Source organism: Streptomyces sp. NPDC087270, assembly GCF_044744625.1.
In the GTDB taxonomy this organism is placed as follows: domain Bacteria; phylum Actinomycetota; class Actinomycetes; order Streptomycetales; family Streptomycetaceae; genus Actinacidiphila.
In genome coordinates this window covers 1-52,783 of record NZ_JBIUYR010000033.1, presented here as the reverse complement: position 1 = coordinate 52,783, position 52,783 = coordinate 1, and the positions used below count along the sequence as shown (strand labels likewise).

Genomic DNA, 52,783 nt, shown 5'->3' with positions numbered 1-52,783 from the left:
CGCAGCCGCCGCCCGGGCCCACCCCGTCCCGCGCCGCAGACGCACCCGCCTCCGGCCCCCGCCCCCCCGGCGTCGCGACGCGCCCCCCCCCCCCCCCCCCCCCCCCGCGGCCCCGCCCCCCCCCCCCGCGGCCGGCGCGCGGGCCCTCCCGGGGCCCCGCCCCCCGTCCGGTGTTCGGGCCCGCCTCCCGTGCCGTGCGCGATCACCGGCCGGCCGCGCACGGCACGGGAGTTGACGCCGTGCCGGGCGCGGGGGCGGACCGGGCGGCAGCGGGTGCCGACCACCCGTCAGACCGCCCGCAGCCGCAGCCTGAGGGTGCGGGCCTCCGGGCGCAGCGCGAACTCCGGCGCCACGTCGGGACCGCAGGCCCGCGAGCCGAGACCGTGCTGGGCGGCGTCCACGATCAGGTGGCTCGCCGTGCCGGCGGGCAGCTCGAAGGGGTGCCCGGCGCGGGCGATCTGCTGCGGGGTGTGCCGGCTCAGGGTGAAGCCGGGCCGGCGTCCGCGCGTGTCGGGCAGCGCGGTGACGACCAGCACGCCGGTGCCGCCGCTGGTCAGCGTCAACTCCCGCAGGGCCGAGCGGTGTCCGCTCTCCTGGGGGCGCGCGTACGGCACCCCCCACTCCGCGACACCCGCGGCGAACCGGCCGGTGCGGGCGGCACGCATGCTGTCCGGGTAGGACTCCAGCGGGCCGGTGCCGAACCACTCGACGCCGTCCACCGGGCGCTCCCCGTCGGGCAGTTCGAGGTGGATGCCGATCCGCGGCCAGACCGTGGACCAGCCGCGCGACGGCGTCGCCTCCACCCGCAGTTCGAGCGCGTCACCGTCCAGCGACCAGACGGACTCGACGGTCACCCACCGCCCCGAGTTCGCCGCCGAGACCCGGTCGACCGTGCGCAGCGCGCCGTCGGCGCACTCCACGGACATCCGCCGCGTGGTCAGCCGGTCGAGGCCGTCGCGGCGCCACAGCGCGGCGTGGGAGGCCCCGGCGACGTTCGCGTCGGCGTCCGGGTCGACCTCGGCGCCCTCGTCGTTGTCGGTGGGCGCCCGGAACAGCTCCAGCCGCGGGCCCGTGACGGGCCGGCCGGCCAGGCGCACCAGGGAGCCGCCGGCGAACTCGGCGACACCGAGCGCCAGGGTGCCTTCGGCGGGCCGCCAGTCGCCGCGGGCCCGCGCGGCGGGCACGGGTCGGGGTGCGGAGCGGTCCAGTTGGGCGCTCGCCACCACGTGGCCCGCATCGGCCCAGGCGGTCGCGGACGCCAGTACCGCGTCGACGGTGAACCAGGTCTCGGCGTCCGCCGCGACGGGTATCGGCGGCAGCGGCAGCACGGCCGTGCCGCCCGCCGCCACCACCGGCGCCTCCAGCACGCCTTCGGCCACCACCGCCCCGTCGTGCTCGACCCGCCAGCAAAGGCGCAGGTCGGAAGTATCGGCCGAGTGGCGCTGGTTGGCGATCTCCACCACGCCGTCGGCGAAGGTGAACCGCACCGGCTGCACGACGGCCTTGAACTCGTGCAGGCTCGGCGTCGGCACGTCGTCGCTGAGCAGCATGCCGTCCATCACGAAGTTGCCGTCGTGCACGACCTCGCCGAAGTCGCCGCCGTAGGCGAAGAAGGGCGTGCCGTCGGGGGCGGTGGCGGCGATGCCGTGGTCACGCCACTCCCACACGAAGCCGCCGTGCAGCCGCGGGTGGGTGCGGGTCAGTTCCTCGTACGCGTCGAGCCCGCCGGGTCCGTTGCCCATCGCGTGGGCGTACTCGCACAGCACGAACGGCTTGGTGCGCTGCCGGGCGCCCTGCGCGGGGGTGCAGCCGAGCAGGGGTGCGCGCGAGCCGTCGGTGCCGATCTGCTCGCTCTCGCGCACCGAGGCGTACATCCGCGAGTAGACGTCGGTGTAGTCGCCGGTGTAGTCGCCCTCGTAGTGGACCGGCCTGCCGCTGTCGCGGGCGTGCACCCACGCGGACATGGCGGCGAGGTTGTCGCCGCTGCCCGCTTCGTTGCCGAGGGACCACATGACGATGCTGGGGTGGTTCTTGTCGCGCTCGACGGTGCGCTCGACGCGGTCGAGGTACGCCTCGCGCCAGGCCGGGTCGTCACTCGGGTTTCCGGTCCAGCCCACCGCGTCGAAGCCGTGGGTCTCCAGGTCGCATTCGAGCACCACCCAGAAGCCGAGTTCGTCGGCGAGGTCGAGCAGCCGGGGGTGCGGCGGGTAGTGGCTGGTGCGGATCGCGTTCACGTTGAACCGCTTCATCCGGGCCAGGTCGGCGCGGGCGTGCTCCTCGTCGAAGACCCGGCCGCGCTCGGGGTGGGCCTCGTGGCGGTTCATGCCGTGGAAGACCACCCGGCGGCCGTTGACGAGGAAGCGGTCGCCGCGGATCTCGACCGTGCGGAAGCCCAGCCGCACGGTGACCGTCTCGGCGGCGCTGGTCACCGTCGCCTCGTACAGCCGCGGTTGCTCGGCCGACCAGGGCTGCACCGCGCCCGCGTCCAGCGGCGCGACGTCGGCCGGGGTGGCCCAGACCTCCTCGATGCCGAGTTCGGGCACCCGCAGGGTGACCGGGAAGGCCGCCGGGTCCGCGGTGATCTCGGGGTCGATGCCGCCCCGGCCGGCCGCGAAGCCGGTCCGCAGCCAGACGTCCTCGATGCCGCCGGCCGGGCGGGCGTGCAGGGTGACGTCGCGGAAGATGCCCGGCAGCCACCACTGGTCCTGATCCTCGACGTAGCTGGCCGCCGACCACTGGTGCACCCGCACCGCCACGACGTTGTCGCCCGGCCGCACGGCCGCGGTCACGTCGAACTCGTGGGCCAGCCGGCTGCCGCTCGCGGCGCCGACCTCCTCGCCGTTCACCCAGACCCGGAACAGCGACTCGACCCCGTCGAACCGCAGCACCACCCGCTCGGCGCCGGCCCACTCGGCCGGCACCGTGAAGCGGCGGCGGTAGTCGCCGGTCGGGTTCTCGTCCGGCACGTGGGGCGGGTCGATCGGGAACGGGAACTGCACGTTGGTGTAGTGCGGCCGCCCGTAGGCCCCGTCGCCCTGGAGCACCCAGTGGGAGGGCACCGGGATGGTGTCCCAGCCGCCGTCGTCGAAGGCGCCGGCCGCGAAGTCCGCCGCGACCCGCGCGGTCGGCGACAGCCGGAACCGCCATGGCCCGTTCAGGCTCAGGGCCGGGGCGTCGGAGTGCAGCCAGGAGCGCGCGGGGCGCAGGGCACCGTGCCCCGGCGCGGGGTCGGCCACGTACGCGGTGTCTTCGGGGGCGGTGCGAGAGGAGGACACGGGGGTCACGACTCTTTCTCGTAAAGGGCTGTGCGGGGGGCTCCTTGCCGCTGCTTATCGCAGGACGACCGTGCGGATCTCCCAGCCGCTCAGGGTCAGGTCGAGGGTGCCGTCGGCCGGCTGGGCGGACAGCGGCCGGCCGAGCAGGTCGACGGTGGCCGCCTCGGTGAACGCGCCCGTCACGCGGGCCCGGGCCCCGGTGTCGCTCATGGCGGTCAGCCGGACCTCGGTGCCGGTCCCGCCGTCCGCGGCGGCGACCCGGCGGACCGCCGAGACGAGCACGTCGGGGCCGTCGACCCGGATGCCCTCGGTGTCCGGGGGCAGGGCGCCGCCCGCGGGGGCGGTGCCGCGGGCCACCAGCACGTCGTTGCGGAAGAGTTCGGCCGCGCCGACCGCGCCGGCCGCCTGCCAGCCGCCGGCCGAGGGCAGCACCGCGAGCCGGTGCGCGATCCGCAGCCCGAGGTCCTGCGCGCCCGGCGCGGGGATCTCGCTCGCCGCGGGCTCGTCGCGGTAGGGGTGGATGTTGACGCTGATCGAGCCGACCGCCCGCAGCAGGGTGACGGCGAGTTCCGTGCCGTCGCCGACGACCTCGTACTCCGCGGAGTGGTCGACCAGCACGGTGACCGGGCCGGCGGTGACGAACTGGCCGGCCGGGTAGGTCGGCAGCGGGTGCTCGCCCCAGCCGCCCTCGGCGGTGAGCCCGCGCGGGGTGACGGCGAACTGCCCGGCGGACGCGGAGCCGGTGACGGGCTCGGGCAGGGGTGCGTGGAAGCGCAGCCGGTGGTCGGCGGAGCGGTTGAGGAAGGACAGCGAGATCCGTACGAACGGCTCGCCGGCCCGCAGCTCCACCACGGTCTCGACCGGGGTCGCCACGGTCTGCGCGCTGCGCACGTCGCGGTCCTCGGTGAGGGCGGCGGGCCAGTGGTAGACCCGGGTGATCCTGGTGCGCGCCCGCAGCGGGCCGTCCTCCAGGACCTCCACGGCGACCTCGGCGGGCTCCTCGACCAGCACGTCGCCGGCCGGGGGCCCGTAGTTGTAGCTGTCGCCGCGGTCACCGCCGTCGACCAGCCGGCCCAGGCCGCGCAGCACGGTGCCGTCGGCGCCGGTGACGTCCACCGTGCCGTCGGCGCGGACCTCGACGTCGACCAGGCCGTTCGCCAGGGCGCGGCCGGCGGCGGTGGCCGGGGTGAAGCCGGAGCCGGGGGCGTACTCGGGGGCCTGCTCGGCGGGAGTGACGCGCACGCTCGCCAGGCCCGAGGCGGGCACGTGCACCGGCACCAGGGCGGTGGCGCGGGCCTCCTCCAGGGTCAGCACCTGCCACTCCCCCGGGTGCGCGGCCGCGGCCTCGGCGACCTGGCGGCGCAGGATCAGCAGGTCGAACGGGCCGGACGTCGGCACCTCGGCGAGGTGGAAGACGAGCCTGCCGGGGGTGAGTTCGTAGCTGTCGATCTGCCGGCCGAACAGCTCGCGGCGGTGGATACGGCGCAGCACCCGCTCGACCTGGGAGGCGTCCATCACCTCGTCGCTGAGCACGGTCGGCGCCTGGGAGATCAGCTGCACGGGGTGCAGCGAGCCGTCGGCGGCGGTCGCGGCCAATGCGCCGCCCTCGGCGGGCGCCGCCACGTCCACCTCGATGTGGGCGGTACGGGCGAACGGCAGCGTGTTGCCGACCAGGTGGGCGTCGCCGGGCACCGCGGCGGCGGGCTCGGCCAGGGCCGCGTCCCGTACCGCGCGTGCGGCCTGCGCCGCCTCGGCGAGCCGGGCGTCGACCTGGTCGCAGGTCTCGTCGGTGCCGGAGCCGACGACCGAGTCGTGCGCCGTGGACTCGATGATCTTGTGCCAGGCCAGCTCCAGGAACGGCGCGTCGTCGCGCCCGGACCACAGGGCGCCGGCTCGTTCGGCGTGGTCGACGGTGCGCTCGGCGGCGGCCATCCGCTGCTTGAGGCCGAGCCGGACCGAGAGCACGCCCGGCAGGATGTTGCCGCGCACATGGCTGCGCAGCTCGCCGGTGACGACGGCGGTCGGCTCGTCGCGGACGTGGCCGCGGAGGTACTCGTCGAGCGTGGCCAGGGTGATCGGGCGCTCGTCGCTGGAGGCGCGCCGCAGCCACTCGGTGAGCCGCGGGTCGGGCGCGCTGTGGTCGGTGCCCGCCATGGCGAGCAGCGGGTCGCCGCCCCAGCGGCCGGCGGTCATCTCGGCGTAGTCGGCGAGCGCGCGGCGGATGTCCTCGGGCACCAGCAGCACGTCGAGGCCGTTGTCGTAGCCGTCGAAGAGGAACTCGGTCCTGACCTCGGAGCCGTCGGGGGCCTGCCAGCGGAAGGCGTGGCCGTCGACGGTCCCGGGCACGCCCCGCCACAGCGCGGCGTGCGCGAACCCGGCGCGGGCCAGGATCTGCGGCATCTGCGCCACGTGGCCGAACATGTCCGGCAGGTACCCGATCGGCATGGCGCCGCCGAGCCGCTCCGCCGCGGCCCAGCCCATCCGCAGGTTGCGCACGATGGTCTCGCCCGAGCAGAGGAACTCGTCGAGCAGGATCAGCCACGGGCCGACGGCGAGCCGGCCCTCGGCGACGAGGGCGGCGAGACGGTCGCGGTTCTCCGGCCGCATCTCCAGGTAGTCCTCGACCGCGGCCATCTGCCCGTCGACGGTGAACCGGAACTCCGGGTGCGCGTCGGCGGTGTCCAGCACGGTGTCGAGTGCGGTCACCAGGCGGTGCCGGAAGACCTGGAAGGGCTCGTACCACTCCCGGTCCCAGTGGAAGTGCGGGACGAAGACGGCGGATTGGGGCATGGGTCGGCGACCTTCTGTGGGCGGGCCCGGGCGAGGCGGGCGGACACGGGAGGGTGGTGGTGCCCGCGGGCGGGCGCGGTGGGCGAACGATGGTGCTGCGGTGGCGGTGCCGCGGTGCCGCGGCAGGGGTGGTGCTACGGCGGTGCCTGGGTGAGGCAGCGCTGGGTGAGGCAGCGCTGGGTGAGGCGGTGCTGCGTGAGGTGGTGCTGCGGGCGGGCCGGTCGGGATCGGTGAACCGGCCCGCCCGCAGGTCATTTCAGCGATCCGGCGGCGAGCCCGGTGCGCCAGAACCGCTGGAGCAGGATGAAGACGATGATCACGGGCACGATCGAGACCAGCGAGCCGGTGATCACCGACTCCTGGAGCAGGGGCGCCCGGGCGGTCTGCCCGTTCCACTCGAACAGGCCGAGCGTGACCGGGAAGAGCGACTCCTTCTGGAGCATCACCATCGGCAGGAAGAAGTTGTTCCAGATGGCGACGAACTGGAAGAGGAAGATCGTCACCAGCGAGGGCGCCATCAGCCGGGAGGCCACCGAGAAGAAGGTGCGGAACTCGCCCGCGCCGTCCAGCCGGGCCGACTCCAGCAACTCCTCCGGCACCGCCGCGGAGGCGAAGATCCGGGCCAGGTAGACGCCGAAGGGGCTGACGATGCTCGGCAGGAACACCGCCCAGTAGGTGTTGACCATCCCCGTCGAGGAGAAGAGCAGGAACAGCGGCAGGGCGAGCGCGGTGGTGGGCACCAGGACCCCGCCGAGCACGACGGAGAAGAGGAACTCCTTGCCGCGGAACTGGAACTTCGCGAGCGCGTAGCCGCACAGCGCGGAGATCAGGGTGCCGACGCCCGCGCCGACCACCGCGTAGATCACGCTGTTGAGCGCCCACTTCAGGAAGATGCCGTCGCTGCGGCTGAACAGCGTGTGCAGGTTGCTGAAGAGGTTGAAGTGCGAGAACGCCAGGCCGTTGGTGGAGGCGAGGTCGCCCTGGGGCTTGGTGGCCGCGACGATCAGGAAGTAGACCGGCAGCAGGAAGTAGATCGTCAGCAGGAGCATCAGCGCCATGACCGCCGTGCGGCTGGCGAGGCTCTCTCGGGAGGCGGCGGACCGGCGGCCCTGGTGAAGATTGCTCACAGTCCGGCCTTCTTCGAGGTCAGTCGCATGAACCCGAAGCTCAACACGAAGGTGATGACGGCGATGACCACGGAGATCGCCGCTGCCTGCTGGTAGTTGTTCCCGGAGGCCACCGCGTAGGCGAGCATGTTCGGGGTGAACGTGCTGGAGATGTTCGAGGAGATCTGCCGCAGCACGGCCGGCTCCGCGTAGAGCTGGAGCGTGCCGATGATCGAGAACACCGTGGTCAGCACGATCGAGGGCGCGATGATCGGGACCTTGATCCGCCAGGCGATGGTCCAGTTGTTCGCGCCGTCGAGCTTCGCGGCCTCGTAGGTCTCCTGCGGGATGGCCTGGAGCGCGGAGAACATGATCAGCATGTTGTAGCCGGTCCACAGCCAGGTGGAGACGTTCGCCGTGGACCACAGCACCGCGCCCGGCCCGAGGAAGTCCGGGTGCAGCCCGAGGTGGCCGAGCAGGTCGACCACCGGGCTGAGCTGCGGCGAGTACAGGTACGACCACATGATCGCGGCGATCACGCCGGGCACGGCGTAGGGCATGAACGCCGAGATCCGGAAGAACGCCTTGACCTTCAGCAGCGGGGTGTCCAGCAGCAGCGCCATGATCAGCGCGACGAACAGCATGACCGGCACCTGCACGATGCCGAAGAGCCCTATGCGCCCGATGCTGGACCAGAACTCGGTGTTGTGCAGCACCTGCGCGTACTGGTGGAAGCCGCCGAAGGTGGTGTACGACGTGCCGTACTGGCCGCCGCTCCGGCGCACCACCCGGAAGCTCTGCCAGAGGGCGTAGCCCACCGGCACCAGGTAGAAGAGCACGAACGGGAGGAAGAACGGCGTCAGGAAGGCGGCGATGGTGCCCGCCCGCGGGCCGCCGCCGGAGCGACGGCGGCGGCGGGGGGCATCGGGCGCCGCTACCACGCGCCGTGCGCGGGTTTCGGTGTCAGTCATGCTGGGGTCACTTGCCGGACTCGGCCGGGATGGCCAGGTCCTTCATCGAGCTGAGCGCCTTGGCCTGGGCGGTGGACAGCGCACCGCTGAGGGTGCCCTTGCCGGCGGCGGCCTTGGCCATCGCGTCCTGCAGGCTCAGGTTCACGGTCTTCTGCGTCGGGCCCCACGAGAAGTCGGTGTCGATGTTCTTGGACGACTCGGCGAAGACGTCGAAGATCTTCTCGTTGTTGTAGTAGGGCACGCCCTGGGACAGCGACGGCATCTTCAGGCCGGCGGTGGCCGCCGGGTAGAGGCCGCCGAGCTTGTTCTCCAGCGCCAGCGCCTGCGGGTCGGTGTTGAGCCAGGTATTGAACTTCACCGACTCGTACAGGTGCGTGCTGCCCTTCATGAACGCGACGGTGGAGCCGCCCCAGTCGCCGGACGAGGCGTTGGTGCCCCACGTCGGCATCGGGACGATCGACCACTTGCCGGCCTGCTTGGGCAGGTTGTCGCGGAACATGCTGTAGCCCCAGGCGGCGCCGACGTAGCTGGCGATCTGGTCCTTCTGGTAGGCCGCGTACATCTGGGTCGAGCCGTTGGCGAGGTCGGTGCGGACCTCCTTGGCGTCGATCAGCTTCTGCCAGTAGTCGGCGACCTGCTTGCTCTTCGCCGAGTCGACGCTGACCTGCCACTTGTTGTCGCTGTAGGAGTACATCTTGGCGCTGTTCTGCCACAGCAGGCCGTTGAACCACTCGGCGTTGTTGGGGTCGAAGAACGTCATGCTGATGTTCTTGTCGGCGGCGTGCAGCTTCTGCGCGTCGGCCGCGTACTCGTCCCAGGTGGTGGGGACCGGCAGGTGGTACTTGGTGAACAGGTCGGAGCGCACGTACAGCGCCATCGGGCCGGTGTCCTGCGGGAGGGCGAAGACGCCGGTGCCCCCGAAGCTGGTCTGCGACCAGGTCCACGGCACGAACTTCGACTTGTCGGCGGTGGCGGTGCCGCACTTGGAGGCGTCGACGAAGGCGTTCTGGGTGCGCAGGTTCGGCAGCTCGTCATAGCCGACCTGGGCGAGGTCGGGGGCGTTGCCCGCCTTCAGGGAGTTGCTGATCGTGCCGTACTGGTCGTTCGAGATGTCCTTCGTCTGGACCTGGATGTCCGGGTTCTGCTTGTTCCACAGAGCGACGACCTTGTCCATGCCCGGAACGGTGTTCCAGTACTGGAGGGTGACCTTGCCCTTCGCGGGTGCGCAGGCCGAGGCGGCCGACGAGCCGCCCGAGTGGCTGGACGACGAGCAGCCGGCGAGCGCGGCGATGCTTGCCACCGCGGTGACGGCGGCGGCGGCAAGGCGGACGCGCGAGGCGGTGTTTCTCATGGTTTCCTTCCAGGGTGTCCAGCTCCAGTGCTGGACAGGTCGACGTTGACACCTCAAGGCAGGCTTGCCTTCTGGTTGGAATGCTCAGGTCGGCGGGGCCGGGGCGGCGGCTTCGCCGAGCGATCGGACGGGCTGTTCCGTGAACGTTCCCGGGAGCGTTCACGGGACTGGTGAATTGCCGGAAGTCTGCGCTTCGTTCATGTCGAATGTCAAGACATACGGGTCAATCCCAAGTCGTTCAGGTTACGCGGAGCCGCTCAGCCGCAGCTCGGCCCGGACCACCAGGTCCTCGGGCGGCAGCGGATCTGCGCCGGTCAGACGCCTTCTGACCTGCTCGACGGCGAGCGCTCCCAGCCGGCGCGTGTCGAGCGCCACGCTGGACAGCGGGGGCTCCATCAGCGCGCCGAACTGCAACCCGTCGAAGCCGATCACGGCCAGTTCGCCCGGCACGTCGAGGCCGAGCCGGCGCGCCTCGCGCAGCGCCCCGACGGCGACGATGTCGTTGAACGTGAAGACCGCGGTGATCTCCGGATGGGCGGCGAGCAGGTCCCGCAGGCCCGCCCCGCCGCCGTCGGCCGACTGGGCGGCGCCGGCCACCCGGCCCGGGTCGACGCCGTGCGCCAGCGCGGCGGCGGTGAACCAGGCACGGCGCAGGCTCGGTTCGGCGCGGCCGATGTGGTCGAGCATGCCGATCCGGGTGTGGCCCTGGGCGACCAGGTGCGCGATCGCGGCGTGCACGCCTTCCTCGCCGTCGATCCGGATGCAGCTGAACCGCTCGGTCGGGCGGTCGCGGTCGATCAGCACCATGGGCATGCCGCGGGTGTACCGGTCGAGCTCGTCCTCGGTGCAGCTGAAGTAGCCGACCACCCCGTCCACCTGCGAGCCGATCACCTGGAGGGTGCCGATCTCCTCCTCGCGGCGGTCGGCGGTGTCGTATACGACCACGTGCCAGCCGCAGGCGCGGGCGGCCTCCAGCGCGGAGGCGGCGACCTCGGTGAAGAACGGGTTGCGCAGGTCCGGGATGACCAGCCCGATCGTGGTGGTGTCCTGCCGGACCAGGCCCCGGGCGAACCGGCTCGGCCGGTAGCCGAGCTCGCGGGCGGCGTCGAGCACCCGCTGCTTGGTGGAGCGGTCGATCTCGTCCTTGCCGTTCAGCGCGCGTGACACCGTCTGCCGGGAGACCCCTGCTGATCGGGCCACGTCATGGATCGTGACCCTCCGCGCCGGCTCCTGCCCCGACGACGACACCATCGCGCACCTCCGCTGCTCACGGGCCCGACGGGCCCGCACACCGAGTATGCCTTGCCGAGTTCCCGCCGGAGGCCGATCAGGTGCCCCGCGGGGGCCGGCCGGGCGGGCCCGGCGCACCCCGTCCCCAGCCGGCCGCCGATCTCCCGCCGGAGGCCCGGCAGCCACGCCGCGGGGGCCGGGCATGCGGGCCCGGCGCACCCCGTCCTCGGCCGGCCGCGAAGTTCCCCGCGCCCCCGTAGGGCGCCCTCCTGCCGGGCAGGGTGCCGTCTCACGGGGTGCGACGTGAGCCTTGACACAGTGGGCGCCCATGGTGCTATCTGTTGCTGAACGTTTGATCGTGTGCGCTCAAACCCGGTCAACACGGGGATCTTTGAGCGTTTGTGGTGCGATCGGGCGTCGTACGGCGACGGGTGGCCGAGTGTGCTCGGGCTGGTCCGCCGGCCCTTCTCCGGGACGGGGAGAAGAGCGCGGTGTGCCGCGTCACACGCCCCCGCAGCCTTCTCCGTACCCGGACCCTGCCCGACCCATGGCGCCGGCCGCTCCCAGGCCGACGGCCCGGGGTCGCGCGGACAGGGCCCGGGCCATCACCCACCCCTCTCGCGCTGTCAGGGCGCTGCGACGGAGGAAGTCCCCCATGAGGAAACCGATCAGAGGCGCGCTGGCCGCGTTCGCCGGAGCGCTGCTGCTCGCCGCCGGCACCACCGCGGCCGGCGGACCGGCCGCACAGGCCGCGAGCCCGGGCTCGGCCCCGGCCACCGCTCCCGCCGCGGGCGGCACCGCGGCGGCGAAACCCGTACTCGGCTGGAGCAGTTGGAGCTTCGTACGGAAGAACCCGACCGCGAGCACCATCGAGGCACAGGCCAGGGCGCTCAAGGACACCGGCCTGGCGAAGGACGGCTACGTCTACGTCAACGTGGACGACTTCTGGCAGCAGTGCCCGGGCAGCCAGGGCCCCGACGTCGACGCGTACGGCCGCTGGGTCACCGACCCGGCGAAGTTCCCGCCGCGCGGCGACGAGAACGGCATCCAGGTCGTCGCCGACTACGTCCACTCGCTCGGCCTGAAGTTCGGGCTCTACGTCACCCCGGGCATCTCGAAGCAGGCCGTCGCGCGGAACACCGCGATCGAGGGCACCGGCTACCACGCGGACGACATCGCCACCACCGCCGCCGAGAACAACTACAACTGCGGCGGCATGGTCGGCATCGACTACACCAAGCCGGGCGCGCAGGCGTTCACCGACTCCTGGGCCGACCAGTTCGCCGGGTGGGGCATCGACTACCTGAAGATCGACGGGGTCGGCACCCCCGACATCGCGGACGTCCGCGCCTGGTCGCAGGCGCTGAAGCAGACCGGGCGGCCCATCCACCTGGAGCTGTCCAACAGCCTGGACATCACCAACACGGCCGCCTGGCAGCAGTTGTCGGACGGCTGGCGGACCGGCGGCGACATCGAGTGCTACTGCGGCCCGAACGGCAGCAGCTACCCGCTGACCACCTGGCCCTCGCTCGCCTCCCGCTTCGACCAGGTCGCGGACTGGGCACCGTACGGCGGCCCGGGCGGCTACAACGACTACGACTCGCTGGAGATCGGCAACGGCGCGAACGACGGGCTGACCCCGGACGAGCGGCGCACCCAGATGAGCCTGTGGTCGCTGGCCGCCTCACCGCTGATGCTCGGCAGCGACCTGACCCACCTCGACCCGACCGACCTGGCCATGCTGAAGAACACCGACGTCCTCGCGGTCGACCAGGACGGCATCGACGCGCGGCGGATCTCGGACGGCGCCGACAGCCAGGTGTTCGCCAAGAACGAGCCGAACGGCGACGCGATCGTCGGCCTGTTCAACACCGGCTCCACACCGCGCGAGGTCGCGACCACCGCGAAGGCGCTCGGGCTGCCCGGCGCCCGCGACTACGCCCTCACCGACCTGTGGGGCCACCGCACCACCGAGTCGGCCGGCCGGATCGCGGCGGACGTGCCGCCGCACGGCGTGGAGCTGTTCCGGGTCCACCCGACCCGGCACGTCCCGGGGGCCACCGCCCCGTCGGTGACGCTGGCGCTCGACTGGGCGCCGGCCGCGAGCGACAGCACCACCCGTACGGTCACCGCGGCCCTGTCCGACAACGGCTCGCGCCCCGTCACGGACGCCGCGCTGGAGCTGACCGGGCCGGACGGCGCGACGATCACCACGCACTCGCCCACCAAGGCCCGTGTCCTGGGCGCCGGGCACGCGCTGCGGGCCACGTACACGGTCACGCTCAAGCCGTCGGACGAGTTGTTCGCGGCGAGCGCGTTCCAGGCGACGGCCTCCTACCGCGACCGTTCCGGCACCGCGCACCCGGCGGTCGGGGACACCGTGACCGTCAACCACCCGGTGGCGGCGCCCTACCGGACCTTCGCCTCCACCACGGCGTCCTTCAGCCAGTCCGGCAGCCGGCTCGGCATCAGCGCCCAGGGCGCCGACCTGTACAACGGCACCAACGAGTACGGCACGATCTACCTGCCGGGCGCCGAGCACGACGGCTCCACGACCACCGTGAAGATCGACGCCCAGGCGGACACCGACGTGTGGGCCAAGGCCGGGATCATGGTGCGCAACGACATCACGCAGTCCGACACCTCACCGGGCTACGTGGCGCTGGTCGCCACCCCGGGCAACGGCTACCTGCTCGACTGGGACTCCGACGGCGACGGCAAGCTCGACTCCCAGGACTCGGTGGGCACCGCGGTCTACCCCTCGTGGCTGAAGCTCGTCCGCGACGGCACCACCTACAGCGGCTACTACTCCACCGACGGCAGCACCTGGCACCTGGTCGGCACCATCAGCGTGCCGACCGCCGCCGCGACCCAGGACGTCGGCCTGACCGCGACCTCGCACGCCGCGGGCACGACGGGCGAGGTCGACTTCGACGACTTCACCACCACGCCCTGACCCGCCCCTGACCCTCCGGGTCCCTCTCCAGGTCTCCATCCGGCGGCCGGCAGCCTCCGCCCAGGCTGCCGGCCGCCGGCCGTCTGCGACCCCCGCGCCGCCACCCCCGACGATCACCGATGTCGATCTTTGCGCGCGTACAACATTTGCCATTTGACAACCATGTCTTGCGAGAACACCCTGGCGTGGTGCGGCGCGCACCGCCGTTCGGCTCGGCGCGCGCTCGTACAGGCGTGGCATCTTTCGGTATCCGGGTAGACGACGGTATGCAGCACGGAAGGCAGGTGACAAGTGGCGCTTCGACCCGTGGCCCGACCGGCCGCCCCGACGCGGGCGGAGGGCGCTCGGCGCCGCCTGCGACTCGGCCTACGCGGACTCGACGGACCCGGTCTCCGGAGGGGTGTCCTCGCGAGGGGCGAGGTCGGCCATCGCGGAACGGAAACCGCTCAGGCCCTCCACCAGCGCGACCCGTTCAGCCGGCGGCATGGCGGAGATGATGTGCAGCAAGGACGTCTCGCGGCGGGCCCTGAGCTCGGCGAGGTAGCTCTCCCCGCGCACCGACAGGCGCAGTTCGAGCTCGCGGCGGCTGGCGGAGCTGAGCGAGCGCTCGATGAAGCCCAGCGCGTGCAGCCGGTCGCACATCCGGCTGACCGACGACGGCGCGGAGCCCAGCAGCTCGCCGAGGGTGCGCAGATTGATCCCCCGGTCGCGGTCCAGCACATAGAGCACCTTGAGCTGCGACCAGGAGACCGGTGCGGTCGAGGTCATGTCCCGGTCCTGGGTCCAGAGCACCTCGAGTAGCTCGATCACCTCGCGGGCGGCTTGAGCGGCGGCGTCCCGGTCCCGACTGGAGGAGATCCCGGAGCGCATGCCCTCAACTGTGGCACTTCCCAACTGCCTTGTCAGTCGCCGAGGCATAAAGCGTCTTTCCCCTCCTTTTTGGCTTCCATACTCTCGAACAGGTGGTAATCGACCGGTGGACAGATTCACGGCTGCGGAACGCGAGCTGCGCGGCGCCGCACCCCATGCTCTCCTCGCGGCGGCCAGGGGCGCGCTCATCACGCACTACGCGGCCGTCGACGTCGACCTGCTCATGGCCGACTACGCTCTGACCATACTGCAACCCGTGGACGGGGCCCCTGATACGGCGGAGCCCGCGCCGATCCACTCCAGCGCCGCCGGACGGGCCTTCGGCGCCCAGCGCGTGCACACCGAGACCGATCCGCGCACCGGCGAGCTCACCGCCCACCTGCCGATCAGCGTGCGCGGCGACCGGATCGGGGTGCTGTCGGCACGGTTCGCCGAGGGCGGGTACGACCCGGCCGCGGAGCCGGAACTGGCCGAGCTGGCCGAGGTGTTGGGGCACGAGATCGTGGTCGCCGAGCGGGACACCGACCTCTACCTGCAAGCCCGCCGCGCCGACCGGCTCACCCTCGCCGCCGAGATGCAGTGGGAGCTGCTGCCGGCCCGCTCCTGCTCCCGCCCGGAGTACGACATCGGCGGCGGCCTGGAGCCCGCGTACGCCATCCACGGCGACAACTTCGACTGGTCCGCGTCCGCCGGCCACCTGACCCTCACGGTCACCAACGGCATGGGCGAGGGCGTGGAGGCGGCACTGCTCACCAGCCTCGCGGTGCACGCGCTGCGCAACGGCCGGCGCGCGGACCTGTCACTGGCCGACCAGGCGTTCCTCGGGGACCAGGCGGTCTACGGCCACTACCGCGGACGGGTGCACCTCGCGGCGCTCCTGATGCGGTTCGAACTGGCCACCGGCGACGTCGAGGTCATCGACGCCGGCTCGCCCAAGGTGTGGCGGCTGCGCGGCGGCAAGGTCGAGCCGGTCGAACTCGAACCGCAGCTGCCGCTGGGCATGTTCGAGGACACCCTCTACACCACCCAGCACCTCCACCTGGAGAGCGGGGACCGGCTGCTGTTCGTCAGCGACGGCGTGTACGACGCGGTGTCCCCCGGCGGCGAGCGCTACAGCGAGCGCGCGCTGGCCCGGGCGATCACCAGCACCCGCCTCCTCCCCCCGGCCCAGGTGCCCCGCGCGGTGCTGCGCGAACTCACCACCCACCGCGGCTCGCCCGAGCCCGACGACGACGCGATGGTCGTCTGCCTCGACTGGCACGGCCGCGACACCGCCCCGCCCCCGGCCCCGGCTCCGGACCCGGCCCCCGACCAGCTCTGACGGTGCCCGGCCGGGCGTCGTACGGCCCGGGACCGTACGATGCCCGGCCCCGCGCCGGCTATCCGTCCGACTCCCGCTTCGTGCGCGGATGCCGTATCCGCAGGACCGCGTACAGCGTCTGCGCGACCTCGACGACGGTGACGGCGCACCCCAGCGCACCGGCCCCGTACAGCACCGCCGAGGCGGTCCCGGCGCGGTCCGCCGCCAGCACGAAGGCACCGGCGATCCCCGCGAACCGCAGCGCCAGCACCACGCGGAAGACCCATGCCAGCGACATCACGACGAACTCGGTGCCCGACACCCCGCGCCGGGCCAGCCGGCCGAGGTACAGGAAGAGGCCCCGGCTCGCGGCATCGGTGAGCAGTGCGGCCGACCCGAGGAGCCACCAGAAGAGCTGCATGTGATCCCCCAACCCTCGCCTGGCTGAAGCCCATCGTCCGCCGCCGGCCGGGCGCGGACCTGAGTACGCGTGCTCAACCCGATACGGGGACGGGCGCGCCGGGCTGAGTCGTCGGGAGGCACGCGGGGCGCGACGGGTGGTCGTCGTCCAGTAAGGAGTGCGGGGGCCAGGCGCGGAGGTTCCGCGTTCTCCGGGTCCTCACGGGTGCGGCATCGGCGCGGGCGGTGTCGGCGCGGGCGGTGTCGGCAGCAGGCGAATGAGGTGCTGTGCCACGTCCAGCGGCAGCGGTGGAATGTGGACGTAATCGGCGCCCCGTTCATCGCTGCGGGGGACGACCCGTCGGAGCAGAGCTTCGTCCGCGCCGAGTTCCCGTAGCAGCCGGCGCAGGGCGAGGGATGCGTGTCGGGTCTCGCTGAGGTCGTTCCTCAGCGCGTCGGGCATCGGCATGGCGGTTCCCCGTTCGGCGATCGGATACTCACTGACCGTAGGAAGCGCTGGCGTGCTGCGGCCATGGCACTTTGACGGTCCGTCAGCTCGAAGTGCCACCTCTACAGCGGCACACCGACCGCGTCCGCAAGGACACGCATGCGTGGTGTCAGGGTCCGCCGCCGGGCGATGACCTGACCGAGGATGTCGCGGGCATACCGCTGGTGCGGGAGCCACTGCGGTGCGGCCTGCCAGATGGTCTCCAGGGTGTCCACCGCCTCTGCGTACTGCCGCAGCCGCACCCGCGCGGACGCCTGGTCCAGCCGGTTCCGGTTGAGGTTGTTCGAGGTCGGGCGCATACCCTCCCAGGAGATCTCGGCGGAAAGTCGCAGCACTCGGTCGGGTCGATCCGAGACCATGGCGTGCTCGGCGTCCTTGAGCTGGACCGTCCGCGCGTCGAACGCCCGCAGGAAGCCCCCCGGCACCTGCCGCGGGCCCAGCGCCGCGGCGGCCGAACCGGCAAGGAGCAGCAGTCGCTCGGTGTCGTCCGGCCGGGCGTCCCGGTCCGCCGCCGCGGCGGCGCGCAGCAGCAGCCATCCCCACGCGCCCAGCTCCGCGGGCGTGGCCCGGGACATACGGGGCTCGATCCGCTCGGCCCACTCCTCGGCGAGCCGCCCGGCCTCGGCGATCCGGCCGCGACGCAGCAGCAGCCAACACCGCGTGCTGATCGCGGCCGCCGCGTCGAGATCGTCGGGAGCACCGTCCAGGGCACGGCCGAGTGCGTCCTCGGCGGCATCGAACTGCCTGGTCTGGGTGAGCATCCAGCCGACCAGCCGCATCAGCCCGGCGTTCACCGCGCGCCCCGCCGGGGCGTCGGCCACGGCCGCGGAGTCGCGCAGCAGCACGGGCAGCACCTCGGCCAACTCGTCAAGACGGTCACCGGCCGCAAGGGGCATGGCGGCGGCGACGGCCGCGCGGACTCCGGCGACCGTCGGGGCGTCGTCGGCGGGCCCGGGCGGTGGAGCGGCCAGCGCGGCGCGGACGGGCGTCCACAGGTCCACAACGCGCGGAGAGGCGCCCTGCGTCTCGCGCACGCCTCCCAGCAGCCGGCTGGTGGGCACCCGCAGGGCCACGGCGAGCGCGCGGGCCGTCTCCACCCGCGTATCGTCCCGCTCGCCCTGCTCCAGCTTCCTGACCAGCGACAGGGACACGCCGGATGCGGACGCAAGCTGGTGCTGGGTCAGCCCTCGCCGCTTGCGGATCTCGCGCAGCCGCTCGCCGATGGGGCCGCTGCTGCCGATGGGTTGAGGCATTCCGACCCCGGACCTACTCGTTTCGACCTCGACACCCGAAACGGTACAGCGGGTCCCGCCTCGCGCGGGGACGCCTTTCTCCGGCCGGCAGCGGATGCGGGCGCGGGCGCGGGCGCGGGTACGGACGTAGGTGACGGTCAGTCGGGTGTGTGACGGCGCCTCCCTCATGCGTGTGATTCAGGCCACAGCTCATTGACGATCAGCGAAACACCCGCGCAACATGGCGGAAACCACTTCCTCGGAAGCAGCTTGCCAGGTGCGAACTGTAAACGTTTACAGTTCGGTTGCGGTTCAGCTTCGGATGCATCTCCCGGACTCGGCCGGACCCGGCTCCGGACCCAGCCTCAGAGCTTCAGCTTCAGCGAAAGGACGATCATGACGACTTCGGCCGGACCGCCGACCGTCGAGACCATCGCCGCGAAGGCGGGTGTCTCGATCGCGTCGGTGTCGAGGGTGCTGAACGGGCACGGCGCCCGCCCCAACACGGTCCGGCGGGTCGAACAGGCCGCCGCGGAACTGGGCTACGTGCCCAACGGCGTGGCCAGGTCGCTGAAGGGCGGCCGCACCCGGCAGCTCACCTTCGCGATGCCCGACGTCGGCAACCCGGTCTACGTCTCGATGGTCCGCCAGATACAGGCGACCGCGAAGCCGCTGGGCTACCGGCTGCTGCTGCACTCCACCGACGCCGTGGCCGAGGACGAGCTGGACGTGGTGCGCAGCCTGGCCGACCGGACCAGCGACGGCCTGATCCTGGTCCCGATCCGGGTCACCGACGAGCACCTGAAGGTGCTGTCCGGGGCGGCGCGGCCGGTGGTCGTGATCGGGTCGCTGCCCGACCAGGCGCCGGTGGACAGCGTGCGGGCCGACTCGGTCTCCGGGGCCGTGCTCGCGATGCGCCACCTGCTGGCGAGCGGGCGGCGGCGGATCGCGTTCATCAACGGCCCCGCGGACACCGTCCCGGGTCGTAACCGCAGCCTCGGCTACCGCACCGCGCTGGAGGAGGCCGGGCTGGACCACGACCCGGCGCTCACCGTCACCACCGAGTTCGGTATCGCGGCCGGCGCGGCGGCGATGCACCGGCTGCTGGACGCCGACCCCGGTATCGACAGCGTCTTCTGCGCCAACGACCAGCTCGCGCTGGGCGCGGTGCACGCCGCCCACGACCGGGGCCTGCGGATACCCGAGCAGCTGGCCGTGGCCGGCATGGACAACAGCGAACTGGCCCGCGCCGGCCACCCCGCGCTGACCAGCGTGGACCTCGGCTCGGCCGAACGTGGCCGGATAGCCGCCGAGATGCTGCTGGCCCGGCTGGACGGCGGGGATCACGAGGTGCGGTGCGAGACCGTCGCGCCCCGGCTGGTCGTACGCGGCTCCACCGCGCACGTCCGGCCCGGGCGCGACGACGGTTCCGGCCCCGATTCCGACGTCGGCGTGGACCGTGACCAGGACCGGGACCCGGGCACGAGCCCGGCCGCGCACCCGGCCGCGCACCCGGGCGCGGTCACGAACCCGAACCCGAGCACGGGCATCGCGTCCGGCAACACCCCGGCGAGCGCGTCGTGAGCGCCGGAGCGGTCCTGCGGCCGCGGCGCCGTACCGGACAGGGCGCCGGCACTCCCCCGCCGCGCTCCACCGCCGCGCGCCGCCGGGTGCTCGGCCTGGACAAGGACGCCTGGTTCCTGCTGCTGCCGGCGCTGATCCCGGTGCTGGTGCTGAGCGTGGGCCCGCTGCTCTACGGGATCTCGCTCGCCTTCACCGACGCCCAGTCCGGCGTCACCAACTCCACCTCCTTCACCGGCATCGCCAACTTCAAGGACCTGCGGCTCGACTCGCTCTTCTGGCAGTCGTTCCGGATCGGCCTGCTGTGGGCGGTGTGCGTCACCGTGCTGCAGTTCCTGATGTCGCTGGGCCTGGCGCTGCTGCTCAACCAGAACCTGCGGCTGCGCTGGCTGGCCCGCACCCTGGCGCTGGTGCCGTGGGCGATGCCCGAGGTCGTCGTCGGCATCATGTGGCGGCTGGTCTACAACCCGGACGCGGGCATCCTCAACAACACCCTGCACCACCTGCATCTGACCGACGGCACCACGGACTGGCTGTCCAGCCTGTCGCTGGCGCTGCCCGCGGTGATCGTGGTGGGCGTGTGGGCGGGCATGCCGCAGACCACCGTGGTGCTGCTGGCCGGCCTGCAGAACGTCCCGCTGGAGCTGCACGAGGCCGCGAGCCTGGACGGTGCCGGGATGTGGCGCCGGTTCACCACGGTGACCTGGCCCACCCTCAAGCCGGTGGTGCTCTCCATCACCGCGCTGAACTTCATCTGGAACTTCAACTCCTTCGGCCTGGTCTACGTGCTGACCAGCGGCGGACCCGGCGGCAAGACCGAGCTGCCGATGCTCTTCGCCTACGACGAGGCGTTCCGCTACGGCCAGTTCGGCTACGCGGCCGCCATGGGCCTGGTGATGGTCGCGGTGATCGCCGTGCTGCTGGCCGTGTTCCTGCGCAACCGCCTGAAGGAGGACGAGTCATGAGCGCGACCGACGCGGCCGGCGCGGCCGCCGTACCCGCTCCCCCCGCCACCCCCGCGCCCAGCGCCTCCACGGGCGCCGGGCGGCGCAAGGCCCGCCGCCGGATGGGCCGCGCCGGGCAGTACGTCGCGCTGCTCTGCTACGTGGTGTTCCTCGCCTTCCCGCTGCTGTGGCTGGTCTCGACCGCCTTCAAGTCGCCGCAGGAACTGGGCTCGATCCACCCGACCTGGCTGCCGAAGCACCCCACGCTGGACAACTTCCGGTCCGCCTTCGACGAGCAGCCGCTGCTGCACTCCGCGCTGAACAGCCTGATGGTGGCCGGCATCTCCGCGGTCGTGTCGGTGGCCATCGCGGTGCCCGCGGCCTACGTGATGGTGCGGTTCCGCTCGATGGTCAGCCGGGCCGGCACCGCCTGGATTCTGGTCAGCCAGATGTTCCCGCTGGTGCTGATCATCATCCCGCTGTTCATGGTGCTGAAGAACATGCACCTGGTCGACTCCCGGCTCGGCCTGGGCCTGGTCTACGTGGTGTGGACGCTGCCGTTCGCGCTGTGGATGCTCCAGGGCTACGTCAAGGCGGTGCCGGTCTCGCTGGAGGAGGCCGCCGCGATCGACGGGTGCAGCCGGGCCCGCGCGCTGCGCAGCGTGGTGCTGCCGCTGCTGATGCCGGGCCTGGTGGCCACGCTGATGTTCTCCTTCGTCACCGCGTGGAACGAGTTCTTCTTTGGCCTGGTCCTGCTCAAGTCCCCGGAGAAGCAGACGATGTCCGTGATCCTGACCCACTTCCTGGGCGCCGAGGGCGCCGCGGACCTCGGCCCGCTCGCCGCCGCGTCGGTGCTCGCCACCCTGCCCAGCCTGCTGTTCTTCGCGCTGCTGCAGAAGCGGCTGGTCGGCGGCATGATGACCGGGGCGGTGAAGGGCTGATGCGCCGCCGTACCTTCCTGACCGGCACCGCCGCGACCGCCGCGGTGGCCGGCTCCGGGTCGCTGCTGTCGGCCTGCGGCTCCTCCAGCGGCTCGGGCGTGCCGCGGCTGGACTTCCTGTCGCTCGCCTGGCAGACGGAGTCGGTCAAGGCGAACAAGGCGCTGGTCGCGCAGTGGAACAAGCAGCACCCCGAGGTGCAGGTCCGCTACGTGCAGGGCAGCTGGGACGACGTCCACGACCAGTTGCTGACCTCCTTCGAGGGCGGCGCCGCGCCGGACATCATCCATGACGAGGGCATCGACCTGACCGACTTCGGCTCCGGCGGCTACCTCGCGGACCTGACCGGCCTGCTGCCCGCGGGCCTGAAGAGCCGTATCCCGCAGAGCACCTGGGACACCGCGCGGTTCAACGGCGCGGTGTACGGGGTGCCGTTCCTCCAGGAGCCGCGGGTGCTCATCGCCAACCGCACCCTGCTGGTGAAGGCGGGCGTCCGGCTGCCGGACGTCGCGCACCCGTGGACCTGGCAGGAGTTCGAGGACATCTGCCGGGAGCTGTCCCACCACGGCGGCGGCGCCGAGCGGTACGGCACGGCCTGGCCGATGAGTTCGCCGGTGAGCGTGACGCTGAACCTGGCGCTGACCAACGGCGGCCGGGTCCTGTACAAGGACGAGGGCAGCGGCCGTACCGAGGTGCGGTTCGGCAGCGCCGACTCGGCCTTCGCCGAGCTGGTCCGGCGGCAGGTGAAGACCGACAGGTCCGCGCCCTCCAGCGCGCTGGCGCTCGGCGGCGGCGACGTGCTGCCCGGGTTCTTCGCCGGGCGGTACGCCATGCTGCCGCTGGACTTCTCCTACCGGCAGCAGATCGAGCAGCAGGCGCCCAAGCACTTCGACTGGGTCGTCCTGCCGCTGCCGGTCGGCAGCAAGGCGCCCGACGGCGGGCGCTCCCAGGGGGTCAGCCCGCAGACCCTGTCGGTGGCGAAGTCCTGCAAGCACCAGCAGGCGGCCGTGGAGTTCATCGACTTCATGACGCAGACCCCGCACCTGGTGCAGCTCGCGCAGGGCGACTGGATGCCGCCGACCGGCGCCGCGGCGCTGCGCGACCCGTCGCTGACCACCACGAAGCTCGGGTGGAGCACCGGGATGGCGATGGCGAAGTACCTGAGCGCGTCCCCCGCGCTGGGCATGCGCGGCTACCCCGAGTGGTCCGACAAGATCGCCACGCCGGCGCTCCAGCAGTACTACAGCGGCGCGATCAGCCTGGACTCGCTGCGCGGAAAGCTCGTCCGCGACGGCAACCGCGTCTTCGAGCGGTACCGGGACTGAGGGGGTGCGGCGCGCCCCTCCCCCAGGGCGCGCCGCGCCGCCGAGGGAGCCGAGCGATCGGCCACCCGATCCCCTGACCTCGACCGTCACCCGTATCCGTATCCGTATCCGTCCCCGACACCCGCACCGGAAGGAGCCCGCACCGTGTCCCGCACCGAGCACCACCGCCGTCCCCGGCCGCAGGGCCACCGACCGCGCGGCCACCAGCCGGCGGCGGGTCCGGCCCGCCCGCCACCGCCGCCGGGCACCCGCAGGGCACAGCCACGCACCACACAGCAGTACTCACCAGGAAACGGCACGGCATGAGCACAACTCCCGCCTCACCCAGCGCCTCTGACGCATCAGGTCCCCCACCCCTCAGCACGTCCGGCACGGCGCTGGCCCCGCCGCCGGGGGGCATCCGCCGCCCCCGCCCCGTACCCGGCAGCCCCCGTGACCACGCGCGCGGCGCGCTCACCGGGCTGGCCGTCGGTGACGCCCTCGGGGCGCCGGCCGAGAACATGAAGCCGTCGCAGATCCGTCAGCGCTGGGGCCGTATCGAGGACTTCGTCAGCGAGGACCCGGCGGGCACCGACGACACGGAGTACGCCATCCTGTCCGGCCTGCTGCTGGCCCGGTACGGCGCCGCGCTCACCACCGGCGACGTGGAGGCGGCCTGGCACGTGTGGATCGCCGACCGCGACGAAGGGGCCTTCCGCGGCGCCGGGTTCAGCGAGCGCGGCACCCTGGAGAACCTGCGCCGCGGGCTGGCCTCGCCGATCACCGCGCAGCACCGGCACGCCTGGAGCGACGGCCTGGCGATGCGCGCGGCACCGTTCGGCGTCTACGCGGCGGGGCGGCCCGCCGAAGCGGCGCGGCTGGTGGCGATCGACGGGACCGTCAGCCACGAGGGCGAGGGGATCTACGGCGGCCAGGCGGTCGCCGCCGGGGTGGCCGCGGCGATGACCGGCGGGGACTGCTCCGCGGTGATCACCGCCGCCCTGTCGGTGGTGCCCGAGGACTCCTGGACCGCGCGGTCGCTGCGGCGCGCGGTGACCGTGGCGCGCCGGGTCCGGCTCGACCCGACGCTCACCGTGCTCGACCGCGAGCGCGCGCTGCGCTCGGCCGTCGTCATCGGCGGGTACCCCTGGACCGACCTCGCGCCCGAGGCGGTCGGCCTCGCGTTCGGCGCGTTCGCGCTGGCCGGGGGCGACTTCAGCCGCTCGGTGCTCACCGCGGTCAACATGGGCCGCGACGCCGACACCACCGCGGCGGTCGCCGGCGCGCTGGCCGGCACCCTCGGCGGGTTCGGCGCGATTCCCACGCACTGGTCGGAGGCGATCAAGCCGGTCACCGGCAGTTGCCTGCCGGCCATGGCGGGCTACCACGTCCGCGACATCGCCGACCTGCTCGCCCCCGGGGAACCCGTGCCCGGTCCGGCCGAACGGGTGGCGTCATGAGCACCACCGCACACGGCTTCTCGCGCGGGCCCGCTTCCGCGGCGAAGGCGACGGCCGACGGCGAGCCCGGCCACCCCGACAGCGGGCCCGGCCGCCCCGACGGCAGCTCGGACCCGGATGCCGGCGCGCCCCGCGAAACGGCACCACGCCCGCGCCCGGCGGCCGATGCCGGCACCGGCAACTCCCGCCCGCTCAGGCCCGGTTCTGCCACCTCGGCACTTCCGGCCGGCACGGCACACCGGACCCCCGGCGGTGCCGCCACCACGACGCCCCGTCCGGCCACCGGACGCGGCGACTCCCCACACCCGGAGCACACCCCCGTGAACCGCACCGGCACGTCCGGCATCCCCGCGCCCGCTTCGGACACCGCCCACGGTGCGGCGGCGCCGGGTGACCGGGTGACCCGGGACCGGGTGGAGGGGCTGCTGCTCGGGCTCGCCGCGGGCGACGCCGCGGGATGGCCGGCCGCACGCCATCGGGCCGCGCGGATGCCGGAGTGGACGCGGCGGCTGACCCGCGAACTGGACACGTTCGCCGAGCAGAACGCGACCACGACCCTGCCGGTGCCGATCGCGCTCAACCAGCCGCCCGAGCCGCTGCGGCTGGGGCCGTCGGACGACGCGGAGTGGGCGGCCTTCACCGCCGAGTCGGTGCTGTCGGCGCGCGGCGCGCTGCTCAGCGACCTCAGCCGCGACCGCCGGGTGCGGGCCGCGGTGGACCTCGCCTGGATGTCGCTCGCCGCCGAGATCTCCTCGGCCGCGGCCCGCGCCTCGGAGGTGGAGTCCGCGGTGATCCCGCTGCGCGCCCGGATCTCGGTACGGGCCGGGCTCGGCAACCTCGCCACGGGGCTGCGGCCGCCCGCCACCGGCCACGACAACCCGCACTTCTTCGACGACGCGGCCTGCGGGCGCGCGTGCGTGCTGGCCGTGGTGCACCCGGGCGACCCGGCCGCCGCCGCCGACCTGGCGGAGTACGACGCCCACTACACGCAGGACGGCGACGGGGTGCACGGCGCCCGGGCGATGGCCGCGGCGGTCTCGCTCGCGCTGGCCGGCGCGTCCGCCGACGACTGCGTACGGGCCGCGCTGCGCGAACTGCCGGCCGGCTCGGAGATCTCCCGCAACGCCGAGCACGCGGTCGCCCTCGCCCGGGCCGCGCGCGCCGCCGAACCCGACGGCCACGGCCAGGCGTTCGGCCTGGTCCCGCTGCTGGAACACCAGATCGTGGACCACGTCTACAGCTACGGCATCGCCGCCGCGGAGACCGTGCCGGTGGCGCTCGCCCTGGTGCTGGCCGCCGACGGCGCGGTGGACCAGGCGGTGCCGGCCGCGGCCTGCCTGTCGCGGGTCGCGGACTCCGCGCCCGCGCTGGCCGGCGCCCTGGCCGGTGCGCTCGGCGGCGCCGCCGCGCTGCCGGTCTCCTGGCGGGAGGCGTGCCGGACCCTGCCCGGCTGCGCGCTGCCCCGGCTGGTGGGCACCGACCTGGTGGACCTGGCCGGGCGGTTGGCCGGCGTCGAGCCCGAGGCCGACCCGTACGCCGTACCGGACACCTCGCCACCGCCCGCCGAGCCGTTCGCCTCGCCCGGCGCTCCCGCACACCCCGTGGCGCCGCTCGCCACCGACCCCCATGCCCCTGTCACGGAAGGACCCGGAAGCAATGAAACTCACGCTTGAGGACCGCATCACCGGCTGCCTCGTCGGCGCCGCTGTCGGCGACGCCCTCGGCGGCCCGGTCGAGGGCTGGACGCCCGAGCAGATCACCGAGCGGCACGGCGGCCGGGTACGGGGCATCGTCGGCCCGTTCTACGAGGAGTGGCGCACCGCGCGCCCGATCGCGCCGTACCACAAGGGCGACGGGCACGTCACCGACGACACCCTCATGACGCACGCCCTGGTGCGGGTCTACGCCAAGGTCCGCGACCACCTCGACGCGTACAGCGTGGCCGACCACCTCGTGCCCGACCTGATCGGCACGCCCCGGTGGATTCCCGAGCTGGAGGCGGAGGCGCTGCCACTCCAGCGGATCTTCCTCGCCGAGAAGTGGATCGTGGCGCGGCTGCACTACGGCCACGTCGACCCGCGCGAGGCGGGCGTCGGCAACATCGTCAACTGCGGTGCCGCGATGTACATGGCGCCGGTCGGCGCGGTCAACGCCGGCAACCCCGCGGCCGCGTACGCCGAGGCGCTGGAGGTGGCCGCACCGCACCAGTCGTCGTACGGGCGTGAGGCCGCCGGGGTGTTCGCCGCCGCGGTCGCCGCGGCGTTCGCGCCGGACGCCACCGCCGCCTCCGTGGTCGAGACGGCGCTCGCCCTCGCCAAGGACGGCACCCGCGCCGCGATAGAGGCGGTGTGCGAGCGCGCCACCGGCTTCGACGACTGGGAGGAGGCGCTGGCGCCGCTGCGCGAGGCGGTCGCGCCGTTCGACACGGTCGGCCCGCGCTACCGCGAGCCCTCGCTCGGCGCCCGCCGCCCCTCCCGGCTGCACGCGATCGAGGAGCTGCCGGTCGCGCTCGGCATGTTGCTGATCGCGGGCGGGGCGTACGTACCGGCCGTGCTCGGCTCGGTCAACTACGGCCGTGACTGCGACTCCATCGCGACGATGAGCGGCGCGATCGCCGGGGCGCTCGGCGGCACCGGTGCGGTGCCCGCCGGGTGGAGCGACGAGGTGGCCCGCGCCAGCCGGCTCGACCTGCACACCCCCGCGGCCGACCTGTCCGCCGTCGCCCGCGAGGTCTTCGCCCGCGACACCGACCGCCGCCGCGCCCACGAAGCCGCGTTCACGGCGCTGGCGGAGGTCCGATGAGCCCGCACCCCGCGGAGTACCCGCCCCCGTCGCCGACCGGGCCGGGCACGGCCGACGGTGACGGCGGGCGCGGGGCCGGGTCCGATCCGGCGCTCGGGGAGCCGTTGCGGCTGACCTGGGTGCAGCCGGAGGACCTGGTGGGGCACGAACTGCGGCAGGCCGAGCAGGACGGGCGGGACACGGCCGCGGTGCGAGGGCGCTGGCTGGCCGCCGGCGGGCACCTGGCGCCGGAGCGGGCCGGGGCGTCGCCCGGTCCGGTGCGCCCGGAGGTGCGGGCGCTCGCGCACGAGCTGCTGGACGAACTGGCCGGGCAGCGCTCGCCGTTGGCCGAGCAGGAGCCGACGGATCTGGCCGGGATTCACGCGGCCGCGGGCACGCCGCCCGCCCTTGCGCGGGTCGAGCGCCCGCAGGAGCTGGCCGAGCGGCTGGAGGCGGGCTGGCTGGGCCGGGCCGCGGGGTGCGTGCTCGGCAAGCCCGTGGAGAAGCTGCCGCTCGACGGCATCCGGGCGATCGCCCGCTCGACCGGCAACTGGCCGGTGCGCGGCTACTTCACCGAGGTGGGCCTGGACCCGCGGGTCGCCGCCCGCTTCCCGTGGAACCGCCGCAGCCGCCCCACCTCGCTCGCCGAGAACATCGACGGGATGCCCGAGGACGACGACCTCAACTACCCGCTGCTGGCACTGATGTTGCTGGAGGCCCGCGGTCACGGCTTCCGCACCCGGGACGTGGCGCAGCTGTGGCTGGACGAGCTGCCCGCGGGCCGTACCTTCACCGCCGAGCGGGTCGCGTACCGGAACCTGCTGGCCGGGCTGGAGCCGCCGGAGACCGCCACCTGGCGCAACCCGTTCCGGGAGTGGATCGGCGCCCTGATCCGCGCGGACGTCTTCGGCTGGACCCGCCCGGGCGACCCGGCCGCGGCTGCGGACGAGGCGTGGCGCGACGCCGTGCTCAGCCACACCGCGAACGGCGTGTACGGGGCGATGTTCGCCGCCGCGGTGGTGGCGCGGGCGGCCGGTGGCGGCGCCGACGTGCACGCGTGCCTGGCGGCCGGGCTCCAGGTGGTGCCGCGCGGGTCGCGGCTGGCCGGCGCGGTCCGGCTCGGCATCGACCTCGCCGGCGCCGAACCGTCGGGCAGCGCGGAGGGCTTCGCCGTCGTCGTGGACGAGCTGCACCGGCGGTTCCACGACCACCACTGGGTGCATGTCCTGCCCAACGCGGCGCTGCTCGCGGCGGCCCTCACGCACGCCGACGGGGACTTCGCCGGGTCCATCTGCCGTGTGGTGTCGGGCGGTTGGGACACCGACTCGAACGGTGCGACGGCCGGGTCCGTCACCGGGCTGCTGGCCGGTTCGGCGGCCGCGCTGCCCGGCGAGTGGACCGGCCCGCTGAAGAACCGGCTGGCCAGCACGGTCGGCGGGTTCGACGGCATCGGCTTCGACGCCCTCGCCCGTCGTACCGCCGCGCTGGCCGTGCTGCCGTCCGGCTCGAACCCGCGGGAGCACGAAGCGCCCGCGCGCCGCGCGCCCGCACAGGGCACCCCCGAGGAAGGCACCCGATGAGCACCGATCCGACCGTTCCCCCGGCACCCTCCGCTCCCCCGGGGCGCCGCGGCGCCCCGCCGTCCGGGCGGGCCCGCATCGTGGTGCTGGGCAGCGCCAACATGGACCTGGCGGCGTACACCCGGGTGGCGCCGGCGCGCGGCGAGACCGTCACCGGCGAGGCGTTCCGCACCGTGGCCGGGGGCAAGGGCGCCAACCAGGCGATCGCGGCCGCGCGGGCCGGTGGCGAGGTGACGTTCGTCGGCGCGGTCGGCGACGACGACTTCGGGCCGCGGCTGCGCGCCGCCCTCGACGGCGCCGGGGTCGGCACCGGCCCGCTGCGGACGGTGCCGGGCCCGAGCGGCATCGCGCACATCGTGGTCGACGGCGAGGGCCACAACGCGATCGTGGTGGTGCCGGGTGCGAACGGCACGGTGACCTCCCTCGCCGACGGCGACGAGGATGTCATCGCGGCGGCCGGTGCGCTGCTGCTCCAGCTCGAACTGCCGCTGGACGGCGTGCTGGCGGGTGCGCGGGCCGCGCACCGGCACGGCGTCCGGACCGTCCTCACGCCGGCGCCGGCCCAGCCGCTGCCCGGCGAACTCCTCGCGGTGACCGACCTGTTGGTGCCCAACGAACACGAGGCCGCCGCGCTCAGCGGCCACTCCGACCCGCGCGCCGCCGCCCGCGCGCTGCTCGACGCGGTGCCCGAGGTGGTGGTGACCCTCGGCGCGGCGGGCTGCCTGTACGCCGCCCGCGGCCACGAGCCGCTGGTCGTACCGCCCCTGCCCGCGAAGGCGGTGGACACCACCGCGGCCGGCGACACCTTCGTGGGCGCCCTCGCGGTCGCGCTCGGCGAGGGCCGGCCGGTGCCGGCGGCGCTGGAGTGGGCGACGGCCGCCTCCGCGCTGTCGGTGGAACGCGAGGGCGCGTCGTCCTCGATGCCGGAGCGCGCGGAGATCGACGCGCGGGCGGCCGGCGGTACGCCCGTATCGCGCCGGACCGACCGCCCGAGTCACGGATGAGCGGCCGCAGATGACCGACCGACGACGACTGCCGACGAACACCCCCGCTGATCTGGACGACACGACGACCGACGACGACCTGACGCGCGAGGACCGGCACCCCGGCGAATCCGCCGGACGCCGAAGCACGTGGAAGAAGCCGAGGTAGCTCCCATGCACCACCCCAGTACCCGCAGTACCCGCAGTACCCGCCCCGACGGCCGACTCCCCGCTTCCGCCGACGCGGTGACGGCCGCGGGCTCGGGCAACGGCACCGCCGTACCGCCGCCGCGCACCGAGCCGTCGCCCGAGGCTCCCCACACGCCGCCCGCCGGCGGCCCGTTGGAGGGCATGCGGGTGCTGGACCTGGCCACGCTCTTCGCCGGGCCGAGCGCCGCGACCCTCCTCGGCGACTTCGGCGCCGACGTCGTCAAGGTCGAGCACCCGCGCAAGCCGGACCCCTCCCGCGGCCACGGCCCGAGCAAGGACGGCGTGGGCCTGTGGTGGAAGCACCTCGGCCGCAACAAGCGGAACATCACCCTCGACCTGTCGACGCCCGGCGGCCGGGACGTGCTGCTCAAGCTCGCCGCGTCCGCCGACGTCATAATCGAGAACTTCCGGCCGGGCACGCTGGAGCGCTGGGGCCTGGGCTGGGAGGAGCTGTCGGCGGCGAACCCGCGGCTGGTGCTGGCGCGGGTGACGGCGTTCGGGCAGTTCGGCCCGTACTCCGCGCGGCCCGGCTTCGGCACGCTCGCCGAGGCGATGAGCGGGTTCGCGTCGGCCACCGGCGAGCCCGACGGCCCGCCCACGCTCCCGCCGTTCGGCCTCGCCGACTCCGTGGCCGCCCTCGCCACCTCCTTCGCGGTGATGGCCGCGCTGGCCGGCCGGGACCGTACGGGCACGGGGCAGGTGGTCGACATGGCCATCATCGAGCCGATGCTCGCGGTGCTGGGCCCGCAGCTCATCTGGTACGACCAACTCGGTTACGTGCAGCCCCGGATGGGCAACCGCTCCACCAACAACGCGCCGCGCAACACCTATCGGACCGCCGACGGGGCGTGGCTGGCGGTGTCCTCCTCCGCGCAGTCGATCGCCGAGCGGGTGATGCGGCTGGTCGGGCGGCCGGAGCTGGTCGAGGAGCCGTGGTTCGCCACCGGCACCGGGCGGGCCGCGCACGCCGACGAGATCGACACCGCGGTCGGCGGCTGGATAGCCGGGCACGACCGGGACGAGGTGGTCGCGGCCTTCGAGGAGGCGCAGGCCGCGGTCGCGCCGATCTACGACGTGCGGGACGTGATGACCGATCCGCAGTACGGCGCGCTGGGCACCGTGGCGTCCGTGGACGACGCGGAGCTGGGGCCGATGCGGATGCAGAACGTCCTGTTCCGGCTGTCGGGCACGCCCGGCGCGATCCGCTGGACCGGCCGCCCGCACGGCGCGGACACCGACGCCGTCCTCACCGAACTCGGCCTGGACGGACCGGAGATCGCCGCGCTGAGGGCGGAGGGCGCGCTGTGAGCACCGGAACCCACGACACGACGGGCACCCCCACCGGACCCGGCACCCCCGCCGGTCCCGCCGCCTCCACCGGACCCGGCACCCCCGCCGGTCCCGCCGCCTCCGCCGGGCCCGGCACCTCCGCGGGGGCCGCCGCCGACGACCGCGCCGGTGCGGACGACGCCGTCCTGACCTGGCTCTACGCCCCGGGCGACCGTCCCGACGTGGTCGCGAAGGCGCTGCGTTCCGGCGCGGACGTCGTCCTGGTCGACCTGGAGGACGCGGTCGCGCCCGCCCGCAAGGAGTACGCGCGGGCCGCCACCGCCGAGTTGCTCGCCGAGCCGGTGCCGGGGCCCGCCCGGGTGCACGTACGGCTCAACGCCCTCGACGGCCCGCTGTTCGCGGCGGACCTCGCGGCGCTGGCCGGGCTGCCGGGCCTGGGCGGGCTGCGGCTGCCGAAGGTCGCCGGGCCGGGCGATGTCGCGTCCGTGCTGCGGCTGCACCGCGAGCTGGCCGGGCCCGGCGCGGCCGTGCCCGGGCTCTACCCGCTGCTCGAATCGGCGCTCGGCCTGGAGAACGCCTTCGCCATCGCCACCGCCGATCCCGCGGTGCGCGGACTCGCGCTCGGCGAGGCGGACCTGCGCGCCGACCTCGGCGTGACCGAGGAGGACGCGCTCACCTGGCCCCGGGTGCGGACCGTCGTGGCGGCCCGCGCGGCCGGACTCGCCCCGCCCGCGCAGTCTGTCTACCCCGACGTGCGCGACCTCGACGGCCTCGACGCCTCCTGCCGTCGCGGCCGCGCCCTCGGGTTCCTCGGCCGCGCCGCCATCCACCCCCGCCAACTCCCCGTCATCGCCCGCGCCTACCTCCCCACCGCGGGCGAACTGGACGCCGCCCGCGAGACCGTGGCCGCGGCCGCCGCCTCGCCCGGTGCCCTGGCCCTGCCCGACGGCCGCTTCGTGGACCCCGCGGTGGTGGCCGGCGCCCGACGTGTCCTGACGCTTGCCGCCCGCGCGGAGGCGTACTTGTAGGGTCTGCTGACGATGAACGGGGGACCGGAGTCCGCGTCGAGACCACCACGCCGGTTCGCGGCCGCCGACGGATTCGGGGTCGTGCTCGCCGCTACTCGCGGTGTGCCGCGGCTTCGGCGGCCTTCGCGGCTTCCTCGGCCTCGTCCAACACCTCGAAGACGTAAGGAAGTTGCTCTTCCAGATGTCGGCTGAGCATCGCCACGGCGGCGTTCCGGGGAATCTGCTGCGATCCGACCCGGCGCGCCACCTCCTGCATCGCGGTGTACGCCTCGACGAAGTCGCGGAGGTGGTCAGCGGGGTACGCGCGGACCAGCCCGCCCCAGATCTCCACCGCCGCCATCGACGGTTCCAGGGCCTCCTGCCAGCGGCCGTCCTCGCTCAGCAGGGCCACCGAGTCGGTCAGGAACGAGGCGATGAGCGGCTGGTACTTCGGCAGTTCCCGGTCGAGCCCGTACCAGAGGTCCAACGCGCGGCAGAGCGCGTCCGGGAGCGTCTCCAGGGAGCCGGACAGGGCCTGCCAGAGGCCGAGTTGGAGGGTGTGCTTGACCAGGCTGAGCTCCGCCTCGGCGCCGGCGAGCCCGATCCGCCGCCGGTGCTCCCCGATGCCGACCGCCTGCCGCAGGGCGTCGCACGCCTCGGCTGAACGTCCCAGCTGGTGGAGGATGTTGCCGAGGTTCACCAGCGAGGAGATGAGCCGGCCCTCGAAGTTGCGCGGGTCGCGGCGGGCCAGTAGCCGAAGCCCCTGCACCGCGTCCTCGGCGTAGCGGAGGCCCTCCTGGTGCCGCCGCATGCCGACGAGCAGCGCCGCGAGGTTGGAACGCCAGACGGGGAGCAGGATCTCGTGGGAGGAGTCGGTGGCGGCGAGCTGCTCGGAGAGTTCCACCGCCCGGCGCAGCGCGCGCCGGGCCTCGTCGAGACGGCCCAGGTCCCAGAGCCCGTCGGCCAGGTTGTTCAGGTTCCAGGCGAGTCTCGTCCTGGTGTGCCGGTCGGTCTCGCCCAGCCGCTCCAGCAGCTCCACCGACTCTCCGAGGGCGAGCAGCGCCTCCTGGTCGCGCCCGGCGGCGGACAGGCAGGAGCTCAGCGTGCTCACCGCGAGGGCGTACGCGCGGTCGCGGCCGGGGTGGTTCCGGTCCAGGCGTTCGATGACCCGCAGCTGCTCCGCAGCCGCGGCCAGCGCCTCCTCCGCGCGGCCCGCGCCGCTGAACGTGCTGCTGAGCAGGTCAAGGGCGATGCCGAGGTCGTTCAGTGCGGTCGCCGAACCGTCCGCCGCCTGCCGCCGGGCGGCGGTCACGGAGTCCTCGGCGAGCTTCAGGGCGAGCCGGTCCAGACCGTCGTGGGCGTGGATCAGGACGATCCGGAGCCGGTTCAGCACCTCGACGCTGAGGCCGCCGGCCGGCATCGCGTCCAGCAGCGCCTGTTGCACGCCGGCGGTCCTGGCGGTGCGGCCCGTCCCGTGGTGCGCGGCGGCGGCCCGCGCCAGCACCGTCACCAGCCGCACCTGCTGGTCGGCGGAGGAGCGCGCCAGCAGGTCGGCCAGCGGGAGCGGCGGATCGAGGTCGAGCAGGGCGCGGGAGGCGTGGTACTCGCCGACCCGGTCGGGTTGCAGCGGGCCCCAGAACCGGTCAGGTCCCGCCGGGTAGAGGGTACGCAACCAGGCCGCCATGACCGGTGCCCGCGCGGGCGGGATGCCGGGGAGCGCCCCGACGGCGGCGACCGCCTCGGGCTCGTCTCTCGCCCCGCACAGCGCGGCGACGGCCACGGCCTGCTGGAGGACGGTCGGATCGAGCGGCCCGAGCCGTTCGGCGGCCCGCACCCAGTACCGCTGCTCGTGCCGCAGCAAGGTGGCCTCGGCGGGCTCCTCGGGCGCGGCCGAGACCGGCGCCGAGCCGTGCTGCAACAGGGCGGTGAGCGCGGCCATCTGTACGGTCAGCACCGACTCGTCGCCGTCCACGCCCAGTCGGCTCGGCACGCCCAGGGCCGGCGCCAGGGCAGTCCATCCGGCGGGCGGGCGGCCCGGCAGGCCGGGTAACGCCTCCAGCAGATCGGCGAGGTCGCCGACCGCGCCGCGGAACAGCGCGGTCATGGCGTCGGGCGGGCCGCCCGCACCGACCAGCGCGGCCAGTTCGATGGTCGGGGCCCTGGCCAGGATCTCGTCCGCGTACGACGCGGTCAGCCCGTCGCTCTGCCAGGCGCCGCCGGTACGGGCGAGGAGCAGCAGCCGCGTACGGTGCCGGCAGCCGCGCAGCTGGTCGATGACGCGGCGCACCAGGCTCGGCCGGGCGTCCGCGTAGTCGATGACCAGCAGGAAGTCGAGCGCGGTCTCCAGGGACCTGAGTTCGGGCAGGGCGAGGTCGCTGTCCCGCAGTTCCGCCCGGATGTGCCCGGTGACCCACCCCTCCGCCCGCAGGTCGTCGGCCAGTTGGCGGGCGAGGCGGGACTTGCCCTGCCCGCCGGGCCCGGTGACCACCCGTACCGAGAAGCCCTCGGCACCGACCTGGCACCAGTCCCGCAGTGCCCGCAGCTCGTCCGCCCGCCCGCGGAAGGCCACCGCCTCGGCGTCGGCGCGCAGCAGCATCGCCGGCGAGCGCAGGTCCCGCTCGGGGGCGGCCGGATCGAGCAGGTCCACCGGTTCGGCGGCTTCCAACAGCGGCTGCCAGCCGCCGTGTTCGGCGATCAACGCGGTGAAGCCGTCGTCCGCGAGCAGCAGCGAGGCCGGGGTGGCGGTCAGCCGGGTACCGCCCACGGCCTGCCGGTCCGCGCGGACCACCCCGCACAGCAGCCCGCTCTGGCGGCTCTCGGTCAGCAGCGCGGCACCGGACATCCCGGACCAGCCGGTGCCGGTCCCGTCCCGTACCGGGATGGTCGCGTCCTTGCTGAAGACCTCGTAGCGACCGGCGAGCGAGCCGGTCCCCGGCATGATCTCGCCGCTGATCCGGCCGTCGAAGCGGTCGCCGCTGCTGGGGTCCTTCTCCATCCGGGGGAAGCCGGCGACGGCGACCGGGTGGGGGCGGGTGCCGATGATCCGGCCCCACCGTTGCGGCGGCCGGGTGCGTATGTCGGCCAGCGAGTCGGGCGGCTGCCAGCGCCGGCCGGCTCCCCCGCCCGGCCCGGCTCCTTCGCCCGGCCCGGCTCCCCCGTCAAACCCGGTCACTTCGGCCTGGCCATCTCCCCCGCCCGCCCCGTCGACTTCCACCTGGCCGTCGACTTCCACCAGCGCCGCGTCGACCCGGTCGTCGACGCGCCACCACCGAACCGCCGCCGGGAACTGCTCCGTCCCCGCATCCGGCCGGCAGACGGTCACCCGGGCCGGCTCCGGCCCCATCGCCGCCTGGACGACATGACCCGCCGTCAGCGCCAGCCGCGGCGCGACCAGGTAGCCGGACCCGAACGTCGTGCCGGTCTCCCGGTGGACCCGGATCTGCACCCGCCGGTCGAACTCCATCCGGCCCCCTCCCGCCTCCCGGACCGCTACCGGGCCGCCCTACTCCTCATCGGAGACGTTCACCGGGGCATGATCGGCTCCACGTGCGTCCAGCCGCACCGTGACCTTGTGGGTGGCCTGGCGCGTGCGCTCGGCGCCGCCGCCCACGCTGACCACCGCGAACCGCAGTCCGGCATCCGCTTTCCGGCTGCCGGTCAGCTCCATCCCGAGCTCCAGCGTGATCTCCCCGAGGGAGAGGTGGACCCCGTCGTCCCCGTCGGTCGCCACCCGCCGCTGCGCCTCGGCCACTTGACGGCGCAGCAGCGTGATCGCGTCGGCCAGGTCGAGCCAGTCGTCCCCGCTGCTGTTGCCCACGGGTCCCCCTGATCGCTCGGTCACCGGCACGCTCGATGGGACAATCCTATAGATCCACCTGAGTCGCGACGCGGCTCACGGGAAAACCACCCACCGGTGATCGTGCGAACACCGGTGGAGCCGCGCCGCCGTTGGCCGTCGGCGTGCTGCCGCACCCGGACCGCTCGGCGCACTCCGTACGACCGTTCAGGCCACCAGCAGCCGCAGGCCCAGCTCGGCCGCGTCCAGCGCGACCAGGTCGCGGTTGCGCTCGGCCCACCGCCCCGAGGCGAGGTCCCCGCGCAGTCCGTCCACCGCCCGCCGCTCCGCCTCCGGCCCGACCCTGGTCCACACCGACACCGCGCGGCGCACCTGCTCGTCCAGATACGCCTCGGGGCGGCGCCAGTAGGCCTCGAAGAAGCCGTCGGCGCAGTCCCACGGGACGAGCACCGGCTCCGCGCGGCCCCCGATCGCCCGGGTCAGGTCGGCCAGCGACGGCCAGTCGACGAGGAGGTCGGCGAACTCCGGCAGGTAGTCGCGGGTGAGCCAGAACCGCTGGAGCCAGCCGGTCGTGCTCGCGTCGTACGTGAACACCACCACCCGGCGGGCCACCCGCCGCATCTCGCGCAGCCCGGCGATCGGGTCCTGCCAGTGGTGAACGGTGCTGAACGCCATCGCGGCGTCGAAGGACTGGTCCTCGAACGGCAGGTTCTCCGCGGCGGCGGCCACGCACGGCGCCGCTCCCGCGGGACGCTGCGCCCGCATCACCGCCGACGGTTCCACCGCCGTGACCTCGCGGTCCGGCGGCTCGTAGGAGCCGGTGCCGGCCCCGACGTTCAGCACCGTCCGCGCGTCGCCGAGCGCTTCCCACACCCGCGCGGCGATCCGCGGCTCGGTGCGCCGCGTCGCCGGGTAGGCGGACCCGATTTTGTCGTACAACTGGGCTCCGAACACCTTCAGTTGCTCCTCCGGCGTCGTCCTGATCCCCATGGCCCGTGCCTCCAGTTCCTTGTCGATGGCCGTCACCATCGCGGTGGTGCGGTCGCGCTGTTCCACCAGCAGGCCGCGCAGCCGGCGCAGGTGCGCGACCGCGTCGGTGGCCGGGTCGTCGACGAGATCCGCGATCTCGCGCAGGCCGAACCCCAGCCGCCGGTAGCCGAGCACCTCCCGCAGCCGCTCCACGTCGCCCGCCGAATAGGCCCGGTACCCGGCCCCGGTCCGCGCGGACGGCTCCACCAGGCCGATCTCGTCGTAGTGATGCAGCGTGCGGACGCTCACGCCCGCCAGCTCGGCCACGCGCCCCACGGTCAGGTGCTCTTCCACACCCCCGACCATGCGGCATCACGCCACGTGAGGGTCAAGCGCGCTCCTCGACGTCGCGGGCGGCGCTGCGGCGGCTTCCGTGCGGAGGTCGGCGACGCGGTAGTCCCTGAGCCGCATGATGAGTCGACCGGCCCGCGGCCGAGCGGCGTGGGTGTCGTCGAGAGCGAGGGTTTCCGCGTTCGTCGGGTCAGCCGGCGGTCCGGTACCCGTTGATCCGCGACCGCCTCAGGAGTCAGGTGGTCGCGTGGTGGTCGGACCATGCCTGCCAGAGTCGCGAGTAGCGGCCTTGCCGCGCGAGGAGTTCGTCGTGGGTCCCCTGCTCGGCGATCGCCCCGTCGTGCATGACCAGGACGCGGTCCGCCAGCTTGGCCTGGGTCAGCCGGTGCGCCACGATGAGGGCCGTACGGCCCTGTACCGCCGCGGTTGCCGCTGCCTCCAGTACGCGCGCACCCGCCGAACCGGCCTCTGCCGTCGCCTCGTCGAGCACCACGAACCACGGGTCGCCCAGCACCACTCGGGCCAGCGCGAGCTGCTGGACCTGGTCGGCCGTCAGCCGGTTTCCCTCCTCGCCGACGACGGTGTCGAGCCCGTCGGGAAGGGCGTCGACCCACCGGTCCGCCCCGGTGACGTCGAGGGCACGCCGTACCTCCTGGTCGGAGGCTCCTGGACGGACAAGGGTCAGGCACTCACGTACCGTGCCGGCGAAGGCGTGAACGTCCTGGGTGATGAGGAAGACGTTGGCGCGCACGCCGGTCCGGACGGGATCGTACGGCTGCCCGCCGTAGGACACCACGCCGTGGGAAGGCCGCAGCACGCCGGCGGCGATCGCGCCGAGCGTCGTCTTGCCCGCCCCGGTGGAACCGACCAGGGCGACCCGCTCGCCCGGGGAGATACGCAGGGACACGTCACGCAGGACCGGCGTGCCCGGCGTGTACTCGTGGGTGATCCCGGACAGGACGATCTCGCCCTGTCCGGGTTCGAGGTGGCCCTCCGGCACCGGGGGCTTCGGCATCAGTGCGATGCCCACCAGCCGGGACAGGGCCGCCCCGACGGCCTGGAAGCGGTCGAAGGTGAAAAGGATGCCGGCGATCGGGGTGAACAGGCGGAGGAAGTACAAGGCGGCCGTGGTGACGGCACCGACCGTGGTGAGGTTCCGGCGTACCAGGACGAACCCCAGACCGAGGATCAGGACCAGGCCGACGAGTTCGGTCACGTTGTTGCGCATGAGGAAACGCAGCGACATGCGGAAGACGCTGACGGTCAGGGCCGCGACGCGCTCGGAGGTGTCCTCGATCCGATGGAGCAGCCGGGTGCCGATACCGAAGGCCCGGGCCGTGGGCGCCGCGCCGATACCGGTGAGGAGTGCTTCGGCACGCTCGCCCTGGGCGATGCGTTCCTCCCGGTAGAGCGGCTCCGAGCGGGGCAGGTACCAGCGCAGACCCATGGCGAACAGCGGTGTGACCGACACGATGGCAAGGCCGAGGCGCCAGTCGAGCGCCAGCGTGCCCACGGCGGTGAGGGCGATCGTGACGGCCGAACTCACGATTACCGGCACGACGTTGCCCAGCCCCTGGGACACGGTGCGCACATCCTCCGAGAGCCGCGAGAGCAGGTCACCGGTGGTGGCGCGTTCGATCCGGTCCGCGGGCAGATGCAGCGCGCGGTCCAGGACCTCTTCCCGCAGTTCCGCCAGCGCGGGCTCACCGGCACTGGCCATCGCACTCACCGACAGGCCGCCGAACACCGCGGCCGCGGCCGTGGCGACGCAGATGACGAGCGCCTGGGAGAAGATGGTGTCGTGGCCTGAGCCGATGTCGTTGACGATCTTTCCGATGGCCCACGGCGGCACGAGGCCGGCCACGCTTGCCAGGAGGGTCGTGCCTGCCGCGGCCGCGGTGGCCCGGCGGTTGGCCGCGGCCATGCGGCCCAGAAACCTGAATGTCTGCCGGTGGCCGCTGATGGGCAGCAGTTCCTGGCTCACCTCAGCACCAGCTCCTGGTAGTCGGGGCGTTCCAGTAGATCCCGGTGGGTGCCCTCGCCGGCCACCTGTCCGTCCGTCACCACGACGACGCGGTCCGCGGTGGCCAGCAGCGCCGGACTCGTGGTGATGATCCAGGTCGTACGCGCGTCGGCGGGGCCGTGGCGCAGGGCTTTGACGCCGCGGGCGATCTGCTGTTCGGTGACCGCGTCGACTGCCGTCGTCGGATTGTCGAGCACGAGGAAGGGCCGGTCGGCCGCCAACGCCCGGGCCAGCGCGATGCGCTGCCGCTGCCCGCCGGAGAACGTCGCTCCGTCAGCCGTGACCGGCTGGTCCAAGGCCCTCTCGTCGAGGTCGACGATGTCCTGGGCCGCCGCCGCGTCGAGGACCTGTGCCAGCCGGGCCCCGTCCAGCCGGGCCGCGGGGTCGAGGTTGCCGCGCAGGGTGCCTTCCAGCAAGTGGGTGTGGTGGGGGTTCACCAGGAGGAGGCCGCTGCGGGCGCGGATGCTCAACCCGTCGATCGGGATGCCTCCGACCAGGGCCTCGCCGCTGAGGTCGTCCGGCTGGACCTCACCGCTCAGCAACCGGACCAGGGTCCCGGCCGCGGCAGGGTCGGGAATCACGAGGCACAGCAGCTCGCCGGTCCTGGAGGTGAGGGAGAGGTCCCGCAGCGCACCGGTGGTCACCTCGTTCAGGGACACCTGCGCGGCCCCGCCGACCACCGCGTCCGCGTCACCGTCGGCGAGCAGCGGCGGCGTATCCAGGAACGCCACGATACGGGCGGCCGAGGCGTACGCCGACCCCGCTTGCGCGCCGATGCCGCCGAGCGCGCGGATGGGCACCGCGAGAAACTGCGTGAGGCCCACGACGGCGATGAGGTCCCCCACCGAGATGGCGCCGTCGAGCGCGCGGCTGCCCGCCAGCAGCGTGACCGCGGCCAGGAAGAGACCGCTGAGCCCGGTGGACACGCTCTCCAGGATTCCGTGCGACCTGCCCAGCCGTATGCCGGCGCGCTTGGCTTCCTGGCTGTGCGCGCGGTAGCGCGCGGCGGCCTCGTCCTCGGCGCCGATGCCCTTGAGCACGCGCAGTCCTCGGACCAGGTCCGCCGCCATGGCGCTGGTTCGGGCGATCTCGGCGAGCTGGGTGCCGCTGCGGCGGGAGATCATGGGCGTACTGAGCTGGATGAGCGCCAGCACGACGGGCATGCCGACCAGCACGACCAGGCCGAGCTCGATGTCGATGCCCAGCAGGATGACGGCGCTGCCCGCGACGGCGACAGCCGACGCCAGTGTGTAGCTGGCGGGCTGGGTCAGGCTGCCGGCGCCCTCGGCGTCGGCGGTGGCCAGGGACAAGGTGGCGCCGGGCAGGCTGCCGCTGCGGGCGCCGAGCGGGCGCAGCACGTGGCGGGCGATCTCGACACGCAGCCGGTGGCGTTCACCCTGGTCGGTTCGGAACGCCTCGGCCGCACCGTGGAGATAGGTGACCATCAGGGAGGCGAAGACGAGGAGCAGCAGCGCGCCCCACGCCAGCAGGGCGTGGACACTGCCGACCGCGACCGCGTGGTCGATGACCATGCCGACGACGACGGAAACCATCGCCTCGGAGAACTGCCAGACCGAGAGCAGGCCGAAGGCGGCCGCCATGCTCCGGCCGTTGCGCCGCACCGCTCGCCACAGTAATCCTGACGCCGAGGCGGGAGGCCGCCCCGCATCGAAGTGCGCCCCGTCGCGATACGGCGTAGGCGAGGCCGGCGGCGGGCGCCTGCGCGTCAGCCCGTCCCTGCCCGATATACGGGTCGTCCGTGTCATGACGTCGCGGAGTCCGCTTCGGTGAGGAAACGGTCCGAGGACGGAGCCGCACGGCACACGCCGAAATCCGACATTCCATATTTTCTGGTGCGCGCCGACCGGCCCATATATCTCCCACCCATGGACGTGCCACTTCACCACCGATGGCATACCGCCCATCGGCAGAACAAGTCATACGCATTACTTCCGGACTTTAACACGGAGTTGATTCACCGTCACCACGCCAGGTGCCCGTTGACACCGTTGACACCGTGCGGCGGCCGCGGGTGGATTCCCGAAGAATCAAGACAACCGCAACCACCTGCGGAGCGGTGCCCACGGGAGGGCGAAAACGCCCGTGGAGCAGTCGATACCGAGACGGTGAACAACGGCATCGCGTTATCGTGAATTCGGTGCGCCGCCGCATGGGCCGGAAATTCGGACGAGGAATTCCGCGCCGCCCCACGCAGCCGACGCCGCAAGGGTGTGAACCCGCGCCGCCCGCCGCCGGGGCGCCCGGGCGGTTACCAGCCGAGCGCTGGACCGCAACGGCTCGCGAAATCACGGAGGTCGGTCAGGACGATGTCGGCTCCGGCCCGGCGTAGTTCCTCGGTGGTGTACTTGCCGGTCGCGACCGCCACGGCCAGCGCGCCGGCGTCCAGTGCGCCGCGGACGTCGTGGGGCGTGTCACCGATGACCACGGCCAACCGGCCGGCGAAGCCGTGACCGTACTTCTCGGAGGCCCGCTCGCGGGCTTGGCGCACCAGGTCCGCCCGGTCGCCGCTGTCGTCGCCGTAGCCGCCCACCGCGAAGTCGATGCCGTCACCGAGGCCCAGCGCGCCGAGCTTGGCGATGGCGACGGGACGTATGTTGCCGGTGACGGCTGATTGGACGGTGTGCCGGGTGCTGCACGACGCGATGGCCTCCCGCGCCCCCGGCAGGACCGTACCGGCTTCGCGCATGCGGTCGGTGAGGCGTCGAGTGGCCGTCGCCAGGGCGTCGTAGAACTCGCCGAAGAGGGTTTCGGTCTGCTCGACGCCGTTCAGGCGAAGCGTCTCCTTCAGGATCGCCCGGTCGGTTCGGCCGGACATGTCCGGCAGCTCACCGAGCGGCTTTCCGGTCACCTGCCGGAAGGCGAGTTCGTAGGCTGCGCGGCTCACCCCGCCGCCGATGGTGACGAGCGTGCGGTCGATGTCCCACAGGACGAGGTGAGGGGATGAAGCGGCCTCGCCGGGAGGGCTGTCCGTAGCCATGCGGGACAGCGTAGGGCGTCGGCTCGCGACCACGCGGACAGGTGACCGCCGCCGACCGCCGAGGGGCGTCAGGCGCGGTCGTGGAGGGTGACCTGGTAGCCGTCGGGATCGGCGAAGGTGAAGGTCCGGCCGAAGGGGCCGTCGATCGGCGCGGAGACGATGGCGTGACCGTCGGCGACGAGAGCATCGTGGATGGCCTGGACGTCGGTGGCGTGCAGCCAGATCGCGGCACCGATGCCGGGCTGGGCGACGGATGCGAGATCGGTGCCGGGGACGATGTCGCGGAGTGCGAACGCGATCGGCTTCGTCTCGAAGACGACGGCGTGCGGAGGCCCGGCCTGGGAGCGGACGAGGCCGAGGTACTGCTCGTAGAACGCCTGCGAAGCGTCGAGGTCGCGCACCTGGAGGGAGGTGAAGTCAGGGCCGGTGGCGGGCATGGTGATACTCCTTCGCTTCGTGTCAGTATCCTGACACAGACCACTGTATGTCAGAATGCTGACATGAGTCAAAACGGTGCCGGCGTCGACCTGGACAGATCACTGGGCTACCTGCTGAAGGAGGCTTCGAGCGCCCTGCGCGCAGCCATGGAGGAGGTGCTGCGGCCCCTCGGGATGAACGTGACGCACTACTCCTGCCTCGAACTGCTCTCCCAGCGGCCGGGCCTGTCGAACTCCGAGCTCGCGCGGGGCGCGTTCGTGACGCGTCAGTCGATGAACGTGCTGCTCCAGAACCTGGAACGAGACGGCTACGTGACCAGGCCCGCGCAGGCACCCGTCGGGAAGGTCCTTCCCACCCGGCTCACGCCGCGCGGCCGGCGGAGCCTGGAGAAGGCGACCGTGGCGGTGCGGTCCGTCGAGGTCAGAATGCTGGCCGGCATGTCCGAGACGGAGCAGTCGGACGCGTTCCGGATACTGCGGGGCATGGTCCGTTCCCTGCGCGACGGCGACCGCGACGACGGCAACGACGGCGCGTAGTGCGTTCCCTGGCGCACTCCGGGCCGGCGCGCTCCGGGCCGGCGCGGCCGAGCCGATGAGCAGCGCACCACCTGCCGCCGTACGGCGGTTCTCGTACGTGGTCACCCGGGAACAGCTGTTTGTCGGAAAAAGGTCGTCCGCATACCGAACCTTCCCCCGGGTTCGCCCGTCTTCAGGTGCGTAGGCGCGCACTTGACCAGCGCGCCGAATCACCATCGAGGGGAAACCAGCACTTCATGAAGAGCAAGCTGACCGCCGTGGCCGTCGCGGCCGTCGTCATCGCCGGCACCGCCGCTGCCGCCATCCCGGCCTCGGCCGCCACCTCCACCGCCAAGGCCAAGCCGACCCGTTGCCACACCGCCGACCTGAAGGCGGGCTTCGCCACGGGGGGTGACGCGAGGCCGGAGATGAACCAGACCAAGAAGCAGACGCAGGCGTACATCTGGTTCACCAACACGAGCAAGCGCACCTGCACCGTGTCCGGCTTCGCCGGTGTCGACATGGTCGGCGCGCAGAAGACCGACGGCACCTGGTCGCTGCGGCGCTCCTCCCAGAAGCCCGTGAAGATCACCCTGAAGCACGGGGACACGACGGACTTCAGCATCACCCTGGCCCCGGTCGCCAAGTCCAGGCCGACGAAGGAGAAGTTCGTCCCGGCGAAGTTCCTGGTCACCCCGCCCAACGAGACGAAGCACTTCACCCTGAAGTGGCCGTTCGGCGGCCAGATCCTCAAGCAGGACGGCGCCACCCGCCCGGCCACCTACCTCAACCCGGTCGGGCGGTAACCAGCCGGGCAGCCGCCGGGGTTCCTCCGGCTGGTGGCCGCCGCACACACCTCCGGGTGGTGCGGCGGCCACGTCCGGCACCCGGCCCGCCCGGGTACGACCGGGTACGGCCGGGCCCGGACCGGAAACCGCCGCGGGCTACGCCCCTGAGCGACCGCTCCGCCCGGCCCGACGCGCGCCGGCCGCGCGGAGCACGACGGGCAGCACCGCCGCCAGGGCGCAGACCAGCCCGGGCAGCAGCAGGCCCCAGCCGGCACCGCGGGCGGAGGGGTGCACCGCGACGAAGGAGCCCAGCACGGCCACCCCGAACGTCGCCCCGAGCTGCCGGACCGCGTTGAGCAGACCGCCGGCCGCACCCGCCGATCCGGCCGGAGCGAGGGTGATCACCGCGGTGGTCAGCGCGGGAAGCGCCAGGGATACCCCGCACCCGGCCGCGAACAGCCCCACCGCGAGCACCGGATACGGCGCCCCGCTGCTCGCCGCGCCCGCCATCACGCCGCCGGCCGCCGCGAGCAGCGCCAGCCCGCCCAGCACCGGCCCCCGCGGCCCGAACCGGGCCACCAGCCGCCCGGTCACCAGCAGCGGGTTCACCGCGGTCGGCAGCGTCAGCGGCAGGAAGGCCACCCCCGCGGCCACCACGCCGTACCCCCGGGTGGACTGGAGGAGCAGCGGCAGCACGAACAACACGGCGGTGAGCGCGAACCCGACGGCCGCGCCCGCCATGAGCATGCCGGTCATCCCGGGTGCCCGCAGCACCGCGGGCACCAGCACCGGCGACACGCCGCGCCGCTCCCGCCCGTCCGTGCGTTCCGGCCGTTCTCGCCGCCCCCGCTGCCCCCGCCACTCCCGCTGTTCCCGCCGTACGAACAGCGCGCCCGCGACGACCGCCCCGGCGGCCGAGCAGGCACCGTGGACGACCGCGTGCGCGCCGAACGCGATCAGCGCGTCCGTGAGGAGCCCGAGCGCCGCGCACGCCGCGAACTGCCCGCCCCAGTCGACCTCGCGCTCCCCGCGCGGGCAGCGCACCGCGCGACCTGCGACCAGGGTGAGCACCAGCGCGGTCAGCGGCACGTTCACCAGGAACACCGCCCGCCAGCCCGCGAGCGCGACCAGCAGCCCGCCCGCGATCGGGCCCGCCGCCAGCGCCGCTCCGCTCACCGCCGCCCACACCGCCACCGCGCGGGCCCGCCGCGCCGGGTCCGGGTAGAGCCGGCTGATCATCGCCATCGAGCTGGGCACGCACGCCGCCGCGGCCACCCCGAGCACCGCCCGGAGCCCCACCAGCGTCCACAGCCCCGGCGCGCACGCGCTGAGCAGCGATCCCGCGCCGAACACCGCGACGCCCGCGCGGAAGACCCGGTGCGCCCCGTACCGGTCGCTGACCGCCCCCGCCGACAGCAGCAGCGCGCCGAACGCGACGGTGTAACCGGTCACCACCCATTGCAGCCCGGCCGTCGAACTGCCCAGCGACCGCGCCAGGTCGGGCTCGGCGACGGACAGCACCGTCGTGTCGAGCAGCACCATGAAGTACCCGAGGGCGATACCGAGCAGCGCGGTTCCCGTACGCGGGGCGGCAGTTGGCAGACGTGGCGGGGCAGGGGACGGAAGCGTGTGCGACATGCCCCGCACCCTCCCGTCCCGCCCCCTTCCCGCTCCACCGCCGGCTCCGCACGCTCCGTTCGGCGGAACCGAATGCGAGGATGAGGCACATGGAGAAGCGAAGCGCTGCCGCGGGCAGGGCAGGCACGGAGGGCACGGCGGGGATACGGACACGGGTGGGCGCGGCGCGAACGGGCACGGGCACGGGCGCGGGACCGGCCGCGGGCGCGGGACCGGCCGCGGGCGCGGGAGGCGCCGACCGGTCGGCGGGCGCCGGCGGCACCCCGGTTCCCGCTCAGCCCGCGGCCGCGCCCCCACTGGACCTGCGGCAGTTGCGCACCTTCGAGGCCGTCGCGGGGACCGGAAGCGTGACGGACGCCGCCGTACGGCTCGGCCTCGCGCCGTCGTCGGTGTCGCAGGCGGTGCGCACCCTGGAAGTGTCCCTCGGGGTCGAGCTGTTCGATCGGCGGCCGCGCGGCATGCGGGTCACGGCAGCCGGTGAGCGGCTGCTGGTGTGGAGCCGGCGGCTGCTGGAACAGGCCGAGCAGGCCCGCCGCGAGGTGGTCGACGCGGGCCGGGAGCGTACGGCGGTACGCCTCGGCGCGCTGGAGTCGATCGCCGCCGCGATCGTGCCGGGGATTCTGCAGCGGCTCGGCGCGCGCAGGCCGGACCTGGACGTGGAGGTCACCTCGCAGGCCGACCGGTCCGCGCTGCTGGCGTCGGTCGCCGCCGGGGAGTTGGACGCGGCCCTGGTGCTGGACGCCGGCGACTCGCTCGGCGGCCTCGGGTTCGCGCCCCCGGCCGGCGCGGAGTTGGAGTTCCTGGACCTGGAGCCGGTGCCGCTGGTGCTGGTCGCGGCGCCCGGGCACCGGTACGCGACGGCCGACCGGCTCGCCCCGTCGGACCTGCGCGGCGAGCGGCTGCTGGTCAACGTCCACTCCTCCTGTTCCTTCGCGCTCGCGACCGGCCGGCTGTGCGGCCCCGGCGTGGAGCGGGTGCACGCGGGCAGCGTCGCCGTGATGCGGGCCTGGGCCCGGCGCGGTGTCGGCCTGGCGCTGCTGCCGTCCTTCGCGGTCGCCGACGACCTGGCCGCGGGCACCCTCACCGCGCTCCCGCTGCCCGCCCCCACCCTCCACCTCCGCCTGACCTGGCCCCCCTCCCGCACCGCCCACCCCCCGACGCGCGCGCTCCTGTACGCCGCGAGCGCCTGACCCGGCACGCTCCGCGCGAGCCCGACCCGTTGCCCGCTCGGCGCGCGGCCGGTACGACGACGGCGCCCGACCCGCCGCCCGATCCGCCCTCCTTCGCCGTCCGCGCGGCCGGAGCCTCCGGCGCCCCGAGTCCCTCGTGCAGGAGCAACGTCGCCAGGCACGGGTCCCCGGCGCGCCGCGCTTGCGTTTCGCGGCGTGAAATGATTCATCGCGCTCCCCTCAGCACGCCCCGGCGCGCCTCCCGCGGACCTGCCTGACAGCAGCGCCAAGGCACGATTCCACCTGCCGTAGATCGGTCGGCGTACACCTTGACAGCATTCCGGCACGCCCCTATCTTCGTGGCGTGAATCGATTCATTTCAAACGGTCAGCGGAGGGTCGTCCATGCCTGATCGGTCGGCGGTGAAGGCGGCACTGAGCTCCCAGGTGATCGAGACCCCGTCCTGGGGGTACGGCAACTCCGGCACCCGGTTCAAGGTCTTCGCCGAACCGGGCGTGCCCCGGGACCCGTTCGAGAAGCTGGACGACGCCGCCCAGGTGCACGCCGCGACCGGGGCCGCCCCGGTGGTCTCCCTGCACATCCCGTGGGACGCGGTCGGCGACTACGACGCGCTGGCCCGGCACGCCAAGGAGCGCGGGCTGCGGCTCGGCGCGGTGAACGCGAACGTCTTCCAGGACGACGCGTACCGGCTCGGGTCGGTGGCCAACCCCGACCCGCGGGTGCGCCGCAAGGCCGTCGACCACCTGCTGCACTGCGTCGACATCATGGACGCGACCGGCTCCCGCGACCTGAAGCTGTGGTTCGCCGACGGCACCAACTACCCCGGCCAGGACGACATCACCGCCCGCCAGGACCGGCTGGCCGAGGCCCTCGCCGAGGTGTACGCGCGACTCGGCGAGCAGCAGCGGATGCTGCTGGAGTACAAGCTGTTCGAGCCGTCGTTCTACTCCACCGACGTGCCGGACTGGGGCACCTCGTACGCGCACTGCCTGGCGCTGGGCGAGCGGGCGCAGGTCGTGGTGGACACCGGTCACCACGCGCCGGGCACCAACATCGAGTTCATCGTGGCGTTCCTGCTGCGCCAGGGAAAGCTCGGCGGCTTCGACTTCAACTCCCGCTTCTACGCGGACGACGACCTGATGGCGGGCGCGGCCGACCCCTTCCAGCTCTTCCGCATCCTGCACGAGGTCGCCAAGAACGGCGGCTTCGCACCGGAGACCGGGGTGGCGTTCCTGCTCGACCAGTGCCACAACATCGAGGGCAAGATCCCCGCGGTGATCCGCTCGGTGATGAACGTCCAGGAGGCCACCGCCAAGGCGCTGCTGGTCGACCTGGACGCGCTGCGGGCCGCGCAGGCCGCCGGTGACGTGCTGGGCGCCAACGCGGTGCTGATGGACGCGTACAACACCGACGTACGGCCGCTGCTCGCCGAGGTGCGCCAGGAGCAGGGGCTCGACCCCGACCCGCTGGCGGCCTACCGTGCTTCCGGCCACCAGGAGCGGATCGTCGCGGAGCGCGTCGGCGGCACGCAGGCCGGCTGGGGCGCGTAACCCGCGCGCCGGGCACCGATGTCGGGGCCGCCGTACGCCGGTGGCGCCCGCGCGAATCGGAACCGTACGCCCGCCCGTCCCGTCATCGACTCCACCCGACCCACTCGACCTCACCCGAGCACCGGAACCCGACCCGGCAGACCCGGACCCGACCCGGACCCGAAGGAAGACGACCGTCATGACCCTCTCCCCCGAGGCAGCGGCGCTGCTCGCCCGCTCCAACCGGCTGGGCGCCGACCCTCGCAACACCAACTACGCGGGCGGCAACACCTCCGCAAAGGGCACCGCCCCCGACCCGGTGACCGGCGCCGACACCGAGCTGATGTGGGTGAAGGGCTCCGGCGGCGACCTCGGCACGCTGCGCGAGCCGGGCCTTGCGGTGCTGCGCCTGGACCGGCTGCGCGCGCTCACCGAGGTCTACCCGGGCGTGGAGCGCGAGGACGAGATGGTCGCCGCGTTCGACTACTGCCTGCACGGCAAGGGCGGCGCGGCCCCCTCGATCGACACCGCGATGCACGGCCTGGTGGACGCCGCCCACGTCGACCACCTGCACCCCGACTCCGGTATCGCGCTGGCCTGCGCGGCCGACGGGGAGGCGCTCACCAAGGAGTGCTTCGGCGACACCGTGGTGTGGGTGCCGTGGCGCCGCCCCGGCTTCCAACTCGGCCTGGACATCGCCGCGGTGAAGCAGGCCAACCCCAAGGCGATCGGCTGCGTGCTCGGCGGCCACGGCATCACCGCGTGGGGCGCGACCAGCGAGGAGTGCGAGCGCAACTCGCTGCACATCATCCGCACCGCCGAGACCTTCCTCGAACAGCGCGGCAAGGCCGAGCCGTTCGGCCCGGCACTGGACGGCTTCGCACCGCTGCCGGCCGGCGAGCGGCGGGCCCGGGCGGCCGAACTGGCGCCGCTGCTGCGCGGTCTGGCCTCCGCCGACCGCCCGCAGGTCGGCCACTTCACCGACAGCCCCGAGGTGCTGGACTTCCTCTCCCGCGCCGAGCACCCCCGGCTGGCCGCGCTCGGCACGTCCTGCCCCGACCACTTCCTGCGCACCAAGGTCCGCCCGCTGGTGCTGGACCTGCCGCCGACCGCGCCCCTGGAGGAGGCCAAGGCGCGGCTGCGGGAGCTGCACGCGGAGTACCGCACGCAGTACGCCGCCTACTACGAGCGGCACGCCGCGCCCGACTCCCCCGCGATGCGCGGCGCGGACCCGGCGATCGTGCTGGTGCCGGGCGTCGGCATGTTCAGCTACGGCAAGGACAAGCAGACCGCGCGCGTGGCGGGCGAGTTCTACGTCAACGCGATCAACGTCATGCGCGGCGCCGAGGCGGTCTCGACGTACCGGCCGATCGAGGAGTCGGAGAAGTTCCGCATCGAGTACTGGGAGTTGGAGGAGGCCAAGCTGCGGCGGATGCCGGCGCCCAAGCCGCTGGCCACCCGGATCGCGCTGGTCACCGGGGCCGGTTCCGGCATCGGCAAGGCCATCGCGCACCGGCTGGTGGCCGAAGGGGCCTGCGTGGTCGTCGCCGATCTCGACGCGGCCAACGCGGCGGCCGTCGCGGAGGAGTTGGGCGGTCCGGACAAGGCGGTCGCGGTGACCGTGGACGTGACCTCCGAGGAGCAGATCACGTCCTCCTTCGAGCAGGCGCTGCTCGCCTTCGGCGGGGTGGACCTGGTGGTCAACAACGCGGGCATCTCGATCTCCAAGCCGCTGCTGGAGACCACCGCGAAGGACTGGGACCTCCAGCACGGCATCATGGCCCGCGGCTCGTTCCTGGTCTCCCGCGAGGCCGCGCGCGTGATGACCGAGCAGGGCATGGGCGGCGACATTGTCTACATCGCCTCGAAGAACGCGGTCTTCGCCGGCCCCAACAACATCGCGTACTCCGCGACGAAGGCCGACCAGGCCCACCAAGTTCGCCTGCTCGCAGCCGAGTTGGGCGGCCACGGCATCCGCGTCAACGGCATCAACCCCGACGGGGTGGTCCGCGGCTCCGGCATCTTCGCCGGCGGCTGGGGCGCCCAGCGCGCGGCGGTCTACGGTGTCGAGGAGTCCAAGCTCGGCGAGTTCTACGCCCAACGCACCCTGCTCAAGCGGGAGGTGCTGCCCGAGCACGTGGCGAACGCGGTGTTCGCGCTGACCGGCGGCGACCTCACGCACACCACGGGCCTGCACATCCCCGTGGACGCGGGGGTCGCGGCGGCGTTCCTGCGCTGAAGGCCGCGGGGGCCTTCCTGCGCCGAGCGGGCGGCGCCCCCGCCACACCGAGCCCCACCAGCCCTGCCAGCCCCACGGGAGCCGCACCGATTCCCGCCGGCTCCCGCCGACCGCAGCCGTCTCCCGCCGACCCGCACCGCCCCCACCGACGAACCGCGCCAAGCCGCGCCGCGCCCCGCACCCGAGGTAACCACCGTGCCCCGCAGTCCCTCCTCCACCTCCCCGTCCGCGTTCGCCGCCGCCGATCTCGGCGCCACCAGCGGCCGTGTCATGGTCGGCCGGGTCGGCCCGGCGCACCTCGACCTGAGCGAGGCGCACCGCTTCCCGAACCGCCCGGTCCTGGCCGGCGGCAGCCTGCACTGGGACGTACTGGGCCTGTACCAGGGGGTGTTGGACGGGCTGCGGGAGGCGGCGCGGTCCGGCGGCGTGACGTCGGTGGGGGTCGACTCGTGGGCGGTGGACTACGGGCTGCTGGACGCCGACGGCCGGCTGCTCGGCAACCCCCACCACTACCGCGACAGCAGGACGCAGGACGCGGCGCCGCGGGTGTGGGACGCGGTGCCGGCGAAGGAGCTGTACCGGGTGACCGGACTTCAGCACCTGCCGTTCAACACCGTCTTCCAGCTCGCCGCCGCCCGCGGCAGCGCCCAACTCGCCGCCGCCCGGACGCTGTTGCTCATCCCGGACCTGCTGGTGCACTGGCTGACCGGCACCGTCGGCGCGGAGTTGACCAACGCGTCCACCACCGCCCTGCTGGACGCGGCGACCGGCGACTGGTCGGGCGACCTGCTCGGGCGGCTCGGCCTCGACCCGGAGCTCTTCCCGCCGCTTCGCCAACCGGGCGAGGTCGCGGGCGAGTTGCTGCCGGCGGTGACGCGGGAGACCGGCCTGGCCGAGGGCACCCCGGTGGTGACCGTCGCCTCCCACGACACCGCGTCCGCGGTGGCCGCGATCCCGGCCGACCGGCCCGGTTTCGGCTATGTCTCCTGCGGCACCTGGTCACTGGCCGGACTCGAACTGGACCAGCCGGTCATCACGGAGGCGTCCCGGGCCGCCAACTTCACCAACGAGCGCGGCATCGACGGCACGTTCCGGTTCCTGCGCAACATCATGGGGCTGTGGCTGCTGTCGGAGACGCTGCGCACCTGGGCGGCCGAGGGGCTGCCCACCGATCTCGCACCGCTGCTGGCCCGGGCCGCCGACGCGCCACCGTTCGCCGCGCTGGTCGACCCGGACGCGCCGGAGTTCCTGGCGCCCGGCGACATGCCGGCCCGGATCGCCGCGTACTGCGAACGCACCGGGCAGCGCGTCCCCGCCGACCAGGCCGCCATGGTGCGCTGCATCCTGGAGAGCCTGGCGCTGGCGCACCGGGCAGCGCTGCGCACCGCGGCCGAACTGTCCGGGCGCGACCTCGACGTGGTGCACCTGGTCGGCGGCGGCAGCCGCAACGACCTGCTGTGCCAACTCACCGCGGACGCACTCGGGTTGCCGGTCGTCGCCGGTCCGACCGAGGCGACCGCGCTCGGCAACGTCCTGGTGCAGGCCCGCGCGCACGGCCTCGTCGCCGACCGCACCGCCATGCGCCGGCTGGTGGCCGACACCCAGCACCTGCGGCAGTTCCGGCCCAGCGGCGACCCGAACGCCTGGGCCGCCGCTGGCGCCCGGATCGGCCTCGGCTGAGCCTCCCGCCGGGGTGCGCCGGGCCCCCGGACCGCACCGCCCACCCCTAAGGAGCCGCATGCGGGTCGCACTCTTCCTCACCTGCGTCAACGACGCGCTGTATCCGGGCACCGGTTGGGCCACCGTCAGGCTGCTGGAGCGGTTGGGCGTGGAGGTGGACTTCCCCGCCGCCCAGACCTGTTGCGGGCAGCCCCAGTTCAACACCGGCTACCGCCACGAGACCGAACCCCTGGTCCGCCGGATGGCCCGCGCCTTCGACGGCTACGACTACGTGGTCACCCCGTCGGGCTCGTGCGCGGCGATGGTGCGCGACAACTACCCGCGGATCGCGGAGCGGGCCGCCGCCGAGGGCCGGGACGACGGGCTGGCCGCCGCGGCGGCCGCGGCCGTGCCGAAGACCTACGAACTGACCGAGTTCCTGGTGGACGTGCTCGAAGTGACCGACGTGGGCGCCTACTTCCCCCACACCGTCACCTACCACCCCTCCTGCCACGGCCTGCGCATGCTCGGCCTCGGCGAACGCCCCCGCAAACTCCTCCAAGCCGTCAAAGGCCTGGAACTCA

The 52,783-nt window shown here is 73.6% G+C and carries 39 protein-coding genes; 21 read left to right on the top strand and 18 right to left on the bottom strand.

Annotated elements, in window-relative coordinates; translation table 11 throughout:
* Positions 1–287 precede the first annotated feature (287 nt).
* From ACIPAE_RS38855 to ACIPAE_RS38830, 6 genes are all read right to left on the bottom strand, one after another.
* Complete coding sequence (locus ACIPAE_RS38855) at positions 288–3,236, bottom strand: glycoside hydrolase family 2 TIM barrel-domain containing protein (RefSeq protein WP_402452059.1); 2,949 nt, start codon at positions 3,234–3,236, stop codon at positions 288–290.
* A 93-nt stretch (positions 3,237–3,329) separates the two neighbouring features.
* A complete protein-coding gene (locus ACIPAE_RS38850) occupies positions 3,330–6,065 on the bottom strand; it encodes an alpha-mannosidase (RefSeq protein WP_402452052.1) in 2,736 nt (911 codons plus the stop codon).
* 251 nt (positions 6,066–6,316) lie between these two features.
* The gene (locus tag ACIPAE_RS38845; protein ID WP_328473780.1) at positions 6,317–7,123 is read right to left on the bottom strand and encodes a carbohydrate ABC transporter permease; all 807 of its coding nucleotides are present in this window, start codon (positions 7,121–7,123) and stop codon (positions 6,317–6,319) included.
* Between the two features lie 65 nt (positions 7,124–7,188).
* Entirely contained in the window at positions 7,189–8,142 is a 954-nt protein-coding gene (locus ACIPAE_RS38840) for a sugar ABC transporter permease (protein WP_366413285.1), read from the bottom strand.
* 7 nt (positions 8,143–8,149) lie between these two features.
* Positions 8,150–9,493, bottom strand: coding sequence for an ABC transporter substrate-binding protein (locus ACIPAE_RS38835; RefSeq protein ID WP_329372244.1), 1,344 nt, complete (start codon positions 9,491–9,493; stop codon positions 8,150–8,152).
* A gap of 243 nt (positions 9,494–9,736) precedes the next feature.
* On the bottom strand, positions 9,737–10,744 hold the full coding sequence (locus tag ACIPAE_RS38830) for a LacI family DNA-binding transcriptional regulator (protein WP_329372242.1): 1,008 nt from the start codon (positions 10,742–10,744) through the stop codon (positions 9,737–9,739).
* 634 nt (positions 10,745–11,378) lie between these two features.
* On the opposite strand from ACIPAE_RS38830, the gene ACIPAE_RS38825 reads away from it, so the two are divergent.
* Complete coding sequence (locus ACIPAE_RS38825) at positions 11,379–13,679, top strand: NEW3 domain-containing protein (protein ID WP_402452048.1); 2,301 nt, start codon at positions 11,379–11,381, stop codon at positions 13,677–13,679.
* A 366-nt stretch (positions 13,680–14,045) separates the two neighbouring features.
* Here the strand turns inward: ACIPAE_RS38825 and ACIPAE_RS38820 are convergent, their stop codons facing one another.
* On the bottom strand, positions 14,046–14,549 hold the full coding sequence (locus ACIPAE_RS38820) for a MarR family transcriptional regulator (protein WP_328460806.1): 504 nt from the start codon (positions 14,547–14,549) through the stop codon (positions 14,046–14,048).
* A 106-nt stretch (positions 14,550–14,655) separates the two neighbouring features.
* On the opposite strand from ACIPAE_RS38820, the gene ACIPAE_RS38815 reads away from it, so the two are divergent.
* Positions 14,656–15,870 carry a PP2C family protein-serine/threonine phosphatase gene (locus tag ACIPAE_RS38815; protein WP_366413283.1) on the top strand — a complete coding sequence of 405 codons (1,215 nt, stop codon included), beginning with the start codon at positions 14,656–14,658 and terminating at the stop codon, positions 15,868–15,870.
* 58 nt (positions 15,871–15,928) lie between these two features.
* On the opposite strand, the gene ACIPAE_RS38810 is transcribed toward ACIPAE_RS38815, so the two are convergent.
* The 3 genes from ACIPAE_RS38810 to ACIPAE_RS38800 form a co-directional block, all read right to left on the bottom strand.
* Positions 15,929–16,270, bottom strand: coding sequence for a hypothetical protein (locus ACIPAE_RS38810; protein ID WP_402452044.1), 342 nt, complete (start codon positions 16,268–16,270; stop codon positions 15,929–15,931).
* A 198-nt stretch (positions 16,271–16,468) separates the two neighbouring features.
* A complete protein-coding gene (locus ACIPAE_RS38805; protein WP_402452041.1) occupies positions 16,469–16,717 on the bottom strand; it encodes a hypothetical protein in 249 nt (82 codons plus the stop codon).
* A 101-nt stretch (positions 16,718–16,818) separates the two neighbouring features.
* Positions 16,819–18,009, bottom strand: a complete 1,191-nt coding sequence (locus ACIPAE_RS38800) for a helix-turn-helix domain-containing protein (protein WP_402452039.1) — start codon at positions 18,007–18,009, stop codon at positions 16,819–16,821.
* Positions 18,010–18,384: 375 nt separating this feature from the next.
* On the opposite strand from ACIPAE_RS38800, the gene ACIPAE_RS38795 reads away from it, so the two are divergent.
* The 12 genes from ACIPAE_RS38795 (at position 18,385) to ACIPAE_RS38740 (ending at position 32,087) form a co-directional block, all read left to right on the top strand.
* Positions 18,385–19,572, top strand: coding sequence for a LacI family DNA-binding transcriptional regulator (locus tag ACIPAE_RS38795; RefSeq protein ID WP_402452037.1), 1,188 nt, complete (start codon positions 18,385–18,387; stop codon positions 19,570–19,572).
* Entirely contained in the window at positions 19,569–20,534 is a 966-nt protein-coding gene (locus tag ACIPAE_RS38790; protein WP_328460818.1) for a sugar ABC transporter permease, read from the top strand. The genes ACIPAE_RS38795 and ACIPAE_RS38790 overlap by 4 nt, the downstream gene beginning before the upstream one ends.
* A 101-nt stretch (positions 20,535–20,635) precedes the next feature.
* The gene (locus ACIPAE_RS38785) at positions 20,636–21,454 is read left to right on the top strand and encodes a carbohydrate ABC transporter permease (protein ID WP_328473782.1); all 819 of its coding nucleotides are present in this window, start codon (positions 20,636–20,638) and stop codon (positions 21,452–21,454) included.
* On the top strand, positions 21,454–22,776 hold the full coding sequence (locus tag ACIPAE_RS38780; protein WP_402452035.1) for an ABC transporter substrate-binding protein: 1,323 nt from the start codon (positions 21,454–21,456) through the stop codon (positions 22,774–22,776). Before ACIPAE_RS38785 ends, ACIPAE_RS38780 begins: the two co-directional genes overlap by 1 nt.
* 302 nt (positions 22,777–23,078) lie before the next feature.
* Positions 23,079–24,215, top strand: a complete 1,137-nt coding sequence (locus ACIPAE_RS38775; protein WP_329372227.1) for an ADP-ribosylglycohydrolase family protein — start codon at positions 23,079–23,081, stop codon at positions 24,213–24,215.
* A gap of 398 nt (positions 24,216–24,613) precedes the next feature.
* Positions 24,614–25,888, top strand: coding sequence for an ADP-ribosylglycohydrolase family protein (locus tag ACIPAE_RS38770; RefSeq protein ID WP_329374498.1), 1,275 nt, complete (start codon positions 24,614–24,616; stop codon positions 25,886–25,888).
* Positions 25,872–27,017 (top strand): ADP-ribosylglycohydrolase family protein, encoded by a 1,146-nt coding sequence (locus ACIPAE_RS38765; RefSeq protein WP_402452033.1) that lies wholly within the window; start codon positions 25,872–25,874, stop codon positions 27,015–27,017. Before ACIPAE_RS38770 ends, ACIPAE_RS38765 begins: the two co-directional genes overlap by 17 nt.
* Positions 27,014–28,576: an ADP-ribosylglycohydrolase family protein gene (locus tag ACIPAE_RS38760; RefSeq protein WP_402452031.1), complete on the top strand. Its 1,563-nt coding sequence runs from the start codon at positions 27,014–27,016 to the stop codon at positions 28,574–28,576. The genes ACIPAE_RS38765 and ACIPAE_RS38760 overlap by 4 nt, the downstream gene beginning before the upstream one ends.
* Entirely contained in the window at positions 28,573–29,580 is a 1,008-nt protein-coding gene (locus ACIPAE_RS38755; RefSeq protein WP_402452028.1) for a ribokinase, read from the top strand. Before ACIPAE_RS38760 ends, ACIPAE_RS38755 begins: the two co-directional genes overlap by 4 nt.
* A 10-nt stretch (positions 29,581–29,590) precedes the next feature.
* On the top strand, positions 29,591–29,728 hold the full coding sequence (locus ACIPAE_RS38750) for a hypothetical protein (protein WP_402452025.1): 138 nt from the start codon (positions 29,591–29,593) through the stop codon (positions 29,726–29,728).
* A 182-nt stretch (positions 29,729–29,910) separates the two neighbouring features.
* Entirely contained in the window at positions 29,911–31,077 is a 1,167-nt protein-coding gene (locus ACIPAE_RS38745) for a CoA transferase (protein WP_329374496.1), read from the top strand.
* A 167-nt stretch (positions 31,078–31,244) separates the two neighbouring features.
* Entirely contained in the window at positions 31,245–32,087 is an 843-nt protein-coding gene (locus ACIPAE_RS38740; RefSeq protein WP_366413289.1) for an aldolase/citrate lyase family protein, read from the top strand.
* 91 nt (positions 32,088–32,178) lie between these two features.
* Here ACIPAE_RS38740 and ACIPAE_RS38735 read toward each other — a convergent pair whose 3' ends face one another.
* From ACIPAE_RS38735 to ACIPAE_RS38705, 7 genes are all read right to left on the bottom strand, one after another.
* Positions 32,179–35,529: a tetratricopeptide repeat protein gene (locus tag ACIPAE_RS38735; RefSeq protein ID WP_402452022.1), complete on the bottom strand. Its 3,351-nt coding sequence runs from the start codon at positions 35,527–35,529 to the stop codon at positions 32,179–32,181.
* A 39-nt stretch (positions 35,530–35,568) separates the two neighbouring features.
* Positions 35,569–35,883, bottom strand: coding sequence for a trypco2 family protein (locus ACIPAE_RS38730; protein ID WP_328460832.1), 315 nt, complete (start codon positions 35,881–35,883; stop codon positions 35,569–35,571).
* A 186-nt stretch (positions 35,884–36,069) separates the two neighbouring features.
* Positions 36,070–37,197, bottom strand: a complete 1,128-nt coding sequence (locus tag ACIPAE_RS38725) for a MerR family transcriptional regulator (RefSeq protein ID WP_366413274.1) — start codon at positions 37,195–37,197, stop codon at positions 36,070–36,072.
* Between the two features lie 220 nt (positions 37,198–37,417).
* A complete protein-coding gene (locus tag ACIPAE_RS38720; RefSeq protein ID WP_402452018.1) occupies positions 37,418–39,166 on the bottom strand; it encodes an ABC transporter ATP-binding protein in 1,749 nt (582 codons plus the stop codon).
* The gene (locus ACIPAE_RS38715; RefSeq protein ID WP_402452016.1) at positions 39,163–40,827 is read right to left on the bottom strand and encodes an ABC transporter transmembrane domain-containing protein; all 1,665 of its coding nucleotides are present in this window, start codon (positions 40,825–40,827) and stop codon (positions 39,163–39,165) included. The genes ACIPAE_RS38720 and ACIPAE_RS38715 overlap by 4 nt, the downstream gene beginning before the upstream one ends.
* A 647-nt stretch (positions 40,828–41,474) precedes the next feature.
* Positions 41,475–42,203 carry an HAD family hydrolase gene (locus tag ACIPAE_RS38710; protein ID WP_402452014.1) on the bottom strand — a complete coding sequence of 243 codons (729 nt, stop codon included), beginning with the start codon at positions 42,201–42,203 and terminating at the stop codon, positions 41,475–41,477.
* 68 nt (positions 42,204–42,271) lie between these two features.
* Positions 42,272–42,640, bottom strand: a complete 369-nt coding sequence (locus tag ACIPAE_RS38705) for a VOC family protein (RefSeq protein ID WP_402452012.1) — start codon at positions 42,638–42,640, stop codon at positions 42,272–42,274.
* Positions 42,641–42,703: 63 nt separating this feature from the next.
* Between ACIPAE_RS38705 and ACIPAE_RS38700 the strand changes: the two genes are divergently transcribed.
* Together ACIPAE_RS38700 and ACIPAE_RS38695 are read left to right on the top strand one after the other, a co-directional pair.
* Positions 42,704–43,177 carry a MarR family transcriptional regulator gene (locus ACIPAE_RS38700; protein ID WP_329372209.1) on the top strand — a complete coding sequence of 158 codons (474 nt, stop codon included), beginning with the start codon at positions 42,704–42,706 and terminating at the stop codon, positions 43,175–43,177.
* A gap of 236 nt (positions 43,178–43,413) precedes the next feature.
* Complete coding sequence (locus tag ACIPAE_RS38695; RefSeq protein ID WP_329372207.1) at positions 43,414–43,962, top strand: DUF4232 domain-containing protein; 549 nt, start codon at positions 43,414–43,416, stop codon at positions 43,960–43,962.
* A 138-nt stretch (positions 43,963–44,100) separates the two neighbouring features.
* Here ACIPAE_RS38695 and ACIPAE_RS38690 read toward each other — a convergent pair whose 3' ends face one another.
* Positions 44,101–45,582 carry an MFS transporter gene (locus ACIPAE_RS38690; protein ID WP_402452007.1) on the bottom strand — a complete coding sequence of 494 codons (1,482 nt, stop codon included), beginning with the start codon at positions 45,580–45,582 and terminating at the stop codon, positions 44,101–44,103.
* Positions 45,583–45,671: 89 nt separating this feature from the next.
* On the opposite strand from ACIPAE_RS38690, the gene ACIPAE_RS38685 reads away from it, so the two are divergent.
* The 5 genes from ACIPAE_RS38685 to ACIPAE_RS38665 all read left to right on the top strand — a co-directional run.
* Positions 45,672–46,772 (top strand): LysR family transcriptional regulator, encoded by a 1,101-nt coding sequence (locus ACIPAE_RS38685; RefSeq protein WP_402452004.1) that lies wholly within the window; start codon positions 45,672–45,674, stop codon positions 46,770–46,772.
* 383 nt (positions 46,773–47,155) lie between these two features.
* Complete coding sequence (gene rhaI / locus ACIPAE_RS38680; RefSeq protein WP_402452003.1) at positions 47,156–48,322, top strand: L-rhamnose isomerase; 1,167 nt, start codon at positions 47,156–47,158, stop codon at positions 48,320–48,322.
* Positions 48,323–48,500: 178 nt separating this feature from the next.
* Entirely contained in the window at positions 48,501–50,540 is a 2,040-nt protein-coding gene (locus ACIPAE_RS38675; RefSeq protein ID WP_366413265.1) for a bifunctional aldolase/short-chain dehydrogenase, read from the top strand.
* A 270-nt stretch (positions 50,541–50,810) separates the two neighbouring features.
* Complete coding sequence (locus ACIPAE_RS38670) at positions 50,811–52,220, top strand: rhamnulokinase family protein (protein ID WP_402452054.1); 1,410 nt, start codon at positions 50,811–50,813, stop codon at positions 52,218–52,220.
* A gap of 58 nt (positions 52,221–52,278) precedes the next feature.
* The coding region (locus ACIPAE_RS38665; RefSeq protein WP_402451999.1) for a (Fe-S)-binding protein at positions 52,279–52,783 on the top strand (505 nt) is incomplete at its 3' end.

Coding starts and splice junctions, on each gene's coding strand:
- ACIPAE_RS38670 (WP_402452054.1), top strand. CDS start 50,811: ATGGTCGGCCGGGTCGGCCCGGCGCACCTCGACCTGAGCGAGGCGCAC.
- ACIPAE_RS38795 (WP_402452037.1), top strand. CDS start 18,385: ATGACGACTTCGGCCGGACCGCCGACCGTCGAGACCATCGCCGCGAAG.
- ACIPAE_RS38830 (WP_329372242.1), bottom strand. CDS start 10,744: ATGGTGTCGTCGTCGGGGCAGGAGCCGGCGCGGAGGGTCACGATCCAT.
- ACIPAE_RS38810 (WP_402452044.1), bottom strand. CDS start 16,270: ATGCAGCTCTTCTGGTGGCTCCTCGGGTCGGCCGCACTGCTCACCGAT.
- ACIPAE_RS38690 (WP_402452007.1), bottom strand. CDS start 45,582: ATGTCGCACACGCTTCCGTCCCCTGCCCCGCCACGTCTGCCAACTGCC.
- rhaI (WP_402452003.1), top strand. CDS start 47,156: ATGCCTGATCGGTCGGCGGTGAAGGCGGCACTGAGCTCCCAGGTGATC.
- ACIPAE_RS38710 (WP_402452014.1), bottom strand. CDS start 42,203: ATGGCTACGGACAGCCCTCCCGGCGAGGCCGCTTCATCCCCTCACCTC.
- ACIPAE_RS38775 (WP_329372227.1), top strand. CDS start 23,079: ATGAGCACAACTCCCGCCTCACCCAGCGCCTCTGACGCATCAGGTCCC.
- ACIPAE_RS38700 (WP_329372209.1), top strand. CDS start 42,704: ATGAGTCAAAACGGTGCCGGCGTCGACCTGGACAGATCACTGGGCTAC.
- ACIPAE_RS38785 (WP_328473782.1), top strand. CDS start 20,636: ATGGGCCGCGCCGGGCAGTACGTCGCGCTGCTCTGCTACGTGGTGTTC.
- ACIPAE_RS38725 (WP_366413274.1), bottom strand. CDS start 37,197: ATGGTCGGGGGTGTGGAAGAGCACCTGACCGTGGGGCGCGTGGCCGAG.
- ACIPAE_RS38805 (WP_402452041.1), bottom strand. CDS start 16,717: ATGCCGATGCCCGACGCGCTGAGGAACGACCTCAGCGAGACCCGACAC.
- ACIPAE_RS38675 (WP_366413265.1), top strand. CDS start 48,501: ATGACCCTCTCCCCCGAGGCAGCGGCGCTGCTCGCCCGCTCCAACCGG.
- ACIPAE_RS38760 (WP_402452031.1), top strand. CDS start 27,014: ATGAGCCCGCACCCCGCGGAGTACCCGCCCCCGTCGCCGACCGGGCCG.
- ACIPAE_RS38825 (WP_402452048.1), top strand. CDS start 11,379: ATGAGGAAACCGATCAGAGGCGCGCTGGCCGCGTTCGCCGGAGCGCTG.
- ACIPAE_RS38685 (WP_402452004.1), top strand. CDS start 45,672: ATGGAGAAGCGAAGCGCTGCCGCGGGCAGGGCAGGCACGGAGGGCACG.
- ACIPAE_RS38750 (WP_402452025.1), top strand. CDS start 29,591: ATGACCGACCGACGACGACTGCCGACGAACACCCCCGCTGATCTGGAC.
- ACIPAE_RS38835 (WP_329372244.1), bottom strand. CDS start 9,493: ATGAGAAACACCGCCTCGCGCGTCCGCCTTGCCGCCGCCGCCGTCACC.
- ACIPAE_RS38780 (WP_402452035.1), top strand. CDS start 21,454: ATGCGCCGCCGTACCTTCCTGACCGGCACCGCCGCGACCGCCGCGGTG.
- ACIPAE_RS38820 (WP_328460806.1), bottom strand. CDS start 14,549: ATGCGCTCCGGGATCTCCTCCAGTCGGGACCGGGACGCCGCCGCTCAA.
- ACIPAE_RS38840 (WP_366413285.1), bottom strand. CDS start 8,142: ATGACTGACACCGAAACCCGCGCACGGCGCGTGGTAGCGGCGCCCGAT.
- ACIPAE_RS38735 (WP_402452022.1), bottom strand. CDS start 35,529: ATGGAGTTCGACCGGCGGGTGCAGATCCGGGTCCACCGGGAGACCGGC.
- ACIPAE_RS38800 (WP_402452039.1), bottom strand. CDS start 18,009: ATGCCTCAACCCATCGGCAGCAGCGGCCCCATCGGCGAGCGGCTGCGC.
- ACIPAE_RS38695 (WP_329372207.1), top strand. CDS start 43,414: ATGAAGAGCAAGCTGACCGCCGTGGCCGTCGCGGCCGTCGTCATCGCC.
- ACIPAE_RS38755 (WP_402452028.1), top strand. CDS start 28,573: ATGAGCACCGATCCGACCGTTCCCCCGGCACCCTCCGCTCCCCCGGGG.
- ACIPAE_RS38845 (WP_328473780.1), bottom strand. CDS start 7,123: ATGGCGCTGATGCTCCTGCTGACGATCTACTTCCTGCTGCCGGTCTAC.
- ACIPAE_RS38765 (WP_402452033.1), top strand. CDS start 25,872: ATGAAACTCACGCTTGAGGACCGCATCACCGGCTGCCTCGTCGGCGCC.
- ACIPAE_RS38850 (WP_402452052.1), bottom strand. CDS start 6,065: ATGCCCCAATCCGCCGTCTTCGTCCCGCACTTCCACTGGGACCGGGAG.
- ACIPAE_RS38745 (WP_329374496.1), top strand. CDS start 29,911: ATGCGGGTGCTGGACCTGGCCACGCTCTTCGCCGGGCCGAGCGCCGCG.
- ACIPAE_RS38705 (WP_402452012.1), bottom strand. CDS start 42,640: ATGCCCGCCACCGGCCCTGACTTCACCTCCCTCCAGGTGCGCGACCTC.